At 54.1% G+C, this 57,671-nt stretch carries 46 protein-coding genes and 1 pseudogene (1 of these 47 only partly in view); 27 read left to right on the top strand and 20 right to left on the bottom strand.

Annotated features, from left to right (window positions below):
- The 5 genes from LX87_RS09325 to LX87_RS09305 all read left to right on the top strand — a co-directional run.
- Nucleotides 1–443, top strand: partial view of an RNA polymerase sigma factor gene (locus tag LX87_RS09325; RefSeq protein WP_111627938.1) — the 3' portion only. 112 nt of this gene lie to the left of the window's left edge; 443 of the gene's 555 nt are visible here — the last part of the coding sequence; its start codon lies beyond the left edge, outside the window; it ends in the stop codon at nt 441–443.
- Between the two features lie 18 nt (nt 444–461).
- The gene (locus LX87_RS09320) at nt 462–1,493 is read left to right on the top strand and encodes a FecR family protein (RefSeq protein WP_111627937.1); all 1,032 of its coding nucleotides are present in this window, start codon (nt 462–464) and stop codon (nt 1,491–1,493) included.
- 161 nt (nt 1,494–1,654) lie between these two features.
- Nucleotides 1,655–5,074 carry a SusC/RagA family TonB-linked outer membrane protein gene (locus tag LX87_RS09315; RefSeq protein WP_111628345.1) on the top strand — a complete coding sequence of 1,140 codons (3,420 nt, stop codon included), beginning with the start codon at nt 1,655–1,657 and terminating at the stop codon, nt 5,072–5,074.
- 40 nt (nt 5,075–5,114) lie between these two features.
- Nucleotides 5,115–6,704, top strand: coding sequence for a SusD/RagB family nutrient-binding outer membrane lipoprotein (locus LX87_RS09310; RefSeq protein WP_111627936.1), 1,590 nt, complete (start codon nt 5,115–5,117; stop codon nt 6,702–6,704).
- A gap of 110 nt (nt 6,705–6,814) precedes the next feature.
- On the top strand, nt 6,815–7,579 hold the full coding sequence (locus LX87_RS09305) for a cupin domain-containing protein (RefSeq protein WP_111627935.1): 765 nt from the start codon (nt 6,815–6,817) through the stop codon (nt 7,577–7,579).
- A 10-nt stretch (nt 7,580–7,589) separates the two neighbouring features.
- Here LX87_RS09305 and LX87_RS09300 read toward each other — a convergent pair whose 3' ends face one another.
- Nucleotides 7,590–9,059 (bottom strand): aminotransferase-like domain-containing protein, encoded by a 1,470-nt coding sequence (locus tag LX87_RS09300; RefSeq protein WP_111627934.1) that lies wholly within the window; start codon nt 9,057–9,059, stop codon nt 7,590–7,592.
- Nucleotides 9,060–9,170: 111 nt separating this feature from the next.
- Between LX87_RS09300 and LX87_RS09295 the strand changes: the two genes are divergently transcribed.
- Together LX87_RS09295 and LX87_RS09290 are read left to right on the top strand one after the other, a co-directional pair.
- Nucleotides 9,171–9,794 carry a pyridoxamine 5'-phosphate oxidase family protein gene (locus LX87_RS09295; RefSeq protein WP_111627933.1) on the top strand — a complete coding sequence of 208 codons (624 nt, stop codon included), beginning with the start codon at nt 9,171–9,173 and terminating at the stop codon, nt 9,792–9,794.
- Nucleotides 9,795–9,882: 88 nt separating this feature from the next.
- Nucleotides 9,883–11,157 (top strand): polysaccharide pyruvyl transferase family protein, encoded by a 1,275-nt coding sequence (locus tag LX87_RS09290; protein WP_111628344.1) that lies wholly within the window; start codon nt 9,883–9,885, stop codon nt 11,155–11,157.
- 16 nt (nt 11,158–11,173) lie between these two features.
- Here the strand turns inward: LX87_RS09290 and LX87_RS09285 are convergent, their stop codons facing one another.
- From LX87_RS09285 to tkt, 8 genes are all read right to left on the bottom strand, one after another.
- Nucleotides 11,174–11,665: a hypothetical protein gene (locus tag LX87_RS09285; protein WP_146624458.1), complete on the bottom strand. Its 492-nt coding sequence runs from the start codon at nt 11,663–11,665 to the stop codon at nt 11,174–11,176.
- A gap of 138 nt (nt 11,666–11,803) precedes the next feature.
- On the bottom strand, nt 11,804–12,538 hold the full coding sequence (pgl, locus tag LX87_RS09280; RefSeq protein ID WP_111627931.1) for a 6-phosphogluconolactonase: 735 nt from the start codon (nt 12,536–12,538) through the stop codon (nt 11,804–11,806).
- Complete coding sequence (gene zwf, locus LX87_RS09275; protein WP_111627930.1) at nt 12,535–14,052, bottom strand: glucose-6-phosphate dehydrogenase; 1,518 nt, start codon at nt 14,050–14,052, stop codon at nt 12,535–12,537. Before zwf ends, pgl begins: the two co-directional genes overlap by 4 nt.
- Nucleotides 14,049–15,476 carry an NADP-dependent phosphogluconate dehydrogenase gene (gene gnd / locus LX87_RS09270; RefSeq protein ID WP_111627929.1) on the bottom strand — a complete coding sequence of 476 codons (1,428 nt, stop codon included), beginning with the start codon at nt 15,474–15,476 and terminating at the stop codon, nt 14,049–14,051. The genes zwf and gnd overlap by 4 nt, the downstream gene beginning before the upstream one ends.
- Nucleotides 15,457–16,113, bottom strand: coding sequence for an HAD family hydrolase (locus tag LX87_RS09265; protein WP_111627928.1), 657 nt, complete (start codon nt 16,111–16,113; stop codon nt 15,457–15,459). Before LX87_RS09265 ends, gnd begins: the two co-directional genes overlap by 20 nt.
- Nucleotides 16,114–16,115: 2 nt before the next feature.
- On the bottom strand, nt 16,116–17,222 hold the full coding sequence (gene tal / locus LX87_RS09260) for a transaldolase (RefSeq protein ID WP_111627927.1): 1,107 nt from the start codon (nt 17,220–17,222) through the stop codon (nt 16,116–16,118).
- A gap of 81 nt (nt 17,223–17,303) precedes the next feature.
- Nucleotides 17,304–17,747 (bottom strand): RpiB/LacA/LacB family sugar-phosphate isomerase, encoded by a 444-nt coding sequence (locus LX87_RS09255; RefSeq protein WP_111628343.1) that lies wholly within the window; start codon nt 17,745–17,747, stop codon nt 17,304–17,306.
- A 103-nt stretch (nt 17,748–17,850) separates the two neighbouring features.
- Complete coding sequence (gene tkt, locus LX87_RS09250) at nt 17,851–19,860, bottom strand: transketolase (protein ID WP_111627926.1); 2,010 nt, start codon at nt 19,858–19,860, stop codon at nt 17,851–17,853.
- 345 nt (nt 19,861–20,205) lie between these two features.
- On the opposite strand from tkt, the gene LX87_RS09245 reads away from it, so the two are divergent.
- On the top strand, nt 20,206–20,535 hold the full coding sequence (locus LX87_RS09245) for a DUF4377 domain-containing protein (RefSeq protein WP_111627925.1): 330 nt from the start codon (nt 20,206–20,208) through the stop codon (nt 20,533–20,535).
- A gap of 653 nt (nt 20,536–21,188) precedes the next feature.
- Nucleotides 21,189–23,189, top strand: a complete 2,001-nt coding sequence (locus tag LX87_RS09240; protein WP_111627924.1) for a putative Ig domain-containing protein — start codon at nt 21,189–21,191, stop codon at nt 23,187–23,189.
- 121 nt (nt 23,190–23,310) lie between these two features.
- Here LX87_RS09240 and LX87_RS09235 read toward each other — a convergent pair whose 3' ends face one another.
- From LX87_RS09235 to LX87_RS09215, 5 genes are all read right to left on the bottom strand, one after another.
- Nucleotides 23,311–24,723, bottom strand: coding sequence for an arylsulfatase (locus LX87_RS09235; protein ID WP_111627923.1), 1,413 nt, complete (start codon nt 24,721–24,723; stop codon nt 23,311–23,313).
- 1 nt (nt 24,724) lies between these two features.
- A complete protein-coding gene (locus LX87_RS09230; protein ID WP_111627922.1) occupies nt 24,725–25,669 on the bottom strand; it encodes a glycerophosphodiester phosphodiesterase family protein in 945 nt (314 codons plus the stop codon).
- 97 nt (nt 25,670–25,766) lie between these two features.
- The gene (locus tag LX87_RS09225) at nt 25,767–26,654 is read right to left on the bottom strand and encodes a DUF6528 family protein (protein ID WP_146624457.1); all 888 of its coding nucleotides are present in this window, start codon (nt 26,652–26,654) and stop codon (nt 25,767–25,769) included.
- A gap of 39 nt (nt 26,655–26,693) precedes the next feature.
- A complete protein-coding gene (locus LX87_RS09220) occupies nt 26,694–28,247 on the bottom strand; it encodes a RagB/SusD family nutrient uptake outer membrane protein (RefSeq protein ID WP_111627920.1) in 1,554 nt (517 codons plus the stop codon).
- A gap of 23 nt (nt 28,248–28,270) precedes the next feature.
- Entirely contained in the window at nt 28,271–31,387 is a 3,117-nt protein-coding gene (locus tag LX87_RS09215; protein ID WP_111627919.1) for a SusC/RagA family TonB-linked outer membrane protein, read from the bottom strand.
- A 670-nt stretch (nt 31,388–32,057) separates the two neighbouring features.
- Here LX87_RS09215 and LX87_RS09210 point away from each other — a divergent pair.
- The 6 genes from LX87_RS09210 (at nt 32,058) to LX87_RS09185 (ending at nt 37,190) form a co-directional block, all read left to right on the top strand.
- Nucleotides 32,058–32,294: a hypothetical protein gene (locus LX87_RS09210; RefSeq protein WP_111627918.1), complete on the top strand. Its 237-nt coding sequence runs from the start codon at nt 32,058–32,060 to the stop codon at nt 32,292–32,294.
- A gap of 190 nt (nt 32,295–32,484) precedes the next feature.
- On the top strand, nt 32,485–33,531 hold the full coding sequence (locus tag LX87_RS09205) for a GNAT family N-acetyltransferase (protein WP_211325287.1): 1,047 nt from the start codon (nt 32,485–32,487) through the stop codon (nt 33,529–33,531).
- 206 nt (nt 33,532–33,737) lie between these two features.
- Nucleotides 33,738–34,820 (top strand): Gfo/Idh/MocA family protein, encoded by a 1,083-nt coding sequence (locus LX87_RS09200; RefSeq protein WP_111627916.1) that lies wholly within the window; start codon nt 33,738–33,740, stop codon nt 34,818–34,820.
- A gap of 75 nt (nt 34,821–34,895) precedes the next feature.
- Nucleotides 34,896–35,414: a thioredoxin family protein gene (locus LX87_RS09195; RefSeq protein WP_111627915.1), complete on the top strand. Its 519-nt coding sequence runs from the start codon at nt 34,896–34,898 to the stop codon at nt 35,412–35,414.
- Nucleotides 35,377–36,213 (top strand): hypothetical protein, encoded by an 837-nt coding sequence (locus tag LX87_RS09190; protein ID WP_229310602.1) that lies wholly within the window; start codon nt 35,377–35,379, stop codon nt 36,211–36,213. Before LX87_RS09195 ends, LX87_RS09190 begins: the two co-directional genes overlap by 38 nt.
- Nucleotides 36,214–36,395: 182 nt before the next feature.
- A complete protein-coding gene (locus LX87_RS09185) occupies nt 36,396–37,190 on the top strand; it encodes a carboxypeptidase-like regulatory domain-containing protein (RefSeq protein ID WP_111627913.1) in 795 nt (264 codons plus the stop codon).
- Nucleotides 37,191–37,292: 102 nt separating this feature from the next.
- Here LX87_RS09185 and LX87_RS09180 read toward each other — a convergent pair whose 3' ends face one another.
- Both LX87_RS09180 and LX87_RS09170 read right to left on the bottom strand, forming a co-directional pair.
- A complete protein-coding gene (locus LX87_RS09180) occupies nt 37,293–38,366 on the bottom strand; it encodes an endonuclease/exonuclease/phosphatase family protein (RefSeq protein WP_111627912.1) in 1,074 nt (357 codons plus the stop codon).
- A gap of 475 nt (nt 38,367–38,841) precedes the next feature.
- Nucleotides 38,842–39,525 (bottom strand): endonuclease III domain-containing protein, encoded by a 684-nt coding sequence (locus tag LX87_RS09170; RefSeq protein ID WP_111627910.1) that lies wholly within the window; start codon nt 39,523–39,525, stop codon nt 38,842–38,844.
- 90 nt (nt 39,526–39,615) lie between these two features.
- On the opposite strand from LX87_RS09170, the gene LX87_RS09165 reads away from it, so the two are divergent.
- The 7 genes and pseudogenes from LX87_RS09165 to LX87_RS09140 all read left to right on the top strand — a co-directional run bounded on the left by LX87_RS09165 (nt 39,616) and on the right by LX87_RS09140 (nt 45,081).
- Nucleotides 39,616–41,988, top strand: a complete 2,373-nt coding sequence (locus LX87_RS09165) for a TonB-dependent receptor (protein WP_170139332.1) — start codon at nt 39,616–39,618, stop codon at nt 41,986–41,988.
- A 211-nt stretch (nt 41,989–42,199) separates the two neighbouring features.
- Nucleotides 42,200–42,763 carry a Crp/Fnr family transcriptional regulator gene (locus LX87_RS09160; protein ID WP_111627908.1) on the top strand — a complete coding sequence of 188 codons (564 nt, stop codon included), beginning with the start codon at nt 42,200–42,202 and terminating at the stop codon, nt 42,761–42,763.
- Between the two features lie 234 nt (nt 42,764–42,997).
- Nucleotides 42,998–43,498 (top strand): SDR family oxidoreductase, encoded by a 501-nt coding sequence (locus tag LX87_RS09155; RefSeq protein WP_111627907.1) that lies wholly within the window; start codon nt 42,998–43,000, stop codon nt 43,496–43,498.
- Complete coding sequence (locus LX87_RS09150; RefSeq protein WP_111627906.1) at nt 43,431–43,874, top strand: Rossmann-fold NAD(P)-binding domain-containing protein; 444 nt, start codon at nt 43,431–43,433, stop codon at nt 43,872–43,874. Before LX87_RS09155 ends, LX87_RS09150 begins: the two co-directional genes overlap by 68 nt.
- 152 nt (nt 43,875–44,026) lie before the next feature.
- Nucleotides 44,027–44,191, top strand: coding sequence for an epoxide hydrolase N-terminal domain-containing protein (locus tag LX87_RS28955; RefSeq protein WP_211325286.1), 165 nt, complete (start codon nt 44,027–44,029; stop codon nt 44,189–44,191).
- 15 nt (nt 44,192–44,206) lie between these two features.
- Nucleotides 44,207–44,446: pseudogene (locus LX87_RS29355) on the top strand (epoxide hydrolase N-terminal domain-containing protein); the annotation flags it as partial.
- A 20-nt stretch (nt 44,447–44,466) separates the two neighbouring features.
- On the top strand, nt 44,467–45,081 hold the full coding sequence (locus LX87_RS09140) for a class I SAM-dependent methyltransferase (protein WP_111627905.1): 615 nt from the start codon (nt 44,467–44,469) through the stop codon (nt 45,079–45,081).
- A gap of 467 nt (nt 45,082–45,548) precedes the next feature.
- Here the strand turns inward: LX87_RS09140 and LX87_RS09130 are convergent, their stop codons facing one another.
- From LX87_RS09130 to LX87_RS09120, 3 genes are all read right to left on the bottom strand, one after another.
- Complete coding sequence (locus LX87_RS09130) at nt 45,549–46,499, bottom strand: NADP-dependent oxidoreductase (RefSeq protein WP_111627904.1); 951 nt, start codon at nt 46,497–46,499, stop codon at nt 45,549–45,551.
- 6 nt (nt 46,500–46,505) lie between these two features.
- Entirely contained in the window at nt 46,506–47,591 is a 1,086-nt protein-coding gene (locus LX87_RS09125) for an alkene reductase (protein WP_211325285.1), read from the bottom strand.
- 75 nt (nt 47,592–47,666) lie between these two features.
- Nucleotides 47,667–48,653, bottom strand: a complete 987-nt coding sequence (locus LX87_RS09120; protein ID WP_111627902.1) for a helix-turn-helix transcriptional regulator — start codon at nt 48,651–48,653, stop codon at nt 47,667–47,669.
- 288 nt (nt 48,654–48,941) lie between these two features.
- Here LX87_RS09120 and LX87_RS09110 point away from each other — a divergent pair, with 288 nt between their 5' ends.
- The 5 genes from LX87_RS09110 to LX87_RS09090 all read left to right on the top strand — a co-directional run bounded on the left by LX87_RS09110 (nt 48,942) and on the right by LX87_RS09090 (nt 55,544).
- A complete protein-coding gene (locus LX87_RS09110) occupies nt 48,942–49,757 on the top strand; it encodes an SDR family oxidoreductase (RefSeq protein WP_111627900.1) in 816 nt (271 codons plus the stop codon).
- Nucleotides 49,758–49,828: 71 nt separating this feature from the next.
- A complete protein-coding gene (locus LX87_RS09105; protein WP_111627899.1) occupies nt 49,829–50,749 on the top strand; it encodes a helix-turn-helix domain-containing protein in 921 nt (306 codons plus the stop codon).
- Nucleotides 50,750–51,089: 340 nt separating this feature from the next.
- Complete coding sequence (locus tag LX87_RS09100) at nt 51,090–53,438, top strand: tetratricopeptide repeat-containing sensor histidine kinase (protein ID WP_111627898.1); 2,349 nt, start codon at nt 51,090–51,092, stop codon at nt 53,436–53,438.
- A 248-nt stretch (nt 53,439–53,686) separates the two neighbouring features.
- Nucleotides 53,687–54,097 carry a hypothetical protein gene (locus LX87_RS09095; protein ID WP_146624455.1) on the top strand — a complete coding sequence of 137 codons (411 nt, stop codon included), beginning with the start codon at nt 53,687–53,689 and terminating at the stop codon, nt 54,095–54,097.
- Nucleotides 54,098–54,239: 142 nt separating this feature from the next.
- Nucleotides 54,240–55,544 (top strand): hemolysin family protein, encoded by a 1,305-nt coding sequence (locus LX87_RS09090; RefSeq protein WP_111627896.1) that lies wholly within the window; start codon nt 54,240–54,242, stop codon nt 55,542–55,544.
- A 99-nt stretch (nt 55,545–55,643) separates the two neighbouring features.
- Here LX87_RS09090 and LX87_RS09085 read toward each other — a convergent pair.
- Nucleotides 55,644–57,671 (bottom strand): Kelch repeat-containing protein (locus tag LX87_RS09085; RefSeq protein ID WP_111627895.1); only part of this gene is annotated, 2,028 nt, incomplete at its 5' end.

Genomic DNA, 57,671 nt, shown 5'->3' with positions numbered 1-57,671 from the left:
TTTACGAAACCGGCACCCGCGAAGAAGCCGAAGAACTGGTGCACGATGTTTTTGAAGACCTGTGGCAGAAACGCCGGGCCTCCCCGATTCGGCACCTGAGCGCCTACCTGGCGGTTTCGGTCAAACACCGGGTGACGGATTACATCAAATCCTGCATCACCCAGCGTAAATACCGCGAATACCTGATTCTGCACGAACTACAGCAGTCCAACGCCACCGACGATACCGTACAGTTTTCGGATCTGGCCCGGCTGGTGGACGATGCGCTGAAAAACCTGCCGGAGAAAACGTCGGAAGTGTTCCGGCTTAGCCGATTCGAGAACCAGTCGGTCCGGGACATTGCCCAGAAGCTGAACCTCTCGGAAAAAGGCGTTGAATATCACATCACGCAGTCGCTGAAAGTGCTCAAACACCATCTCAAAATTTATCAGTCCAATAATTGAGTTGTCCCTCACACCGCGATGAATCAGTACGATTTTGATCAATTGTTAAAGAAATACCTGGCCGGCCACTGCAGCCCGGAGGAGGAAGAGCAGGTGCTGAAGTGGTCGGCCCACGTGCTGAATGACGAACGGGAACCACTCAATACGGTCGAACAAAAAGAAACCCGGAAGCGGCTCTGGAAACAACTGAACACGTCGGCGCTGGCGAAAAAATACCGCATCGGCTGGCGGCAACTGGCATTGGCGGCTGTCGTCGTGCTGGTTTCGGGACTGGGTTACTTTTTTTACCGTTCAGCAACCATTCCCTCATCCACTCCAACCGTGGTTCGTTCGTCCAGCGAACCAGCAACCAAACCGTTTGAGCCGAGCGGTTATGTGGTCACGAAAAACACCTCATCCTCGCCCCTCGATGTAACGCTGGAAGACGGCACGGTGATTTCTCTCAAAAGAAACAGCATACTGAGTTACCCACGGCATTTCGACGCAAAAACCCGGAAGGTGATGCTGGAGGGCGGAGCGTTTTTCAGCGTCAAACGGGATGTAACGCGGCCTTTTCTGGTCTACACCGGCGAACTGGTCACACAGGTGCTGGGAACGAGCTTTACGATTGAGTCGTACCGAAATGCCAAGACCATTGAGGTGCAGGTGGTGTCGGGCCGGGTGTCGGTATACGAAAACCAACGGCAGTCGCACCAAAACCGCAACGGCATGATTCTGAACCCCAACCAGAAAATTACTTTCGACAAAACCGCCAAAAAGCTGGTAGCCGGGCTAGTAGCCGCGCCCCTTATCATTGAACAGCCCCGTGAAAAAAGCGAGCTGGTTTTCGAAGAAATGCCGTTGCCACGCGTGCTGGAAGCCCTGCAAAAAGCGTATCAAATCGAAATCATCGTCGAAACGCCCGCGCTCGAAACCTGCGTGTTCACCGGCAACCTCAACGATTTACCGCTCCACACCCAACTCCTGTTCATTTGCAAATCCGTCAATGCCAGCTACGAACTCCGGGGAACGACCTTCTTCGTGCGGGGCGATGGCTGTCTGACGAATTAATTCTTTTCTACGCAGTGCCTATGTAAAAACCAAAACCAGCCCACAAAAAAAGCCAATCATGCTGCTAACATCATTGGCTCGTTGCGGTCCGGCCCGAACGCCAATTCAACGCCGGATTCGCCTTGTTTCTGAGTCTGTTAACGTCAAAAACCCTTAAAATTATGCAAAAAAGTTTATCCCTACGTCATTTAGTGATGAAGAGTATGCAGATCGCTGTTGCCCAGGTGCTGCTGTCGGCCCTGTTCTGTAGCCTGTCGTTTGCATACGACAGCCACGCGCAGGAAATCCTGCGGAAAGAGGTTTCGCTCAAAATGGAGGCCGTGGAGGTGAAGCAGATCCTGAACCAGATCGAGAAACAGACCAAAATCAAGTTTGTTTACAGCTCCAACAGCATCCGCTCCCACCAGAAAACGTCCATCAACGTGTCGAAAAGTCAGCTCTCCAAAGTACTCGACGACCTGCTGACGCCCCTCAACATTGCCTACGATGTGGTCGATTCACACATTTTGCTGCACCGGAAAGCCGCCGAAAAAGCACCGGCACCCAACCGGGCGGGCCTGCTGCTGAACCTGAAAGGTCGGGTTACTGACGAGAAAGGCGGGGCCATGCCGGGCGTGAGCATTGTGGTGAAAGGCACCCAAACCGGTACGACCACCAACGCCGAAGGACGGTATACCCTCGACCTGCCCGACGGCAATGCCGTCCTGATTTTCAGCTTCGTGGGCTACAAGGCGCAGGAAGTTCAGGTGGGTGGCCGGACGGATATTACCGTGCAACTCGAACCGGAAGCGATGGCGCTGAACGAGGTCGTGGTGACGGCTCTGGGGATTGCTAAAGACAAAAAAGCCCTGACTTACGCCGTCACCGAAGTCAAAGGTAGTGATTTTACGCAGGCCCGCGAAGTCAACCTGGGCAACGCGCTGTCGGGCCGGATTGCCGGGGTCAACGCCACCAGCACGGCCAACGGAGCCGCGGGGTCCAGCCGGGTCATCATCCGGGGAAACGGCTCCCTGAGTGGTGACAATCAACCCCTTTACGTCGTCAACGGCATTCCGATCAACAACGCCAACCAGGGATCACCGGGCACGTACGGCGGTACGGACAAAGGCGACGGCCTGCTCAGCATCAACCCCGACGACATTGAAAGCATCTCGGTCCTGAAAGGCGGAACGGCTGCGGCCTTATACGGTTCGCGGGCGGCCAACGGGGTGATCATCATTACGACCAAGTCCGGCAAAGGCCAGAAAGGGCTGGGCGTCGAGCTGGCTTCTACTTATACCGCCGAGCGGCCCCTCTCCTTCCCCGACTGGCAGTACGAATACGGTTCGGGTTCGCGGGGTGTCAAACCAACGACGCAGGCCGAAGCCATTGCCAATGGCCGAACCTCGTGGGGGGCCAAGCTGGACGGTTCATCGGCCATGCAGCCCGATGGCGTGTCCCGGCCCTACGTAGCCCAGCGCCATAACATCAAAAACTTTTACCAAACCGGCAGCACATTCAGCAACACCCTTGCCATCAACGGCGGCAACGAAACCACCAATTTCCGGTTTTCGGCGTCCAACATGGATAACCAGGGCATTGTCGAAAATTCGTCCGTCAACCGGAAAACATTTAGTCTGAGCGCTAATTCGACGCTGGCCAAGAAAGTGGTGTTTGAGGGCAATGTGCAGTACAACCTCGAAAACGTGAAAAACCGGACCTACGTGGCCGACTTCACCAAGAACCCCAATGCCTCGGTGCAGCTGGCCGCTACGAGCCTCGACATTCGCACTCTGGCGCCGGGCTACGATGAGCGGGGATACGAAACGCTCTGGAACGATTACGTCTTTGTAGCCAACCCCTATTTTGTGGTTAACAAAGTCCGCAACCAGGACGACCGGCGTCGGGTGATTGGCTCGTTCAGCACCCGCTACAACCTCACGGATTTCCTGTACATCCGGGGTCGGCTGGGCATCGACCAGTTTACGATCGAAGGCAACGACATTACGCCCACCGGTACGGCCTACAACAACCAGGGGGAGATGAGCACCCGGCGCATCAACACGTCCGAAAGCAACGCCGAAGCCATTCTGGGCTTCAATAAAGAGTTTGGTACCTTTTCAGTGAATGCGCTGGTTGGTGGCAACAAAATGGTGAATACGTCGAGCGGGGTAACGGCTTCGAGTGGCCGGTTCAACGTGCCGTTCAACTACTTCATCACCAACGGGAGCAGCCAGCAGTACACCGAAAGCTTCCGAAAATTCGGCATCAATTCAGTATTTGGCTCTGCCGATATTGGTTACAACAACCTGCTGTACCTGACACTAACGGGTCGGCAGGACTGGTTTTCAACGCTTTCCGCCGACAACAACACGCTGTTTTATCCGTCTGTGGGCCTGAGCTACGTGCTCTCCGACGCCCTGAAAGCCAAACCGTCCTGGATGGACTACGCCAAAATCCGGGCATCGTGGGCCAAAGTGGGCGGTGGCGCACCTGATCCGTACGGCCTGACGCTAACCTATGCCGCGCCATCGCAGTCGCACCTGGGTCAGCCGCTCATGCTCATCAGCGGAAATACCATCCCCAACAGTGCCCTGAAACCGTATACGTCCACCACCACTGAACTTGGTATTGAAACCAAGCTGTTTCGCAACCAACTGGGCGTGGACCTGACGGTGTACGACCGCACCACCACCGACGACATCGTGCGGGCGACGGTTCCGTTTTCGTCGAGCTACACCAACGTTTCACTGAACGTCGGCAAGGTGCGCAACCGGGGTATCGAGTTGCTGCTGACGGGTACGCCCATCCGGCTGTCGAACGGTTTTCGGTGGGATGTCAGTTACAACATGGCGTACAACGAGAATACCGTCGTTAAAATCGCGGATGGGTTGACAAGCCTGGCCCTGCCCGGTGCCACCGCCCGAACGCAGAACGGTTTTATCTACCACTTCGAAGGAATGCCGTTTGGGATGATTGCGGGCTACCGGGCTAAAACCGACGCCAACGGCAATGTGGTTTACAACGCGGCCAGCGGACTACCGCTTCAGAGTACGTTCATGCCGCTGGGCCGGGGCGTTCCGCCCCTGACGCTGGGTCTGACCAACACGTTCAGCTACAAGAATTTCTCGCTTAACTTCCTGCTCGACGGCAAATTCGGCTCGAAGCTTTACGTTTCGACCAACGCCTACGCGACCAATTATGGGTTGCACAAACGGACGGTGGAGAATGGAATACGGGAAACCGGCGTAACCGTTACGGGCGTCGATCCGGAAGGCAACCCGCTGACCAAAACCATCGACGCGCAAACGTATTTTCAGGGAACGGCTTTTTCGATTACCGACGATTTCGTGTCCGATGCCGGGTTTGTCAAGTTCCGCCAGTTGATTCTGGGCTACTCGCTGCCCCGGACCATGCTGGCCAGAACACCGTTCCAGTCGGCCAGTCTGTCGTTCGTAGCCCGCAATTTATTCCTGCTCTACAGCCAGGTCCAGAACGTCGATCCCGAGTCGAACTACAGCAGTTCCAACGCTCAGGGGCTGGAAAACTTCGGGGTGCCGCCCACCCGCAGTTTTGGTTTGAACCTGATGGTCCGGTTCTGATTTCCGCAGGCTGTTCATTCACTTAATCCCAGAAACCACCATGAATTCCCTAACGAAACTTCTGAAAAACCATACGCTGAAATTTACCTTCGTGAGCGCCCTGGCCCTGTCGTCCTGCGACCAGGGATTCGAAGAAATGAACACGAATCCCTACGCCTTCACAGAACCGGTAATCAGTAGTTTATTTTCCAATAGCCTGATCAAAACCGCCGGCGATGGTGACAATAACACACTCTATGCCAACTCCAAACTGTCTGGCTGTTTCGTGCAGTACTTTTCCTCGCTGAATCCCTGGCAGTGGACCGGCGACAAATACCTCTACAAACAGGAGTACAACAAAGGGCTTTTCGAAACGGCCTACAGCAGCGAACTGAAAGAAACCGCCCAGATTATCGACCTGGTAAAAGACAAGCCGGAGCTTTCCAACTACCTCGCTGTGGCCCGCATCTGGCGGGTGTACATCCTGCACCGCGTCACAGATATGTACGGCGACATTCCGTATACGCAGGCGGGTCAGGGTTACATTGGGGCGATGTACAAGCCGGGTTACGACAGCCAATCGGACATTTACCCCATGATGCTGAAGGAGCTCGAAGAAACCGCCCTGGCGCTGGACGCGGCCAAAACCACCTTCGGGAACGCCGATTTTATTTACAAAGGCGACGTAACCAAATGGAAACGGTTTGCCTATTCGCTGATGCTCCGGCTCGGAATGCGGCTCACCAAAGTAGATCCGGCGCTGGCCGAAACCTGGGTCAAAAAAGCCATTGCGGGCGGGGTTATGCAAAGCAATGCCGACATTGCCAAGCTAGATCACACGGGTGGTTCGGCCAACAACTGGAACGTGGACGCCTATCTGTTGCAGGGCGGTGAAGGGGTGCCCCCTTCAGCACAGGGCAAAGGCTATTCCAAGCTGAGCAAAACGTTTATCGATTACCTGAAAGCAACCAAAGACCCCCGGCTGCCCTTCTACGCCACGCTCTGGCAGGGCAACGCCGACGCGTCGAAACTGCCGCAAACCACGGCCCCGGAAGTGCAGAAAGGCTTGCCCAGCGGGTATGATTACACAACGATCAAAACGCTGATTCCGAACTGGACCGACAACATGCAGGCCGAATACTCCGAAATCAATATCCACACCATTGCCAGTTTATCAACGCCGACGATGTTCCAGTCATACGCCGAAGTGTCGCTCCTGCTGGCCGAAGCAGCCCTGCGGGGCTGGAGTACCGACGACGTAAAAACCCGCTACGAAAATGCCGTCCGGGCATCGATGGAATCCGAAACGCTGTATCCGGGCGGCATGAGCATTTCACCGGCCACCATTACCGCCTACCTGACCGCCAACCCGTTCACCGGGGGTAGCTTTGAGAAGCAGATGGAGCAGATTCACAACCAGTTCTGGGTGTCGATGTTCATGACCAACGTGGAAGCCTACGCCAACTGGCGCCGGACCGGCTATCCCAAACTGACGCCCACCAACTACACAGGCAACGAAACCGGCGGCACCATTCCCCGGCGGTTGCGCTACCCCGAATCAGAAGCCAGCCTGAACACCGATGCCTACAATGCCGCCGTGCAGAAACAAGGCCCGGATTTGTTCACGACCCGCGTCTGGTGGGACAAGTAATTGATCTCCCGCCCGCCCGTTCATTGGTCAGTATTCACGAGGATACTGACCTTTTTTTTAGCTAGTTTTGAACCGTTGTTAGCTTTTACCATTGCTACCCGCCCGAACCCATGAAACCGTTCCTGCTGCTGATTTTGCTCGGTGTTTTTGCCCAATCGGCTTTGGCCCAAACCCTTCCTTCAAAGGTTTATTCCTGGAACAAAGCGCCGGTTGTCAAATACACAGGCTACGAAGACCGGACACTGGTAGAAGGCACCACGCGGGATTTCAACGACTTCAGCGTCCACGGCATCACACTTTTTGCCGACCAGCCGGAGCTACCCACCCAAATCGTGGACGACGAAATTCTGGTGATTGTCAAGGAAGGTGAGTTAACGGTCACGCTGGGCGAGAAAACCAAAACGCTGGGACCCGGCAGCGTGGTGCTGGTGATGCCCGGCGATGCGCACCGGTTTGCCAACAAAAGCCGTAAATCCGTTACGTACTTCGTTATGCGCTATACCTCCAAGGAAGTGCCGGACCTGGACCTGACCCAACTGGCGGGCCAGTCGTTTTGGGTGGACTGGAAAGAGGTGCCCTACAAACCCCACGACAAAGGCGGTATCCGGCGCATTTTCGACCAGGCGACGGTCATGTGCAAACGCTTCGAAATGCACGTCACGACGCTGAATCCGGGCCTGTGGAGCCACCCACCCCACACGCACCGGGCCGCTGAAATCCTGCTCCTGATCGAAAATACGGCCCAGGAAAGCATCGACGGTGTGCTGCATCCGGCGGAAGTCGGCGACATTATTTTCCTGGAAGCCAACGTACCCCACGGCATTCAGAACACCGGTTCCAAACCGTGTACCTACTTTGCGTTTCAGTTCGAGTAGCGGCTTTTGCTCAGCCCCGCGTCAACTTCCGCAGCACCGCGACGCTTTGCTCCAGCTCGGTTTCCGTACTCGACGCAAACCCCAGACGCGTGCTGTTGAGCCATTGTCCGGGTGGGTTATGGGCCAATCCATCGGCAAACGTCAGCCCTTCCCGGCGGGCCTTCCCGGCTAGTTGGTTTAAGTCAAACTGCCGGTCAAAACGCGCCCATACGGCCAGCCCGCCCTCCGGTTTGGCAAATTGCACCACGTCCGGCAACTCCTCTTTCAATAAGGAACAGAAATGCTGACACCGCGCTTCGTAGGTGAGATGCGCCTTTTTCAGATGCCGTCGCAGATCGCCGTTGCGAAACAACTGCCCTACCGCAAATTCGAGCATCGTGTCACCCTGCCGGTCGATGATCCGGCGCAGACGAGCCAGTTCGTCAATGACGGTTTCCGGGGCCACCACGTACCCAATCCGAAAAGCCGGTGCCACCGACTTCGACAGCGAGCCGACGTAAATCACCATGTTGTGCGGATCGGCGCTGGCCAGCGGCAGAATGGGTCGGCGGAGGTAATGAAATTCATAATCATAATCGTCTTCCAGAATCACAAAACCGTACTGCTGACTCAGTTGCAGGAGCCGCAGTCGGCGGTCGGGCGGCATCGTTACCGTGGTCGGATAATGGTGGTGGGGCGTCACATACACCAGCCGAACGGGCCGATGCCGACAAAGTTCGGCCAGGGCTTCCACATCCAAACCGTGCCCATCAACCGCGACGGTCAGCAGGTCGGCGCCGGTTTGCAGGAAATTCATGTTCGCGCCCGACCAGTTGGTTTCACCCACCACGGCGGTCTGGCCCGGTTCCAGCAGCAGCGTACTCGCCAGATGAATGCCCATGATGCTGCCCCGCACCACCAGAATATTGTCCGGCGTGGTTCGGAGCGCCCGGGTTTCGTTGAGAAAAACCGATAGTTCTTCGCGCAGCAGCCGGTTGCCTTTCGGGTCGCCATAACCAAAATGCTGCTGCGGATTGCCCCAGCGAAAATACGAGCGGTAGGCCCGGGCCAGTTCGTCCATCGGCGCAATCCGAATATCCGGAAAACCGTCGTCCAGCCGCAAACCGTCGTTCATCAGCAACAGGGGCCGGGCCAGATGCGGCTTTCGAACAAATTGAAAACCGGGTTCACCTCTACCCTTTTGCGAATCAGCCGCTTTCTCAATCGGTTTCGGCAACACCACCGGAAGGTGGCCGGCCACAAACGTACCGCTGCCCGCCCGCGCTTCAAGCCAGCCTTCCGCCAGCAGTTCGTCGTAAGCCGCAATGACGGTTTTTCGGTGAAGCCGGAGCAGTTCGGCTAGCTGGCGCGTACCCGGCAATTTCTGTCCCGTTGGCAATAGGCCCTCGCTAATCAGTTGCCGGATTTGCCCGGCCAGTTGCAAAAACACCGCCATTTCGGCCGATTTATCAAGAACGATCAGGGATTTAAACGGAAGCATACCGGACTACGGGTTTTTCAAAAACTGGACGATTTGACTAGTCCGGCAAAATAGCACTTTTGTCTTACGAACAGAAACAACAACTACTAAAACCGTCTAGCAACAACCGCCATGCAAACACCACGAACCACGCCCAGCCGTACGGCCAAACGCGCCCATTACGACACCGAATCCATTTATGCTATTCTCGACGAAGCCCTGTTCTGTACCATCAGTTACGCCATCGACGGCCAGCCCTGGTCGCTGCCCACGGCTTTTGCCCGCGACGGCGACCGGCTGCTGATTCACGGTTCGGTGGGCAGTCATTTTATTCGGGAGGTCGAAAAAGGTATTCCGGTTTGCATCTCGGTGACGCTCCTCGACGGGCTGGTGCTGGCTAAATCGGGATTCAGCCACTCGGTCAATTACCGCTCCGTGATTGTTTTTGCCCAGGCCGAAAAAGTGGAGGACTACGACCAGAAAGTCCGGGCGCTGGCCCTGATTACGGACCAACTGATTCCGAACCGCTGGGCGGATTTACGCCCCGAAACCGTCAGCGAGATTCGGAAGACCACGGTATTATCGTTTTCGCTGGACGAAGCCTCCGCCAAAATCCGGACGGGTGGCCCCAACGATGAACCCGAAGACCAGGAACTGCCGATCTGGTCGGGCGTCATTCCGCTCGAAACCGTGCGCCGGGCGGCCATTCCGGATACGTCGAGCCAGTCGCTGCCGTTGCCGGCGTATCTGCGGTAAGCATCGTAAAAATGAGTAGGAATCATCCGTTATCGTGTTTTTTAAAGGTTCCGGCCTTTCGGATCGGATGCCTAAACCGTTGTTACTGATGATCAACCGTCGCGAATTTCTTCACCAAACTCCGTCGCTGCTTGGGCTGCTAATGAGCCTGCCAGCCCTGGCCCAAACCGGTCGGGCGGCTAAAAAATCCATTATTCTGCGGTCGTCGTGGCAGACGGTCAACATCGGCGACATTGGTCATACGCCCGGCGTGATTACGCTGCTGGAGAAGTATCTGCCCGAGGTGGAGGTGCGGCTCTGGCCGTCGAGCGTGGAGAACGGGGTGGCGGAACTACTGCAAAGACGGTTTCCCAACGTACCGATCATTCAGACGCCGGACGAAATCAGCCGGGAGTTCAGCGAATGCAGCTTTCTGCTTCATGGCTCCGGGCCGTCGCTGGTGGCCCGCAACGATGTGAAACGCTGGAGTCAGGATACCGGCAAACCATACGGTATTTACGGCATTACGTTCCCCGGTGTGTATGCGCCGGGTGCAGCCGCCAGTAAGATTAACCCACTGGATATTGACCTGCTCAACAAAGCTCAGTTCACGTTTTTCCGCGACTCGGTTTCGCTCGGCATCGCCAAAGAAGCCGGTATTTCCTGCCCGATTATGGAATTTGCACCGGACGGGGCGTTTGCCGTCGATTTCCGGAACGATCAGGCAGCTACCGATTTTCTAGGTAAAAATGGACTCGAAGAAGGGAAATTTATGTGTGTCATTCCGCGGTCTCGCTTTACGCCGTATTGGGAAATCCCGAGCAAGAAAACGCCGTTCGACCCGGAACGCAACGCCCGCAATGAAGCCATGCGCGAACACGACCACGCGCCCCTGCGGGAAGCGATCATTGCAGTGGTTCGGCAGACGCCGATGAAGATTCTGATTGTGCCGGAAGACGAAACGCAGGTGAAACTCGGCAAGCAGATTTTGCTGGATAAGCTGCCCGATGACGTGAAGAAAAAAGTTGTTTGGCGCGACCGCTACTGGCTCACCGACGAAGCCGTTAGCACGTACATTCGGTCGGCGGGGATGTTTGGGCTGGAAATGCACTCGCCCATCATGTGCGTCGGCCATGGTATTCCGGCCATCGTCTGCCGGTTTTCCGAACAGACCAGTAAAGGCTTTATGTGGCGCGATATTGGCCTGGATGACTGGCTGTTCGACGTGGATAAACCCGACGAAGTGGCCCGCATTGTTCCGGCGGTGCTGGCGATGGCGAAAGACCCGAAAGCGGCCCGGGCCAAAGCCGCCAAAGGCCGGGCGTTCGTAGAAAAACGACAGCGCGAAACGATGGCGGTACTGGCGAAAACGTTGATGGTCTGACCATTACAACTCCTTATTACTTTAAGAAAGCAACCAGTTTTCCGGGTACGGACGCTGTAAACCGCACGTTATCTTCTGAAAATCCGGCGGGCGTTTCCAGCGGAAATACTTCGTAGACGATCAGACCATCCCGCGTAAAAATTTCTTTTTTCAACCGGGTTGATGCACCCTGGCAATTCATAATTTGGACAGCGGGTTTCGTGGCAAGGTGTTCGCTGGGGATGAAATAATAGAGGCTTAACGTCTGCGACCGCCGTTTCGGGTCAAACTTCATGGTAAAAGCCGTTTGGGCTTCCCGGGCTTGGGTAAAGCGTTGGGCTTTCAGTCTTTTGAAATCCGTTTCCTGAATGGATTTCCAGAGTTTCCGTTCAGCTTCCGTCAGGGATTCCTGATAGCCGCCATTCCCGGAAGGTGTCAATAAAGAATGTAGATTTTGGCCGCAGAGCTGATTCGCCGACAGGCATACGCCAAGCGCCGTTAAGACCAGGCAAATTTGTAGTGTTCTCATACCGCTAAAGGTTACACGTATTCTACCTCCTTAAAACTACAAAAGTTTTATATCATTGTTTCTTATATATAAAAATAAAAAAGATGGCCCGGATTATCTTTCCGGGCCATTTACATCTATTAAAAAGCAATCGTGCGCCTATTGCGACAAGGCCGAAGCCGCTGGTTCGTCCAGAAACCAGTGAACCTCGCCTTCCGCAGCCCGAATAAGTTGGGCGGGATGGTTTTCGATGTCCTCCGGGCCGTTCAGCACGGCTTCCACCGCTTCGGCTTTACCTTTTCCGTACACCAGAAACGCCAGACGATGCCCCAGGTTGATCAGCGGGGCCGTCATCGTGATGCGATAGACGTTCTGATCTTCCAGAAAAACGGCTTTTACCGAAACGGACTGGTCGTGCAGAACCGGCGTGTGCGGAAACAGCGAAGCCGTGTGCGAATTGTCACCCAACCCCAACAGAATCAGATCAAACCGAACGTGTTCGGCCTGATACCGGTTCTGAATCGTTTCGGCGTACCGCTGGGCGGCTTCGTCGGGCGGCAGGCTCGTATCGACGGCAAAAATATTTTCGGCCGGAATCCGCAGCGGGTCGAATAGAGCCTTCCTGACCATCAAGGCGTTGTTGTCCGGGTGGTCGGCGGGTACATTCCGTTCGTCGCCAAAAAAGAAATCCACCTTGTCCCAGTCAATCCGGCTGCTGTACTCTGGGGTTGCCAGCAGTTCGTACAGCTTTTTGGGCGAACTACCCCCCGAGAGGGAGACGGAAAACCGTCCGTTGTCGATGATCGATTGCTTCGCGGTTTCGATAAAGAAGTCGGCCAGCGCCACCAGCGTCTGGTCGGCCGTTTCGTGAATATGCAGAATGGGCTCGCTCATCCGTGTTTTCCGTTCATGGGGAGTGTAAACCAGTGAAAACCGTCCTGTGCAATGAGGGCTTCGGCGTTTTCGGGACCCCACGACCCCGCCGAGTAATTCGGGAAGCTCAGGCTTTTTTTGTTGCCCCAGGCGTGCAGGATCGGCATAATCAGTTCCCAGGCGGCTTCTACCTGATCGCTGCGCATAAACAGCGTCTGGTCGCCCAGCATCGTGTCGAGCAGCAGGGTTTCGTAGGCTTCCGGCGGTTTACCGGCGTAGGTGCCGCTGTAATCGAACACCAGGTCCACGGGGTTGAGCGTCATTTCCAGACCGGGCCGTTTGGCCTGCATCTGCAAGCGGATACTCATTTCGGGCTGAATACTGAAAATCAGGCGGTTCTGCTGCCAGTTTTCGGCGGATTCGGCCGGAAAAATCGAATGCGGAACGTTCTTGAACTGAATCGAAATCACCGATGCCGACTGGCTTAGGTGCTTGCCGGTTCGGACATAGAAAGGCACACCCTGCCAGCGCCAGTTATCGACGAAGAACTTCACGGCGGCAAACGTCTCGGTGTTGGATTCCGGGTTTACCTCGGGTTCCTGCCGGTAGCCCGGTACTTCCTTGCCTTCAATCCAGCCGTGGCCGTATTGACCGCGAACTGCCCCGAACCGAATGGCATCGGCATCAAACCGTCGCATCGACCGCAGCACGTCCACCCGGCGGTTGCGGATTTCGTCGGCGTCCAGATTAACCGGTGGTTCCATCGCAATCAGACACAACAATTGCAGAATGTGGTTCTGAATCATGTCGCGCATGGCTCCGGCTCCGTCGTAATAGCCACCCCGGTCTTCGACGCCCAGTTGCTCGGTCACCGAAATCTGGACGTGGTCGATGTAGTTCCGGTTCCAGATCGGTTCGAGCAGCGAGTTGGCAAACCGGAACGCCATGATGTTCTGCACGGTTTCTTTGCCCAGGTAGTGGTCGATCCGGTAAATCTGCTTCTCATCGAAGATGTTCTGCAACTGCGCGTTCAGGGCTTTGGCCGATTCCAGATCGTGCCCAAACGGTTTTTCAATGACAATGCGGGTGCGGTCCAGTCCTTCTGAGGGGCATTTTTTGGCGATGTTCTCGGCAATGATCGGGAAGAAATTGGGGGCCACCGCCAGATAATAAATGAGGTCGGCTTTCTGGTTCCATTCGGCTTCGTACGATTCAATGCGCGAACCCAGTTCCAGATACGTTTTTTCGTTTTTTAAGTCCGAAACCTGGTAGTAAATATTCTTACTGAAGGTTTCCCATTGCTCGGCTTTTGCTTTGCCGCTGCGCGAAAATTTATTGATGCCTTCCAGCAGTTTTTCGCGGAACTGCTCGTCGCTGAGCTGCGTACGACCGGTGCCGATGATCGAAAAATGTTCGGGCATCCAGCCGTCCAGATACAGATTATACAGAGCCGGGGCCAGTTTGCGCCAGGCCAGGTCGCCGGTGCCGCCAAAAATAATGAATACCGTTGGCTGCGGTGTGAGAGTTGATTTCATGGTTTACTAGGTAATGGCATCCAGTGGGTGTGGAAAACGCCTTCTTTACCGATGAGTTCGTAGGTGTGAGCACCAAAATAATCGCGTTGGGCCTGAATCAGGTTCGACGGCATGTTTTCGCTCCGGAACGAATCAAAAAACGTCAGCGAAGCCGCATAAGCCGGAATGGCCAGGCCCGCCGTGATGGCCGAGGTAACCACCGCCCGCATACCGCCCAGGCTCCGCGCCACGTGCTCCCGGATGCATTCGTCGAGCAGCAGGTGTTCCAGACTCGGGGCTTTGGAGTAGGCGTCGAAAATATCATTGAGCAGTTCCGCCCGGATGATACAGCCGCCCCGCCAGATTTTGGCAATTTCGGCCAGATTGAGGGTATACCCGTAGGCGATGGACGAGCGGTACAGCAGGTCCAGCCCCTGCGCGTAGGTCATGACGGTACTGAAATACAGGGCCTCTTCCAGCGACTGTAAAAACTCCTCCTTATCGACGTTCAGGGCTGCCGGTTCGCCACCGTACACGCCCGCAGCCTTGACCCGCAGGACTTTGTACTTCGACAGGTCGCGCATGGCTACCGCCATATCGATGGTCGGAATGGGCACTTCCAGATCCATTGCCACCTGCGAGGTCCACTTGCCGGTTCCTTTCGATTTGGCCTGATCTTTAATCAGATCGAGCAGATACTGCTCCGACCCGTTTTCTTTGAAATTGAAGATGTCGCGCGTTACCTCAACCAGAAACGACTGCAAGCGGCCTTCGTTCCAGCCCTTGAACAGTTGATACATCTCCTGATTGTCAAGCAGTAGCCCTTTGCGCAGCATTTCGTAAGTCTCGGCGATGAGCTGCATCAGACCGTATTCAATACCGTTGTGAACCATCTTGACAAAGTGGCCCGAAGCGCCCGGCCCGATGTAAGTCACGCAGGGTTCGCCGTTTACTTTGGCGGCAATGGCATCGAAGATCGGTTTCAGCGTCAGATACGCCTGTTTATCCCCGCCCGGCATCAGGCTCGGTCCTTTGCGGGCGCCTTCCTCCCCACCCGAAATACCCATCCCGAAAAAGTGCAATCCTTTTTGGTCCAGATACTTATCCCGAATTACGGTATCGGTAAAATGAGAGTTACCACCATCAATGATGATGTCGCCGGATTCGAGCAGCGGCAACAGGTTTTCGATGACGTTATCGACCGGCTTACCGGCGGGTACCAGCATCATAATGGCCCGGGGGGTACTCAGGCTCTGCGTCATGGCGGCCAGGTCGGTGAAGCCTTTCACGGGTTTGCCCTCGCCTTCCTTTTCAAAACCGGCTATCTGATCGGGGTTGATGTCGTAACCGGCCACCGGAATGCCGTGGTCGGCCATGTTGAGCAGCAAATTGCGGCCCATCGTTCCCAGGCCGATCATTCCAAAATTATACTTCGTTTCTGCCATTGAACTCGTGCAAGTTTATCGGTTCTTGATTCAGCTTTTCCAGGATGGCTTTGGTCGCTTCAAACGTTTGATGATGCAGGGCCTGAATGCCCAGTCGGCGGGCGGCCCCCACCAGCATCAGGCGGTCGTCGAAGTACAGACACTCCTCCGGACGCACCTGCGCCAGGCCCATTGCCAGCCGGAAAATACCGGGGTCTGGTTTGCGCATGCCCACTTCGCAGGACGAAATGAAGGCATCGAAACAGCGGTGCAGCTTAAATTTTTTGATGCGGTATTCGTTCAGTTCGCGGCCCTCGTTGTTGATGGACATGATCCGGATGTGCGGGTTGGCTTTTTTCCACTCAACCAGCCATTCCAGTATCTGGGGCAATTCCAGCGACTGCGCAAACATAAACGATTTAAAGTCCTCCCGGGTAAAATCGCGCGGCCTGTTGAAAACGACGGTGTTCAGGTATTCATCAAGCGTGATGCGACCCATCTCGTAGGTATCGAAGATAAAGTCGTGCAACACGTCCATTTCCGAATAGTCGAACCCGAACGTTTCGGCCGCCCGCTGCCGGGATTCGTGCCCCCACCCGTTGGTGAGGAGCACACCCCCGACATCCAGAAAGAGAAATTTGATTGGAGTTAACTCCATAATCAGGCGTGTTCGAGTGCTTTTTTCTGCGTATCGATGGCCGCCAGCAGTTTGTCGTACGGCTTGTTGAATTTATCGATGCCTTCGTCTTCCAGCTTCTGGGTAATTTCGTTGATGTCGATTCCCGCCGTTTTCAGTTTTTCCAGAATCTCGGTCGATTTGTCCAGCTCATTTTCCAGCCGATTTTCGGCCACACCATGATCGCGGAAGGCTTCCAGCGTTTCCATCGGCACGGTATCCACCGTTTCCGGTCCGATCAGTTCCTCAACGTATTTAGTATCCGGAATAGCCGGGTTCTTGCTGCTGGTGCTGGCCCACAACAACCGCTGGGGTTTGGCTCCTTTTTCTTTCAGTTTGGCAAACCGTTCGCTGTTGAACACGCGCTTGTAGATTTCGTAGGCTTTGCGGGCCGACGCAATGGCTACCTGGCCTTTCAGGTCGCCCAGTCCTTTTTCGTCCAGCATCGGGTCCACCATCACGTCGATCCGGCTCAGGAAGAAACTGGCAACCGAAGCAATGTGATCAATCGGCTGACCAGCCGCCACGCGGGCTTCCAGACCCGAAATGTAAGCATCCGTTACAGCTTCGTAGCGATCCAGCCCAAACAGCAGCGTTACGTTGACGTTGATGCCTTCGCTAATGGCGGTCTGGATGGCGGGCAGACCGGGAGCGGTTCCCGGAATCTTGATCATCACGTTTTCGCGGTCCACGGCTTTCCAGAGCTGGCGGGCCTGCTGGATGGTGCCTTCCGTATCCAGCGCCAGATGCGGAGATACTTCCAGACTTACGTAACCGTCGGCACCCCGGACTTCCTCTTCGTAGACGGGTTTAAACAAATCAGCCGCCCGCTGAATGTCGCTGACGGCCAGACCGTAAAATATATCTTCGTTGCTTTTGTCTTCTTTTGCCCCTTTTTTGATGTCCTCATCGTAGTCGGAACTGCTGCTTATGGCTTTCTCGAAAATAGCCGGATTCGACGTAATGCCGCGAACGCCGTCTTCGTCGATCAGTTTTTGCAATTCGCCGGAATCCATGATTTTCCGGTCGATGAAATCAAGCCAGATGCTCTGACCAAACTCGTGAATCTGTTTTACTCGATTGGCTGCCATTGATGTATGGGTTGTAGTTAATGGTTTGAATGGTTGAAAGTCGGGCTGGTTTCCGGTTTGATGGCTAATGAATCAAATCCCTCACTTCTCCAGGTCTATCACCTTGTTTAACCGGCGCAGGTGTCGTTCGGCACCGCTGAACCGGGCTTCCAGGAACGCCTGAACGAACTCTTCGGCCACCCGGTTTCCTGTAATACGTCCGCCGAGGCAAATTAAGTTCATATCATCGTCTTCTACACCCTGATGAGCCGAAAAATGATCGTTAATCAGGGCCGCCCGCACGCCCGGTATCTTGTTGGCAACAATGGCCGCCCCGACGCCACTGCCGCAAACGGCCACGCCCCGCTCGATTTCTTTCCGGGAAACGGCTTTCGCCAGCGGGATAATTTTATCGGGATAGTCGTCCGTGCTTTCGTACGCGTGGGCACCAAAATCAACCACTTCGTGGCCTAAGTTGGTCAGGAACGTGCGCAGCGTTTCTTTCAGTTCGAACCCGCCATGATCGGCGGCAATACCTACTTTCATTGGTTCTTGGTTTATCGTTTGAGGAATGCGGCTTTCGGTGTTCCTGGTCACGCCTTCCGGGGCATTCACCAGTCTCCCGAAAAAACCGGGCGCTGGAATACCGTTAACCAACCAGCTTCCTGACCCGCTTCACGATGTTGTCCACCGTGAAACCGAATTTTTTGAACAGGTCGGCAGCCGGTGCGGATTCGCCAAACGAGGTCATACCCAGAATATCGCCTTCGTCGGTGATGTATTTGTACCAGCCCAGCACCGCCCCGGCTTCCACGGCCAGCCGTTTTTTGACGGCTTTCGGGAAGACTTTTTCCTTATAAGAATCATCCTGCCGGTCGAACAGTTCCCAGGACGGCATACTCACAACCCGGGTGGCAATCGATTCCTTTTTCAGTTCCTCCTGCGCCTGCAATAACAACGAAACTTCCGAACCGGTGCCCATCAGAATCACATCGGGCTCTTTTTCCGAATCGGACAGGATGTAAGCGCCTTTTTCCAGCTCGGTCGCTTTGGTGTATTTTTCCTGATCAATAACCGGCAAACCCTGCCGGGTCAGGATGAGCGCAACGGGTCCGCCCGGGTGCCCGATGGCGACGCGCCAGGCCTGGGCCGTTTCGTTAGCGTCGGCCGGTCGAATGACCACCAGATTCGGGATAGCCCGCAGCGACATAAGGTGTTCGATGGGCTGGTGCGTGGTACCGTCTTCACCCAGGCCGATGCTGTCGTGCGTAAAGATAAAAATAGGGCGGATTTTCATAATTGCCGCCAGCCGTATCGTGGGTCGCATATAATCGGAAAACACCAGGAAGGTGGCCCCGTAGGGTATGATGCCCTTCGAAACCGCCAGCCCGTTCAGGATGGCTCCCATAGCGTGTTCCCGAATCCCGAAATGGAAGATGCGCCCTTCCCGGTTGTCGGCCGTAAACGACTTATAGTTTTTCAGGTCCGTATCCGTCGAGGGCGACAAATCCGCCGAGCCGCCGATCAGGTGCGGCAGGTTGTCGGCAATGGCGTTCAGGACTTTACCCGACGCTTTCCGGGTGGCTATTTTCTCTTCCCCCGCCGGAAAAACCGGTATCTTTTCTTCCCAGCCCTGCGGTAGTTGTCCGTTGCTCACCAACTCGTATTCTTCCGCCAGTTCGGGATATTTAGCCTTGTAAGCCTTATACAGATCATTCCACTGTTCTTCTTTTTTCGCCCGCTCCTTGCCGATTTCGCGGTAATAATGCAGCACATCTTCGGGCACCACGAACGACTGGTCGGGATCAAAACCAAAGTTTTCTTTCACCAGCCGGAGTTCATCCTCTCCCAACGGCGAACCGTGGGCGTCGGCGGTATCGGCCTTGTTGGGGCTTCCGTAGCCGATGTGTGTCCGTACCTTGATCAGCGAGGGGCGGGTGGTTTCTTCCTGCGCGGCTTTGACAGCCTGATACAAGGCTTCCAAGTCGTTGCCGTCCGGAACCACCTGCACGTGCCAGCCGTATGCCTGAAACCGTTGGGCGACGTCTTCCGTAAAGGTCAGATCGGTGCTGCCTTCGATGGAAATGTGGTTGTCGTCGTAGAAATAAATCAGGTTGCCCAGCTTCAGGTGAGCCGCCAGCGAAGCCGCTTCGGAGGTGATGCCTTCCATCATATCGCCGTCGCTGCACAGGGCGTATATTTTATAGTCGAACAACGGAAAATCCGGCTTGTTGTAGCGGGCCGCCAGGTGATACTGCCCAATGGCAAAACCGACGCCGTTGGCAAAACCCTGTCCCAGCGGCCCGGTCGTGATCTCAATGCCCTTCGATAAACCGTATTCGGGGTGGCCGGGCGTCTGGCTGTCCAATTGCCGAAACTGCTTTAAATCGTCCAGGCTCAGGTCGTACCCCGTCAGGTACATGAAACAGTACTGCAACATACACCCGTGCCCCGCCGACAGAATAAAGCGGTCGCGGTTGGGCCAGTCGGGGTTTTGCGGATTGTAATTCAGGGCTTCCGTCCAAAGGATGTGACCAATCGGAGCCGCACCCATTGGTAGGCCAGGGTGGCCGGAATTAGCTTTCTGCACGGCATCGGCCGCCAATACCCGAACGGTATTGATGCTTAACTGCTCAATGGATTGGGTTGTGGTTTTCATTGAAGATGGAGGGAATTGATGATACTCGTGGTACAGTCTTTAGTAAACCCGCGGCCAAAAGGTTTGTTTGTTATCAATGAGTTATAAACGTTATTTCGCCGACGGAGCCGCGGGCGGCAGAGACTCCGCGTAACGCTGATCATTTCGGATGAACGCTGTGCTATACCCTTTTCTTAACTTTCAGGTGCCAGTGCGCAGAAAACAGGCCAGACCACGGTGGTTTTTACCAACAAAAGCATTAAACCGTGAAAAATGAAGCGGCTACCCTATTTTATGCATAGCCTTACAACGGATCTTCCCGAAAACAGGTCTACGGAATAGGTTACGCCGACAAATACACTGTTTATGAATCGTTTTCTCTATTTTTTTGCCCTGGGTTTTATGCTCCTGTCTGCCGGTTGTGATAAGGACGATTTGAAACCGGAAACTATTACCTTATGGGTGGGCGACCATCAGGTGGACTGCACGGGCGTGGGTCCGCAGAAGTGCCTGCTGGTCAAGATGGAAGGTGACACCTCCTGGACCTATCATTACACCGGTATTGAAGAGTTTACCTACGAGGCAGGCTACGAATACCGGCTTACGGTCAAACGGAAAAGGGTTAAAAATCCGCCCGCCGACGGCTCCAACATCCGCTACATTCTGGTGAGCATTGACGAGAAAACAAAGAAATAAACCATCGGAAACGCGAAAGAAAAAGCTCAATTTCTGACCCGGTACCAGCAGACCATTGCGCAGGACTTTCCGAACGGGACGGTCCTGCTGCCTTCTCCGTATTTATTCCTCCTAGCGACCCGCAACGGCTGAAAAGCCGGCTGCCCTCCCGACACGCTTCGTGCGCACCTTCCATCCTGAACAGTCCGACGGGATTTAGACACCAAAATCCTTCATTCCAGCCCGGCCAGCCTATAAATAACAGACAACCAGGGTAGCTTCTCTACGGTACGTAAAAATTATTTTATCATTTTTCTCTAAGAAGTTTTTAATTTCTCTCTAAGATTTTTTTAATTTCGTCCTGGCGTAAGAGAGCAGCCTTGCAGTTTATGCTCCTTATAATCTGATAAATAGGCTTTCCATTCACATTAAAAGGCAAATCGGTAGCCCGGGAGAACCTTCCAAGGTTTCATCTACTTAATCTTTTTAATCGCTAGAACAGGAAGGTTTTCTGCTGTCTTACGATAGTCCAGGCGTACCCATGATTACAAACCCTGGCTCCCTCCCGAGAGGGGGTGTTTAGAAGTCTTTATTTACCAATCAAATCCCTTTTTATCCACCTATGCACTAACCTTATTTTACAACCGTACACAAAACCAATCTGATTACTCATTATGAAAAACTACATTTCCTATCTACTCCTTGTTCTCCTCCTTTCACCAGCGAAGTTATTCGCACAAACCTGCCCGGCCGTCTATGAAGATAAAAACGGTCTGGTTGTCATTGAAACCGAAAACCTAAACCTGCCCAGCGGCTGGCAGCGCAAAACGGCCGCCAGCAATTATACCGGCTCAGGCTACATCGACTGGACTGGTGCCGAAAACTTCAACAAGACCGGTGTTGGTCTGATCGAAACCACCATCCGAATCAACAAGGCGGGCCGGTACACATTCCAGTGGCGCAACAAAGTTGGTATTGGCACGGTCCTGACTGAACACAACGACACCTGGCTGCGCTTTCCCGACGCCAGTGATTTCTACGGCCAGGCTGGTCGCACGGTATACCCCTACGGCAGCGGCAAAACGCCCAACCCCAACGGAGCCGGAAGCGGTGGCTGGTTTAAGGTTTACTTTAATGCGGGTACAACAACCTGGGCTTGGGCCACGCGCGTAAGTGACCGCGAAAGCCTGCCGGTTTTCGTCGAGTTTGATAAACCGGGTGTTTACAAACTTCAGATTTCGGCCCGCTCGAAGGGGCACCTGCTGGACCGGATTGTGATGTTCCACTCTTCGGTATCTGCCTCGACGGCCCAAAACCTGAGCACGGGCGAAACGAAGTGTTCGGGCGGCACCACGCCGACGCCCAACCGGGCCCCGGTAGTTGCCAACGCCATTCCCAACCAGAGCGCCACGGTAGGAATCAACGTTAATTACACCTTCCCGAGCAACACTTTCACGGATGCCGACGGCGATGCCCTCACATACCGGGCCAGCCTGACCAGTGGTTCGGCTCTGCCCTCCTGGTTATCGTTCAATACCGGCAGCCGCACCTTCAGCGGAACACCGCCCAGCACCGGTACCTTCAACATTCGGGTAACGGCCACCGACGGCCGGGGCGGACAGGCCACCGACGACTTCACGCTGACGGTCAACCAACCGTCTACCTCCCAGCAGGCGGTGGTGAGCTTCACGCTTATGAATGCCGCGACCAATCAGGAAATCAAAACCTTAACCAACGGCGAGCAGCTCAACCTGTCCACGCTGCCCACGCGCAGCCTGAGCATCCGGGCCAACACCAATCCGGGCCGGGTGGGATCGGTCGTGATGGTGCTGAGCGGCACGCTAAACAGAACGCAAAAGGAGACGGGCTTCCCGTATTCCCTGTTCGGGGACGAAGCTGGCAACTACAACGGCTGGACGCCCGCTGCCGGTAATTACACGTTACGGGGCACGCCCTACACCGGTTCAGGAGGTAGCGGCACGGCGGGTACGGCTTATTCGATCAACTTTAGTGTAGTCGATCAGACTTCGACGAGTCCGCGGGTGGTTAGCTACAGCCTAATAAATGCCGTAACAAATCAGCAGATCAAAGAATTAACAGCTGGCGAGCAGATCAACCTAGCTACTTTGCCCACGCGCAACCTGAATATTCGCGCCAATACAAGTCCGGCCACAGTAGGATCGGTCGTGATGCGACTGACTGGTACCCAAACTCACAGTCGTACCGAGACGGGGGCTCCCTACGCCCTGTTTGGCGACAACAACGGTGACTACCATAACTGGACACCCAAGGTAGGCAACTACACGCTGACCGGTACTACATACAGTGGAGCAGGCGGGCAGGGAACAGCGGGCACGCCCTATGCCCTTCAATTTACCGTCATTGATAGATCCAATGCCCGGTTTGGTATCGAAGACAACGCCGAAACGGCTGGCCTGACGGTTACCACCTATCCGAACCCGTTTGTGGAGTCGTTTACTATACAGGTGAAGGGCCGGGAGGAAGACAAGCTACCGGTGACCATTTATGACGCACAGGGCCGGCAGGTGCTGCAACTGTCGGATGTCAAGCCCGACCAGTTAATTCGCCTGGACAAAAACGCGCCGGGCCTGTATTTACTGCAAGTCGGCGAAGGCCACCGGACCAAACGCCATAAACTGATGAAAACGCAGTAAAGCAACCTGCGCTGGACCCCTCCCAGCGGTATGCAATGGGGTAATTAAAAAGGCTGACCGGAATATCCGGTCAGCCTTTTTAATGCTTCATCTAAAACGGGAATCGTTCAGGCAAAACCGATTAATACCTCGCCTTTCGTTTGGTCAGCGGAAATTCCGGGTGTTCGGTGCGCGTTTCGGTCATCACGGCTTTCAGTCTGGCAACCACCTCGGGATGCTGGTCGGCCAGGTTCGCGGTTTCACCGGGGTCAGTCCGGAGGTTGTACAGCTCAAACGGTTTTTCGTAAAACCGGATGCCTTTCCACGCCCCCATCACCACGGCCTGAATGGGGCCTTCCCGCTCGTTGATTTCCCAGTAAAAAAAGTCGTGCCGCTTCTGCGCTTTCGGTTTACCCAGCAGCGTCGGCAGGTACGAAATACCGTCGATCGTGGCCGACGGCCTGACGCCCGCCAGTTCGCAGACCGTCGGCAGAAAATCCCAGAAGGCGCAGGCATGACTGGTTACGCTTCCGGCTTTTATCGTACCCGGCCAGCGGGCCACAAACGGAACCCGGATACCGCCCTCGTAGAGTTGAAATTTCTTGCCCCGAAACGGCCCGTTGCTGTCAAAAAAGCCGTCGTCGAAACCGGGGCCGTTGTCGCTCGTAAACATAATCAGCGTGTTTTCGTCCAGCTTTTGCTTTTTCAGTTCGGCCATGATCTGCCCGACGTACCGATCCAGCCGGGACACCATGCCCGCGTAGGCCAGATTACCGTCCGGGTCGTGGTGGTAGTGAGCCACTTTCATCGGGCGTTCGGGCCAGCCCAGCGTCTGGTACGGTTGTTTGGAGTCGTCCGGCACGGTCAGTTCGTTGTGGGGCAGCGTAAACGGCAGATAGAGAAAAAACGGTCCGTCCCGGTGCTTCTGAATAAACGTCAGTGCCTGACTGGCAAAGGTGTCGTTGGAATACGTACCGATTTTCCGGGCGCAGTCGTTGCCCGGCAGCAGCACCTTTTCGTTGTTTTGCCAGAGGTATTCCGGGTAATAATGGTGGGCTTCGCGGTGGGTCTTAAAACCGTAAAAATAATCGAAGCCCTGCGCCAGCGCGTTCCCGGTGGTTCCGCCCTCGTCCAGCCCCCATTTACCAATCATCCCGGTTTGGTAACCCGCCCGTTTCAGCTCCTCGGCAACGGTTACATCCGACGGCAGCAAATCGGCGGGTTTACCGTTCAGACTCCACTCCGACAGCTCGCGCACGGTAGCGTGGGCGGTATGGATGCCCGTCAGCAGGGCCGCGCGGGACGGACCGCAAACCGCCGTACCCGCATACTGCTGCCGAAACACCAGGCCCTCGGCGGCCATCCGGTCCAGATTCGGCGTTTGTATCTTGGTTTGCCCGTTGAATCCGACATCCCCGTAACCCAGATCGTCGGACACGATCAGAATAATGTTGGGCTTGCGGGCAACCGGTGCCCTTTCCGGTTTAAACGACCAACTGCCCATCAGCAGCACAATCAGCCCGGCGACGGGCAGGAATACGGCTTTTAGCTTCATGTTATCGAAAATAAAGAGCTTTGGAAGAAGTCCGGTTTTGCAAAGGTTTCAGGGCCGTACCCGCTTCAATGGCCAGATCGGCTTCGATGATATCGGCTCCGCTGTCAATGATGCTCAGGTACTTCCGGTTCAGTTCGTCCACCGATTTGATTTCTCCTTTGGCGTACTGCATGTCGTAGTTGCGCGAACTGCCCACCATGCACATGGCCCCCCGCTGGTGAATTTCCCGGAAAACCGCCGGATCAATACCGAGGTTGTGACTGACAAAAACCACCACGTTCTGCCAGGGTACGCCCGTCTGATCAAACGCCCGAACCTTCTCCAAGGTGCCAAACATCACCTCCATCAGCATCTTCTTATTCAGCCGGTAACAGGTTTTGGCTTCTTCAAAACTGTAGGCCATTACAATGGCATGGGCCTCGGCGCGGTGCTGCTCGATCTTCCGAACACGGGCTTCAATCGGCACGTCTTTTTTATCCAGTACCAGAATGGTTTTGCCCTTCGCCCAGTCCAGCGCTTCGTCGAGCGTCGGGATGCCGTAGGGCGTTACGTTGCCCTCGGTATCTTTCAGTTTGAATGCCTGCAACTCCTTCAGGGTATAATCCGCCACTTTGCCGTGGCCGGTACTGGTGCGGTCGAGCGTGGCGTCGTGCATGAGCACAATGGCGCTGTCTCTGGTGTAATGCGGGTCTATTTCCAGGATGGCGTGGACCTGCCCGAGCGTGTTTTCGAACGTTGCCAGACAATTTTCCGGAAACCCCTTCCGCGCCCCGCCCCGGTGGGCGCTCACAAACGGCAGCCGGTCGGGCGAGTACGCAAAAAACGTTTTCAGATGCTGAGCGTCTCTGGCCCGGATGGTCCTGAGCTGCGGTTTTGGAGCCATGCCGCTAAAACCACAAAGCAGGGCTGCACCGAGCAGCCCTGCGAAAAGGAAAGGGTATTTCATCGAACAAGTCGTTTAAACCGTCTTTCAAACCGTTTCTATGCAGCGGATAATTTCCCAAAAAGAGGGTTCGATTCCCGGTGGAACCGAACCCGGCTACTCAGGGCTGAAACCAGCGGGCTTTGTAAACTTTCATGTTCGGGAAGCTCAGGGCGTGAGTCGGGTGCTGGAACCGGACGTGGAAAGTCCACCAGCTCTCTTCCGGCACCGTGTAGATAAACTGCCCGGACCGGTCGCGGCCAACGCTTTTGGTGTGGGGAGCGTCCGTAAAACCGGGAATCTTCGTGAACGTGTGCTTCTTCAGATCAAACTGCCAGGCCCCGCCCGTTTCGGTCAGATACAGAAAATTACCATCCAGCGTCGGTTGCAGGTCGTGGCCGCTGTTGCCCGGAATTTTCCATTCCTGCACGAGTTTCAGCGAGGGCGAACCCGTCCGAACCAGTTTGTATTCCCGCAAAGCCGTCATGCCCAGCGCATACAAACTCTGCCGTTTCTGATCCCATACCACGCCGTGGGCCGAATACAGGCTGTCGCTGAACAACGGTTTGTCAGGCTGCTTCCGGTCGAACAGCATAATCCGGTTGCCGGTCGGATTGGTCGAAGCAGCCGCAGCAATCAGGTCATTGGGCAACAGTTCGATGGAATGGGCGTTGGGTACGCTGGCGTGAAAAAGTACTTTTTTGTCCTTCCGGTTGATAATGGCAATGGCCCCGCTGGACGAAGAAACCAGAATCTGCTCGCCGTTCTGGATGGCTTTGCAGTCGTCCATTGTGTTGAATTTCCGGGTGCGAAATTCGGCGGGCAGGTCCATCGCTTCGTGCGCGTCCCAGGTCCAGACCACCGCCGGAATCGTATCTTTTCCATTTTGATAATCCACCAGCAATACCTTGCTATCTCCGCACACCAGCAACAGTTTTTCTTTCGGCGACTGGGCAACACTGGCAAACGAAATAGCCATCAAACTAAGCAATACACTAATTTTTTTCATGACAAACAGGGAATGGAAATAGGGTTTCTTTCATACGGTTTAATAACCGGTGTTCTGGCTCAGGGCCGGGTTCAGGTCGAGTTGTGTCTGCGGTAGCGGCCACCAGTAATCCCGCTGGGCGTTAAAGGTACGGGTCATAATCGGTTTGTTGTCGTAATTGGTGATTGGCCCTTTCAACACCTGTTCGGCCAGCTTCCAGCGCCGGATGTCGTTGTAGTAGAAACCCTCGCCCGCAAACTCGATTCGCCGTTCCAGCCGGATCAGATCGCGTAACTGTTCTTTGGTTTTTCCGGCGGCAATCGTCGGCATTCCGGCCCGCACCCGCACTTTGTTGATGGCATCGTAGACGGACGCATCCGGCGTGGCACCGGCTTCATTCTGCGCTTCGGCGTACATCAGCAGCACGTCGGCGTAGCGAATCACCATGTAATTGATTTCCGACCGACCGCCCTGCAAATTGACCGGGTTGGCTTCCTTGTCGTAAATCGTGTATTTCTTAATGCCGTAGCCCGTAACCACAAACCGCGAAGGAGTTACGGCTTCGCCCTGAAACACATCGCCGGGATACACCACGGTCTGGTACAGACGCGGATCGCGGTTTTCGTACGGTTTGGCGGGGTTGTACAGCGGTGACTGGCTGATCGGCAAACCGTCTTTCATCAGGTAGGCATCAATCAGATTCTGAACGGGCGCGTTGGTATTGTACTGACGGCCAATCAGATCAAACGAACTTCCCTGCTCCGGGCTCTTGTACTGCACGTCAAAAATGGATTCAACGCTGTTGTCGTTGGCGGGCAAAAACAAATTGCGGTAATTGGGAAACAGCGCGTACCCCGCTCCCGGCAGGTCCATCACGGCTTTGGCGGCATCAGCGGCCGCTTTCCACCTGGCCGCATCGCCCGAAGGGTTATTGAGCGGGCTCGCTTCGAACAGCAACACGCGGGCTTTCAGCGCCAGCGCGGCCCCACGGGTAGCCCGGCCCAGATCACTGCTCTGGCTGTATTTAACCGGCAATACGGCGGCTGCGGCATCCAGGTCTTTCAGAATCTGGGCCACCACGTCGGCTCGGGGTGTGCGTGGCAGGTTGGCCTGCGTGGTCGGGTCAGGCTCGTCCAGAATCAGCGGAACGTCGCCGTAATACATTTCCAGCATTGTGTAATACAGCGCCCGCAGAAACGTCGCTTCGGCTTTGGTCCGGTTTTTCAGCGTTTCGTCCATGCCGACCTGATCAATGCGGGCCAGCAGCGTGTTGCAACGACCAATGCCCCGGTAAGCATCATTCCAGCGGGCCGAGATGATCGTGGAATTCGTCGCGGTCTGCGTACCAGCGGCAATGACGTTCCAGCCGCCGGAATTGTCATAATTATACGCATTCGGCGTGGCGGTTTCTTCCCAGAGGGGCGTCGCGGTTCCGCCAAACAGGCCCTCATTTCGGAGCACGGTATAACAGCCGATCATGGCAGCCGCCACGTTGGTTTCTGATTTCCAGAAGCTTTCTTCGGTGTAGCGGTCCTGCGGTTGCGTTTCCAGAATGTCGTTGCCGCAGCCCGACAACAGCAGTCCGGTTACGACTATATAGATTATTTTTTTCATGGTTGAAGAGTTGGAAGGTGGAACTAGAACCCGAGATTCAGGCCAAAGCTGACGGTTTTCAGCAGCGGATAATCATAGAGCGTATCCAGCTTGATGTCGCGCTCGGGGTCAGAGTCCTTATAGTTCGAGAACGTGAGCAGGTTCTGGCCGTTGGCAAACAGATTGAGTTTGCTGATGCGGGCTTTCGAGAGCCACTTGTCCGGCACGGCAAACGTCAACTGCACCGTCTGCATCCGCAGGTACGAACCGTCGCGCAGCCAGAACGTCGAGTTCTGATAGTTTTCCGACGCACCCTGCGGTGTGGTCAGGATGGGCAGCCGGGCGCCGGTATTTTGCGGAGTCCACGAATCCGTTGCCCATACGTTCGTCAGCCCCGCGCCGTTGTTGACCGGGTACGCCAGGTTGGCCGTCGGGTAAATGCTGATGCCCTGCACACCCTGAAAGTACGTATTCAGGCTAAACGCGCCGTAGCCAATATTCAGCCCGAAGCTGTAATTCCATTTCGGAATCGAGTTGCCCGTAATGATGCGGTCGTCGCCATTGATGACCTTATCGCCGTTGATATCCCGGTATTTGAGATAACCCGGTCGCACCGCCGAACTTACCTTGGCGCTCCCGTCAATTTCTTCCTGAGTCTGGTAAATACCGTCGGCCTGGAGCACGTAATACGCATCAATCGGGTAGCCTTCCTTCAGAATCCGCCGACCGCTGATGACGGTTTCGCCGTTCAGGTCCACGATCTCGTTCTTGACGTAGCTGATTTCCGTCCGGACATCATACCGGAATTGTCCCAGCCGGTTGCGGTGCGTCAGGCCCACTTCAAAGCCGGTATTATCGACCACGCCGATGTTTCGCTGCGGACCGCCCAGCGCCCCGACCTGCGACGGTATGGCCACCTGCCGCAGAATCCCGGAGGTCCGGCGTTTGAACACGTCTACATTGGCGGCCAGTTTTCCCGACCAGGCTTCGGCGTCAATTCCGGCGTTGTAGCTCGTGGTGGTTTCCCAGCTAATGCTCGGATCGTTATACGTCGTGACGGCGGCCCCGGGCTGGATTGTGTTTCCGAAGTTGTAATCCGCACCGAGGTTCACCACGTTCAGGTAGCTGTAGAGCGGCACGGCCTGGTTCCCGAGTTTGCCGTACGACGCCCGCAGTTTGAGCAGGCTGATAAACCGCGAATCAAAAAACGCTTCCTGATCGATCCGCCAGCCCGCCGACAGACCTGGGAAGAAGCCCCAGCGGTTGGCCCGGGCAAAACGCGACGAACCGTCGTAGCGGAGGATGGCTTCGAGCAGGTATTTTTCGCTGAAGCTGTAGTTGACCCGGCCAAAATACGACGCCAGCCGGTCGCGGGTAACGGTTCCGTCGGCGGTCGGGTTAATCGAACCGGCTCTGATGTCGGTAAGCGTATTATCCAGATAGCCTTCAATCCGGGCGCTGAAGAAGCTGTTGCCAAAGTCGTTGTAACTGGTTCCGAGCATGGCCGAAACCTGATGTTTATCGGCAAACCGTTTGTCCCAGTTCAGGGTCTGGTAAAACGTCAGCGTCAGGTTATCGGTGTTGTAGTTAGAGGCATACCCGGCTGCGTAGGTCATCGGAGCCAGCGTCAGCGGGTGGTACGTATTGACGCTCGGGTTGAACACCTTGTCGTATGAATCCAGTTTATCGAAGCCCAGGTTAACGTTGTAGGTCAGGCCGAACGGCAACTCGTAATTGGCGAAAATTTTGGTCAGAATCCGTTGGTCGGACCGGTTGCGGAAGCCTTCCTGAATCAGCTTCATCGGGTTTTCGATGGAATTTCGGCCCGGTGTCCGAAACACCACATTGCCGTAACGACCGTCTTCGACGTACGGGGTGAAAATCGGCAGCACCCGCATCAGCGAGTTGAAATAACCGCCGGTTCCGCCCGGTGGCTCGGAGTATTTGCGGTAATTGCCCGTCAGGTTGGCCCCCACACGCAGCCCCTTCGCCACCTGCGCCGACAGATTCAGGTCCAGCGAATACCGGTTAGCGTGGTCGGCGTTGATCAGAACCCCGTCTTGATCCATGTAACCGAGGGCGAAATTATACTGAATTTTTTCGGTACCGCCCGAAAACCGGAGGTGGTGTTGTTGCAGCGTCCCGTTCTTCATCACCAGATCGAACCAGTTGATGTTCGGGTAGGCATACGGGTTGGTCGCCATGCCCTGACGGTATTCTTCGATCTGGGCGTCGGTGTAATCGACCACGGTTTTGCCTTCGTTGCGCAGGGCCTGATTCTTGAGCTGCATATACTGAATCGGGTCCCAGATCACGTCCGGCATCATCGTCGGCTGCTGAATACCGTAGGAAAAGTTGTAGTTAATCTGCGTCTTGCCTTCTTTCCCCTGCTTGGTCGTCACCAGAATAACACCGTTGGCCGCCCGCGATCCGTAAATGGCCGCCGACGCATCTTTCAGAACCGTAATACTCTCAATATCATTCGGGTTCACCTCGTTCATGTCGTACTCAATACCGTTGACCAGCACAAGCGGGTTGCTGTTGTTGGTGGTGCCGACGCCCCGGATGCGGATGGTGGCGTTGTCGCGACCCGGCTTGGAACCCGCCTGATTAACCCAGAGTCCGGAAACCCCGTGCAGCGCCTGACTGGCGTTCGTAACGGGCGTATTCTCGCGGGTTTTCATGTCGAGTACGGACAGCGCCCCCGTCAGGTTGACTTTCTTCTGCGTACCATACCCCACCACCACCACTTCCTGCAACGCCCGGCTATCGGCCTGCAAGGTTACATCGACCCGGTTTTGCGAACCAACGGGCAGTTCCTGCGACAGGTAACCCAGAAAACTAAAGATCAGGACCGCCCGATTGTCGGCCACCCGGACTTCGTAATTGCCCGATGCGTCGGTGGTAGCACCCCGGTTGGTGCCTTTGACAACGACGCTCACACCGGGCAGCGGTTCTTTCGTGTCGGAAGCCCGAACAGTGCCCTGAATAACAATTTCCTGAGCGGTTGCGGTTTGGGAAGCGGCTGGGACAGCGGCCAGCAGGTTTTCGGAGTAAACCGCGCGTCCGAAAAGCAACGCGGTCATCAGCAGGCCCGTACGAACCGGATGTCCGTAGAAGGATCGTCCGATAAAAGGCCCAATGGGTAAATCATGGTTCATACAATACAGGGTTATAGGGTAAGTAGTTAAATTTTAGCGCCTTATCCGGGCAGGTAGAGATGGGCAATACGGCTTGAATTTCATTTTTTCCCGGGGCAAAATTATTCTTAGGGCCAGAATTGGGTATAAAGCGATTATTACCGAATCATTATTTTATCTAAAACGGAAGTTCCTATCCAGCCCGGCACAGTGATTCGCTTCGCTTTCATATCGCATACCTTTTCGTGGCTCCCCGGTTTTGTACCGCCTGCTGGATTACCGTTCGATTAATTGCTTGGATTGCAGGCCCGAAAAACCGTCGAAACAGACCGACGGCAGAAAGCCGAGACAGGGCCATACAATCAGTTTTTTGGCCGGACTGGGTAACGGAAGGCAGGCGCCATCGGAAGCTCGCCAATAAACCTTCATTGCAACGTGTATTTGCCTTTTTTTCTCCAGCGGTCCGGCTTTAATTAACCGATACGTATAGTGGTTGAAAAGGATGAAAGAAGATGTATCTACTGATCAACTTTCGGACATATATAAAGGGATTTTAGTTTAAAAAGCAGTTCTTTGCCGCTTCGAAAATTACTTATGCGCCTTTTTGGTTACAACCTTTGCCAGACTATGCGGGTCTAGCGGGTAGTGTTTTTTGTTCTTTTTCTCTTTCCAAAAAAATCCTATTACGGTTATGTATCTGATTTTTGTCCTGACCGGATTCGCTTTGGTCTTTTTTACCCTGCCGTTTCTCTTTTACCGGCCAGCATTTGGTCCCGGCTGTCCGTACTGTAAACACACCCACGCGCTGGAACGACAGCCCAGACCCGCGCTGATGAAAGTTTTGTTTTTCTATATGCCCACCCGCTATTATAAATGCCTGTACTGCCTGAAGCGGTTTGTGCAGTTTCGACTGGTGACCGTTCACTGACCTCAACCGGCTTTTTGGAAGAAGGGCTCCGGCTATAGTCGGGTTGACGCGTTTACCGGATTCAACAAGAAAACTTTCGCTGCGGCTGTCATTCCGGTTCCTAACCAGCGGCTGGCCGTTTGGCAATTCGCGGGCAACCTGTATTTTTGTCTGTATGCCCATAAGCAGGGTTAACCTCCTGGCCCACTGCATGTCAGACAGCACGATTCTTCTCCAAAACGACACGCTGGAACTCGTCGTCAAACCCGTGGCCGACGTTGCCGTTGCGGATTTGCTTGCAACCATTGTTTACGGTGCCCACGGAATCCGGTACCGTCACTCTGGCCGGGAACTGAAAATCGGGCAGTTTCAGAACCCGCTTTATTTCCATTTGTACGTCAGCGGAACCCTCCAGGGATTTTACTGCCTCGACCGGCGAACCGTAACGGGGCCGTGGGGGCCGATCGACGGCTTTTATGGCCGCTACCTGGCCGTGTCGGAAGCATTTCAGGGGCGCGGCTACGGTCGGTTACTGAAATCGGAAGCCGTCCGGTACGTCGAACGCCAGTTTACCCCGCCCTATCTCTTCTATTCCTACATCGAAGAAAAAAACGTCCGTTCTATGCGGCTTTCCAACGAGCGGGGATTTGCGTCGTACGGGCAGTTAAAGACCTTTGTGTTCCGCCGGTTACGCCCACGGCCTGATCCGCGCGTTGCCCGGATTCCGCCCGCGGAGCTGACGGCTTTTTTACCCCGGCTCCAGGCCGCTTACCAAACCTATGCGTTGAAAACCGATGCCCGGATCGGGTATCAGGGAAATTATTTCGGACTCAAAGAAGGAAACGAATGGGTGGCGGGGGTTCAGGCCAATCCCGTCTCCTGGCAATTCCTAACCATGCCCGGCACCAGCGGCTGGCTGATGATGTACGTGTTACCGCACTTACCGTTGCTGAACCGGCTGTTCTCCCCCTCTTACCGGTTTCTCGCCCTCGAAGGCCCGTATCTCCAGCCGGGCCGGGAAGCCCTGTTACCGACTTTGCTGGAAAGTGTCCTGGCCCACTTTCAACTCAGCAGCGCCCTGATTCAAATCGACAGCCAGGACCCGCTGCTCCCCACCGTCACCACCAATATGGGGCTGTTCAGCGGTTTTGAGTCGGTCAACACGCACGTCATGATCAAAGCCCACGGCCTGACGCCCGACCAGTTGGAGCGGCTTCAGCACGCACCCTTCTATTGTTCTTCATTCGACTATACCTAGTGCCGACCGCACCGGAGGGAACTGGAATGGGCCGTGTTTTGTCTTTTTTACAGGGACGATACAGGGCCCGGGCGGTGTTGCGCGTCAATTCTTTTCCGGAATTGTGACATACCAACAAATACGAGAAGATTTTTGAGCAAAGTCAATCCGTCCTTTTTTTATTCCTGATCCTGTCCCAACTTGCCATTTCTAACTCAAATTCTACAATGTCAACTCCAACTTCTTCGGTGCGGGTACTCGTGGTCGGTTGCGGCAACATGGGTGCTTCGCACGCAATAGCGTACTCTACTATCGACGGTTTTGAAATCTGCGGCATTGTTTCCACCGGCAAAAGCAAGGAAGTTCTGAACGAACGGCTTGGTGGGGGCTATCCGCTGTTTAACGACCTGACGACGGCTTTGCAGGAAACCAAACCCGATGCCGTCTGTATTTCAACCTACCCCGACACACACGAAGCCTTCGCCATTCAGTCGCTCGAAAGTGGCTGCCACGTTTTCATCGAAAAACCGCTGGCCGACACCGTTGAGGGTGCCGAACGCGTGGTCGCAGCCGCCGAGAAAGCCGGTAAAAAAGTGGTCGTTGGGTACATCCTGCGTCAGCATCCTTCCTGGGAAAAATTCATCGAAGTGGCCCAGGGCCTGGGTCGCCCGCTGGTGATGCGGATGAACCTCAACCAGCAGAGCCACGGCTATATGTGGACGGTTCACCGGAACCTGATGAAAAGCCTCAGCCCGATTGTCGACTGCGGGGTTCACTACATCGACGTGATGTGCCAGATGACCCGTACCAAACCCGTACAGGTCAACGCCATCGGCGCCCGGCTGACCGAGGAAATTCCGGCGGGCAACTACAATTACGGCCAGTTGCAAATCCGGTTTGAAGATGGTTCGGTCGGCTGGTACGAAGCCGGTTGGGGACCGATGATCAGCGAAACCGCTTTTTTTGTGAAGGACGTAATCGGGCCGAAAGGCTGTGTTTCCATCGTTGCCAAAAACGCCGGAGCCGCCGGAAAATCGGACAACGTGGATTCGCATACCAAAACCGAGTCCCTGCGGGTGCATTACGCCCCCCTCGACGAAAACGACCAGTTTGTGCAGGAAGATACCTGGATCGACATGCAGGACGAGCCGGATCACCAGGAACTGTGCAACCGCGAACAACGGTATTTCCTGAAGGCCATCCGCGAAAACGTCGATTTGACCGATCATTTGCAGGATGCCGTCAACAGCCTCCGCATTGCCTTCGCCTGCGATGAATCCGTGCGGACGGGCCAGCCGGTGATGCTGTAAAAACTTCACCCGAAAGACGTTGCTGGTCAATCAGAACAGGTTAATCGGCAACGTCTTTTTTAATTTTCGTCAACCATGAAAACCATTCTCTTTGCCTTCATCCTTTTGCTTGGAACGCTCCCGGAACTGAAAGCGCAGGAAGGGGCCAACCCCGAAAAGCCCCGCATCTACAACCCGACAGCCGACGCCCAGCAGGACATTAAAAACGCGGTTGCCAAAGCCGGTAAAGAGGGGAAACACGTGCTGCTGCAAATCGGCGGTAACTGGTGCGTCTGGTGCATCCGGTTTCATAACCTGACCCATTCCGATACCACCCTGAGCCGCCTGCTGACCGACCATTACGAGGTGCTGCGGGTCAACTATAGTCCGGAAAACAGGAACGAAGCCACGCTGGCACAATTAGGCTATCCGCAACGGTTTGGGTTCCCGGTTTTTGTGATTCTGGACGGGAAGGGCAACCGGCTCCACACCCAGAATTCGGCGTACCTGGAAGAAGGGAAAGGACACAGTCCGAAACTCGTTGCGGAGTTTTTGCAGCACTGGTCGCCCAAAGCCCTTGACCCGAAATCGTACCTTCCGAAAAAAAGAAACTGACCCGACCATGCGGTTTACGACCCTCCTTTTACTGACGGCGCTCCTGCTGTTCAAATCCGGTTTTGCCCAGCAAGCAAAGGAAACCCGACGGTTTCAGTTGAAAGAAGTAAAGCAGGGCGTGGCGGTGGATGCAACGCATTTTTACGTTATTAACAATACCTCGCTGACCAAACACACCAAGACCGACGGCAGGCAGGTAGCCAACTGGAAAGACACCACCGGTCTGCTCAAACACCTGAACAGTGGCGTCGTGCTGGATGGAAAGCTTTATTGCGTACACTCCAATTATCCGGACGTTCCGATGCTCAGTTCCATCGAGATTTTCGATACGGGAACACTTCGGCACATTGGCACCCACAGCTTCGGACTGTATCCCGGCTCGGCGACCTGGGCCGATTTCTACCGGGGTTTCTGGTGGGTAGCCTTCGCCAATTATTCGGATAAAGCATCGGCGGAAGGGCGTGATAACCGCTGGACGATGCTGGTGAAGTTCAGCGAAAAATGGGAACGGCTGGAATCCTGGGCCTTCCCGGCGAACGTACTCCAGGCGTTTGCCTCCAAAAGCTCTTCGGGCGGCACCTGGGGCAAAGACGGACTCCTTTACTGCACCGGCCACGACAAACCCGAACTTTACGTGCTGAAGCTGCCGGATCGCGGTTCGACGCTGCAATACGTCAAAACCATTCCGACCGTGAGCGAAGGGCAGGCGTTTGCCATCGACCGGAGCGCAAAGAACAAACTGGTCCTCTACGGGATTACCCGCCACGACAATTACGTAATTGTGTCGGAAGTAGAATAAAAAACGGTATTCGCTGGCCGACGCCTGTTTCAGATAAACGCGCCAGCCATTCTCAGCTTCTTTCCAAATCAGGCGGTTATTTCCGCAGTTCATACACGGCTTGTTGCTTCCCATTCCGGTGGGCCTTGAACCGAACGTCCTGAAAAGGCTAGTTTTGTTTCATCCAAACAACAAACCACCTAATGAACGCTCTACACGCCTTTAAGCATTTCACCTTCGCGGCCCTCGTCCTGACGGGCTGCGCTCTGACTTCCTGCAAATCAGATGGTTCGGAACCGGGGCCGGATAGTTCGGACACCGGCACCAAAGGGCAGGCCGGGGCCGTGACGGGCCTGGTGACAGACCCGCAGGGCAAACCGCTGCCCCGCGCCACGGTGTATATTGCCAATACCGTGATAAAAGACCGGGGTGCCGAAGTCAATACCGGCTCGAATGGCACCTACAAAATCCAGTTGGTGAAAGACCTCGGCCAGTGGGTAGCCAAAGGCTACATTCTGAAACAGTACAACGACCGGGTGTATAAAATTCTGCTCGACCCCGAAAACCCCGACAGCTTTTCGGAAGATGAAAAACCCGTTCGCAATTTTCAGTGGAAACTAACCGGCCACATCCCGGACCTGAGTCTGGATTTGTATTACGGCGGCACCGCTGAATTACACCGCGACCCGAATGCCTATGCGTTAGAGCATGATAAAGTCGAGTTTACGTTTAAACCCGTTGGCCCGCTAATTGACGGTTCAGCCGGCAAAACACTGAAACTCCAGACCAAGAAGCGTTATGATGATTTTATCCGGGATATTCCCATTGGCCGCTACACGGTTTCGGCCATTTATAAGCCCACCGGCGAACAATTGCTTGTAACCGATGCCTTCGACGGCGATCTGGACTACAAAGAATCCGTTACGCTCGATTTCCTGGGTACCGAATCAGCCGTCCGCTCGAACACCCTGGGCATTGGTTACACGAACCGTCATTAATGCTTCTCAACAGACTTTTCCCGGCCGCTGCGTCATTCGACGGGCGGCTTTTTCTTTAGGTTCACGGCTCCCCACTGTAAGGCGATAGGCTGAGCGGGGCCATCAATCGGCGTCGGACTTCTCAATGATTTCTTCGGTTTCCTGCAAATCGTCCCGCTCGGGTTCGGGGGTTTCCTGATCAACGGGTTCGGGACTGTAAACCAGCGCAATCAGCATCGGAAAATGGTCGGAACCGCAATTGGGCAGCCGCCGGATTTTGCGCAATTTAAAGTGGTGAGAAACAAAAAAATGGTCGAGGGGCCAGCGCATGAAAAAATACCGGGCATGGAAGGTGTTGTACAACCCCCGCCCCACGCGCGGATCCAGCAACCCGCTGATGCGCTGGAAAAGCCGGGTGGTGTGCGACCAGGCCACATCATTCAGATCACCCGCCACAATCACCGGCCCCTTCTGATTCCGGACTTCCTTGCCCACCACCAGCAACTCCGCATCGCGCTCGGTCGAACGGTAATGCTCGGTCGGGCTGGGCGGCATGGGGTGAATCCCGTAAAAATGCACCAACTGCCCCGATTCCATTTCCAGTTGCGCGTAAATGGACGGAATGTCGTCCTGCACCAGAAACCGGACTTCGTGATGCCGCAGGGGCAGTCGGGAATAAAACAACAGGCCGTAGGTGTTTTCGAGCGGATGCAGAATCTGGTACGGATAGGTGGCTTCGAGCGGTTGCAGGGCCTCCTTCCAACGCTGATTGGCTTCCAGAATCATAACGACATCGGGCTCGTGTTTTTGCACCAGCTTCAGGACATCCGGGCAGTGGGTGTTTTCCATGTAGATGTTGGCGTTCAGAATCCGGATCAGATTCTGTTCCTTTCCCCCTTCCTTCCGTTCACGCAGGTATTTGACCTGCTTGCGGTGCAGGGGCGTAAAGGGATAAATCAGCCAGGCTTCATAAAGCATGGCCGCCAGCAACCCACCTACCGCCAGCATCATCAGCCAGTCGGTGCTTCTGCTCAACCCCAGCCAGCCCAGCAGTCCCAGGGCCGACAGCAAGGTCAGTTGCAGGTGCGGAAAATCCCAGATGCGAATCCACCAGGCATCAACCCGAATGAGGTGTATGAATGAGATGGTAGTAATAAAAAAAGCGTAACCAATCAAAAAATACTCGATGTTGCTCATTTAAGATGTCACAAACAGGACCGACGAAAATTCGTGGGCAAGATAGAGTTTTCCGCGTGAACTTTACTTCCCACTTAATAACACGGGCCGCTGTACATAAAAAGTTAATTCTCCCGGGCGTGAAAAAATGAAACGGCCCGCCGGTTGGGCGGAAACGGGTTTGCCCGCTTTGACAAGAAGCGTTCGGCGCAACCGGCGTTTGAGTGGCTGTGCGTTTTCGTGGCCGACCAGCATTATTCCGAGAAAGGTCAGGCTGGTAAACAGAAACCGGCGGAATTGAAAAGGAATGGGCATTAACATTCGAGTGGCCGATTTAGTAATCATGGCAGTATTTGCTGTTGTGGACGATTCTGTCGAGTGGCTTCCCGACGGCACAAAGGTAGCGTGAAGGTCGGCGATGGGCTAGCGCGGGTGTAACATCGTTTAGCACGGAGGTAACCTTTACCGGAACATGGCGGACGATGAAAGTCGTTTTTCAGCGTTTCTGCCGTTCCGCGTAGTAATCGCAGTACTCCCGCAGCACACACTGGTGGCATTTGGGATAACTCCAGGTGCAAACCCGCTGGCCGTGCCAGTAGAAGTGTTTGTGAAAATTGTACAGCACCAGGGCGTCCTGCGGCAGGTACGCCAGCAAAATGGCGTGGGCTTTTTCGGGGCTGACCTTCGGGCCGATGATGCCCAGCCGCTGCGTCACCCGGTGAACGTGCGTATCGACGGGCAGCACCGGCTTCCGGAAATTAAAAAGCAGCAACAGCGTGGAGGTTTTAGGCCCCACACCCGGCAGGGCCGTCAGCCAGGCCAGGGCGTCTTCGGTGCTCATGTCGCGCAGAAAATCGATGTTGGCTTCTCCGCGCTCGGCGATGATGCGGGTCAGGATTTGCTGGATATAGGGGGCTTTTACTTCCGGGTAATTGGCGGTCTGGATAGCGTCGATCAATTCGTCAACCGGCGCGTCCCGGATGGCTTCCCAGGAACCAAACCGCTCCCGCATCCGGCGAAATGCCGCGACCTCGTTGGCGTGCGTCGTCCGGTGCGATAATACCGTGGCAATCAGTTCGTGCATCGGGTCGAGCCGCGCATAAATTTCCTGAATACCGTAGTGCTGGTTCAAAATCTCATGCACCAAAACCGTCTTCTGGGTCGCATCCAACGTTGTCATTGAAAAATGATTTTTGTCAGAACAACTGAATGTGTACCAACTTGGTTAAATGTCGTCGTATTTTTATGGTTTCATTTCGTACATGATCAGATGACGACATCTATATTTTCCAGAACCCTCTCCTTTTTGCTTCTCTGTCTGCTGGCGCTGGCCGGTCGGGCCCAGACGCTGACCCAAACCCTTCGCGGAACCGTCACGGATGCCAGCCAGGGCCGCCCGCTGGCCGGTGCATCGGTTCAGTTACTGAACGCCAACACGGGAACCATTACCGACGAACAAGGTCGTTTTCGCTTGACCAACGTTCCGGTGGGCCGTCAGCAACTTAGCGTTTCGTTTGTGGGCTACGAGCCAATGATCATCAACGAAGTGCTGGTTGAATCGGGCAAGGAGCAGGTGCTGGACATTCAACTCCAACCGGGCGTTCAGCAATTGGGCGAGGCCACGGCCATCGGAACCCGCACCGACCGGACCATCAGCGCCGAATACATTACCACCGAACAAGTGCTGCGGTTTCCGGCCAGCTACCTCGACCCGGCCCGGCTGGCAACGGCTTACGCGGGCGTGGTTAATGCCTACGACGGCACCAACAACATTTCCGTACGGGGCAACTCCCCCAACAGCCTCATCTGGCGGCTGGAAGGCGTTGAAATCGTCAATCCCAATCACCAGAGCAACGCCGGAACCATCGGCGACCGCCCGACGGCTGCGGGTGGAGGGGTGAATATGCTGAGTGCGCAACTGCTCGGTACCACACGTTTTCTAACCGGTGCCTTTACGGCTGAATACGGCAACACCGTCGGGGGTGTGATGGACATGAGCCTGCGCCCGGGCAACAACGAACGCCATGAATTTATCGCCCAGGCGGGGTTGATTGGCCTGGATCTGGCGGCTGAAGGACCGATTTCGAAGCAGAAAGGTTCGTCGTATCTGGTCAATTACCGGTATTCGTTTACGGGTTTGCTGGGCGCGATGGGCGTTTCGTTCGGGGGTGAAGACATCCGGTTTCAGGACCTGTCGTTTAATCTAACCTTCCCAAACCGCAAAGGGGGCCGGTTGACGGTTTTCGGCGTCGCCGGAAACAGCAGCAACGATTTTGTGGCCAAAGCCACCGAGGAACAGGAAGAAGACAAAGACCGCAACAACATTTCCTTTACCACCCGCATGGCCGCCGGTGGCCTGACGCTGACCCAGCCGCTCGGCACCCGGCTGTTGTGGAAAACCGCCCTGGTGCTGTCGGCCAACAACAGCAGCCGGGAACAAAGCTTTCCGGGCGACACCCGCTTCCGGGCCAATTACGAAAACGATGACCAGAATGGCACCCGGTATACCCTGACAACCTCGCTGAACTACCGGATTAATGCCCGAAACAGCCTTAAAGCCGGCATTTATGTCACCCGTGCAGAAAACTCCCTGGAACTCTGGCGGGCGGATCGCCCAATGCTTATCAGCTCCTCCATTACCCCCCTATTCACCAGCTCACTGGCGGGCTGGATGATTCAGCCATACGTCAACTACCAGTGGTTACCGGCTGACAATCTGACCGTTAACGCCGGTTTGTTTTACAACAGCTTTATGTACAACAAGAGCCAGTCGCTCGAACCGCGGGCTTCGGTACGCTGGGAACTGCTGCCGGGTAAAGCCGTAACGCTGGCGTATGGGTTGCACAGCCAGCAGCAATTGCCGCAGGTTTATTTATCCAACAACCGAAAACCAACCACGCCGGGGGGCCTGCTTTATGACAATAAATCGCTTGGGTTTACCAAAGCGCACCACCTCGTGCTGGGGTACACCCACCAGTTCGGGCCAGACAGTTACGGCAAAATTGAAGCCTATTCCCAGATGCTGTTCGACGTGCCGGTTAGTCAGCTACCGGGCCGCACATTTTCGGCCCTGAATGTGATGGAAGCGTACGTTAATGAGCCGCTGGTCAATGCCGGGAAGGGCCGCAACCGGGGCATCGAGCTAACGTTTCAGAAATACCTCGCCAAAACCTATTACCTGCTGGCTTCCGGTTCCGTATACGACTCGCAGTATCAGGCCACCGACGGCATCTGGCGCGACACCCGGTTCAACGGGAAATTCACCAGTAACCTGACCGCCGGAAAGGAATGGACCCGAAGCCGCGAAAACCGCAGCCGCATCTGGGGCCTGAACGGACGGCTTACCTACGCCGGTGGTTTCCGCGACCGCACGATTGATCTCACGGCATCCCGGCAGTTGAGCACCACGGTATACACCAGCGACGATTTTAATGTGCAGCTTCCGGCCTATTTCCGGACCGATGTGCGGATTTACTGGAAAAAGAGCAAAACCCGTTACAGCCGCACGCTCTCGCTCGATCTGCAAAACCTGACCGGTGCCCAGAATGCGGCTTACAGTTATTTCGACGCGTATCAGGGAAAAGTGGTTAAAAAATACCAGTTGGGCCTGATTCCGATTCTGAATTACCGCTGGGAGTTTTAAACCATATTGCTGGCCGTTGGCGGGCACCAAACGCACTTGCAACCTGTACGGCAGTCCGGATGTATGGAGCCGGCTGCAAGAGCAATACATTGTATTTTGCCGTAGCCAAAATGAAGAATTGCATCATCGAAATGAGGCTGAACTTCTTTCTGTTCATCACGGCCGTCTTTCTGGCTTCGTTACCTTAGAGGCATTCAAACAGGTTTTTTAAATGACTGATTTCATCCGATACTGTAATCAATTATCCCCCCTGGACGAACAGGCACAGGCTGACCTATTGCTAAGTATTAAAACGAAGACGTACGCCAAAGGAGACTATTTACTGCGAGAGGGGGATGTTTGTAATTATATCTTTTTCATCAACAGCGGGCTGGCAAAGATCTGGTCTTACCGGGAAGACAAAGAGTTTGTTCATTGCTTTTTCGCCGAAGACATCCTGTTCTCCGTTTTCGACAGTTTCCATAGCCGGACGCCATCGAAATTTATAATCACGGCTTTGGAAAACACCTCGGCCACGCTCATCCATTTTGATACTATGGAAAGCCTCAGCAAAAAACACCATTGCATCGAAACCTTGTTCCGAAAGGTGACCGACAATGCCACAGCGAGTATGATCAAACGAATCAGTGGGATACTGGAAGAAAATGCTGTTGACCGTTACCACCAGTTTATAGCGGAGAACCCTTCGATTGCCCAACGCTTATCCCTGGGCGACGTCGCGAAATTCCTGGGTATTACGCAACCTTCCTTAAGCCGTATCAGGAATCTAAAGTGATTATTTACCCTAGGTGAAAAAAGAGCCGATACCGTGCGAATAGCTTTGCCTGAAACTTCAAACCAGGCAAACCATGAATCATTCTTCCAGTACTAAGGGCTGCGGTTATGCAAGAATGCTCAGGTACCGGAAAGCAATCGTCCACCCGCGTCCAGAGCATTTCTCTTTGGACGCGGGTGGATTTTTCATTGATCATGGACTGGCCATTTTTTTAACTTTTTAATCACTAACAACATGATTTTAATCACAGGATCTTCGGGAAACATCGGTAAAGAACTGGCTAAACTTCTGGCCCAGTCCACGAGTAAGGTAAGGGCCATGTGCCGTACCCAAGACGAACTGGAGCAGTTTACAAAACTGGGTATAGAAGCGGTAATAGGCGATTTTAACGACGCAGAAAGCTTAAGACAGGCCATGCAGGGTTGTGAACGTCTGTTTCTACTGGCTGCGGCCGTACCGGAGCAATCCCAACACTACCGCCTAGCCATTGATATGGCCGTAGAAGCCGGCATCAAACAAATCGTCAAAATATCAACGGGAGACAGCAATCTGGATTCGCACATCGCCTGGGCCAAAGCAAGTGCTGAAAGTGACCACTATTTGAGAAGCAAACCGGTTAACTGGACCCTGCTTCGTGCCACGGGTTTCATGCTGAATATCGCTGGAATTGAAAAACACGATTTCGCAGGGCTTTCTGCTCAATCCAACCGGCGAGGGCAAAGTAAGCTGGATTGACCATCGGGATATTGCCCTGGTGGCCAAACATATTCTGACGGAAGATACCCACCACCGGGCCACGTATTTTCTGACGGGTCCCGAAGCTTTATCGACCAACGATGTAGCCCGCAAGTTTACCAAGGTTTTAGGCTTTGAGGTGAACAGTGTGCCCATCGCGATGGAAGATATGCGAAACCAGCTTGTTCATACCGGCCTGGATGAATGGCGTATCCATTCCTTTATGGCCCAGTATGACATGGTGAAAGGGGCTTACGGAGTGGATGTTACGGAAGATGTAAAACGGATAACGGGTCAAAATCCCCGCACGCTCGAGCAGTTTATAGAAGAGTTTAAAGGGGAGTTTAGCCGGGGCAGGGAGGTTGCCGTGGCATAAAAGTGGTCGAGACCCTTGCCTTCATTTGGTGTACTGTTACTGGTTGAAACCCAGGGTTTGCTTCCGCGAAAAGGCCCTGGGTTTCACCTTTATTGAAACAGGTTGCCCATCCGGGTTTAGTCATCAAGGTCATCTTCAATAAAACGCGTAGTATGAAAGAGCAGCTGATTTCACCTTTTAAGATTCAAATCCCCGACGAACGGCTGGCGGCCATTATGGCCAAGGTCAAGGCATACGACTGGACTCAGCTTCCCGATACAGGCGGGTGGCAATCGGGCGTCGGGATTGACGATCAGAAGCGGCTGATGGACTACTAGCAGACCCGCTTCGACTGGCGTACAGTCGAGCGACGCCTGAATGAACTGCCCCAGTTTACGACGGACATAGAGGGCGAGCGTATCCATTTCATCCATAGAAAGCCGCATACATGGTACGTCATTGCCTTTCCAATAATGCAACATTGTTGCAAATATAGAAAAACCCTTATACCTTTGTTAAACATTTATCAATGCCCCGCGAGACCGTACAAAGGTCGGTTTGGGATTGATAAACATGTAGAAGTACAGATTTGAGAAGATAAAACCTGACAACAATGCCGGAATTCTGGGAAACGAACTTTATTGAAAAGCAAGCCATGTGGGGTTTTCAGCCCGCTAAATCTGCGGTGCTGACCAGGGATTTTTTTCTCGAGAAAACCGTAAAAACCGTCCTGATACCGGGCATTGGTTATGGCAGGAACGCACAGGCTTTCAGAGAGAAGGGCATGACGGTAACGGGCATCGAGATTTCGGAAACGGCCATCGAGCTGGCCCGAAAACACTACGGTACCGATATAACTATTTACCACGGCTCGGTGAGCGATATGCCATTTGACAATACGCAGTATGACGGCATTTTTGCTTACGCCCTTATTCATCTTCTGGCCCCCAAGGCAAGACAAAAGCTGATTCAGGATTGTTATAATCAACTGTCAGAGGGCGGTTATATGGTTTTTACAGCCATTTCCAAACAGGCCCCTACCTACGGCAAAGGCAAATTCATCAGCAAAGATTGTTACGAAATACACGACGGTCTACCCATGTTTTTTTACGATACGGAATCGATTGAGGAAGAATTTGGTCACGTTGGTTTAGTGGAGATTACCGAGGTTCAGGAAAACTTCCCCTTTTTTCTAATCAAATGCCGCAAGGGTAATCCGCTGAGGTAGTCCGTTGCGGGCCAGTATATGCGTGGAACCGGCCTTGCTGGTCCATCCCGATTTTCTGCGGAATTATCCGCTGGATACCAAAATCAAAAACTACGGTTTTTTCTCGTATTCGGTCACCGAATCGCTGCACCTTCCCGATAAGGAAAAGACGATTATTACGTCTATCGTTAAAAACATAGGCGAGGAGTTGGAAACGGCTATCGATGACATCAGCCAGTCAGATCTGCTGCTACATCACTATTTCAACGACGAAAGGGCCTTGATGAACGGATTGCCAACGGTTCCGTATCTTGTTCAGCAAATTTTTTCAAGTCGAAAACCAGTTTGTCTCCGCTGGAATTCAGAGCGAGTTTTAATTAATGCTATCGAAACGAATGGTTTGCCTTACTCTAGGTGACCTTATCAGGGGTATTGACAGTCACTGTCAACACCCCTGAAATTTATTGCTGATAACCGAGCCAGGTCGTTCAGTGCGTTTCAGGATGCTCCAACACAATTCGGCCATTCTTTTTGTGGCCTGGCTTATTGGGCTTTGCCAGTAAAGCATTCCAGCCCTCAGCGGTTTGCGCCAAAGGAAACACCTCGCCAACATTAACGCTCAGTTTGCCTTCCTCAATCAGCGTGGCGATCCGGGCTAAACTCTGTTGAGAAGGCTGCAACTGGGCAAACGTGGCTTGAATGGCAAATTTGGCGGCTAAATCGGCGGAAACCGGCTGGGTGGTTGATACCAGATAACCACCGGCTTTGATGAGGGAGTAAGATCGCTGTAATACATCACCCCCGACCAGATCAATTACAACATCCACGGGGTCGACCACGGATTCAAAGGAGGTGGTGTGGTAATCGATAAACCCATCAGCCCCCAACCCGCTTACGTAGTCCTTATCAGCGGAAGCCGCTGCGACAATCACCTTTGCCCCCGCCTGATGCGCAAACTGAACGGCATAAGCCCCGACCGCGCCCGCTCCACCATGAATGAGAACTGTTTGACCGCTTTTCAGGTGCGCATCGTTAACTAAAACCTGCCATGCCGTTTGGGCGGCTACGGGGACGGAAGCGGCTTCAACGAACGTCAACGAACGAGGCTTTAGGGCGATTACTTGCGGGCTTATGGCTATGTATCCGGCATTGGCTCCCCCGGGCAGACTCGCTCCGTACACTTCATCGCCTATGCTAAAGCCCTGTACCTGCGGGCCGACGGCTTCAATGACCCCGGCAAAATCGATGCCCGGAATCCACGGTAGTGCTATCGGGAAAACCGCCTGCATGGCTCCGGATGCTTTTAGTAGATCCAGCTTATTCACTGCCGAAGCCTGAAGGCGAATCAGTACTTCATCTGCCGCGGGCGTCGGCGTGGTCACTTCCCGAAAAGCCAGATTTTCGGCTGCACCAAAGTTGGTTAAAACAATTGCTTTCATGTCAGTTTAGTCAATGGTTGATTCGGTTAGTAGGGGGTAATCCGTGTAGCCCTGAGCCCCGGGGGTGTAAAGAGTGGTATAATCCGGCTGGTTCAGCTCAGCTTGCCGGGCAATACGTTCGGCCAGATCCGGGTTGGCTAAAAAAGACCGGCCAAAGGCAACCAGGTCGGCAAAGCCGTTGTGTAAGGCGATTTCGGCGGTCTGGGGCGTTAAGCCATTACACAGGATGATTGTGCCGTGGAAGCTGCTGCGGATCGCATCCAGCGTTTTTTGCGGAATGGGCACGTTGACGGCAATATGGATATAGGCAATAGCAAGTTTGTCAAGTTCCTGAGCCAGATACGCGTACGTTTCATGAACGTCATCGTCGGCATAGGAAGGCAGATCACCAAGCGTTGAATAAGGCGAAAAACGAATGCCTACCTTTTCGGGACCAATCGTATCGGCTATGGCTTTGGCCATTTCGACAATTAACCGGCTCCGCCCCCGAATGCTGCCTCCGTATTCATCTGTTCGGTTGTTGATAACCGGGTTTAGGAATTGTTCGAGTAAGTAGCCATTGGCGCCATGCAGCTCAATCCCGTCAAACCCGGCTTTGAGCGCATTTTGAGCCGCGACGACATGGCTATGGATCACCCCGGCAACCCCGCTGGTAGTCAAGGCCTGCGGTTGCGAATAATCCTGTAGCCCCGCCGTATCGGTGAAGATTTGCCCGGTTGCTTTTATAGCGGAAGCACCTACCAAGGTAGCCCCATCGGGAAGGTTGTCCTGATGTCCGATGCGGCCGGTGTGCATCAACTGCACAAAGATTTTAGTGCCAGCCGCATGAACAGCCGACGTTATAGTCTGCCAGCCTTCAATCTGATCCTCGGAAAAAATACCGGGGATGCGTGGATACCCCAACGCTTCGGGCGTGGGCGCTGTCCCTTCGGTAATGATTAAACCGGCTCCCGTACGCTGGGCGTAGTAGCTGGCCATCAACGCATTGGGCAGGTTGTTGATGGCTCGGCTGCGGGTCATGGGAGCCATCACTAAATGATTTTTGAGGCTTAGCCCCCGCCTTGAAAATGGCGTCAGAATTTTGTTCATCATTTGCGGATGTTAGTACACCACAAATGTCCGCCCTGCTTCCGGGCTTAAATAGCCGGAGTAGGCGTATAAATAGTCCTATCCGCCCAGTGCATACTTCTTCGGTTTAACGCCGAAATGTTTTTCGAACAACCGGCTGAAATGACTCAGATTGGTGAAGCCTAATTGATTACCGACGTCCGTAACGGAGTAGCCGCCCTGCTTCAACAGGAAGGCCGCTTCTTCCATGCGGGCTACCTGGAAATAGTTATAAATGCTGTCGCCGAAAACCTGCTTAAAAAGGTCTTTTAATTTGGTTTCACTCATGCCGACGAGTTTGGCCAGATGCGCCAGGTGGGGCGGCTGGCTTAAATCGGCTAACACGGCGGATCGAACGATGAACAGTTTGTCCATATCGTCCTTGTGGATGGGACTGTGGCGGGTCGTGTCCCGCTTGAGGAGCTGTTGAAAGACCAGCAGCAGTAGTTCCTGTACTTTGATGCGGTAATACAGGGCGCTCAGTTCGCCGTTCTGGTGGGCATTGGTTAACTGTTTCAGCGTTTTGTACACATCGGGACCCATGCTTTCGTAATACAGAAAACCCGGCGATCCGCTCAGAATCGTCTGGATTACCTGATTGGGCTGTTGCAGGTCCAGCAAGCTTTTCAGCCGGGTGGCCGTAACGCCAATGACAGTAAAATTAATGGCGGTATTGGCCGGAAAACGAATGACCGATTCGAGGTCCGACGAGGCAATCTGGATGGCAAACTCGGTGCTTTTGGCGAGACGAACCGGCTGTTCCTGAATAGAGGTGGACAGGTTGGCAAGTTCGTCGTTGCTATGAAAGATGATGCTCACAAGATCATAGGGCGAGTCGGCGGGCAGGCGTTTCAGGACAAATTCTTCATTAAACGTATAGTGGTGAACGAGCAGCTTAAAATCCGAGGCCAGGTCGATCTTTCGCACGTATCCACTGCCCAGTCTGGAAGGGATGTTTAAGGTGTCGCCGTAGACAGGAATGCCGTATTTTTCGCCAAAACTGGTTAAAAAGTTAAAGTCCGAATTCGCTATAAACTCAAACTCCATAGATGATGAGCGGAATAAATGCATTGATTGACAGGCAAAGTAAGCGGCTATTGGTTAACTTACAACCAGATGCTCCTTACTGGAACCAATCGGTTGAGGTATGGTTTTGGCAAAGGTGGAAAGCACGTACCGTGGTCGGGTTAATACCGTTGAAACCGGCCCTGCTCCTGCGGCAGTCCATCCAGGAAGGGGCGCTCACCATTTTGACTACAAGATTCTCCAGTTTCACTACAAGCCGAAAGCGTCGGCATATGAGCTTTGTCTTTCGAAAATATCAAACGAAAACAAATGACAAAGACCATTTTTATTACGGGCGCTTCGGCAGGAATCGGCAAGGCAACGGCAAAATTATTTGCGGCCAAAGGCTGGAAGGTGATTGCTACCATGCGCAAGCCGGAAAACGAAAAAGAACTGAATCGGCTGGACAATGTAACCCTGCTGCCACTGGATGTAACCAACCGGGAGCAGATTGAAGAAACCACCCAGAAAGCCCTGGCGCTGGGCCATGTCGATGTGGTGTTTAACAATGCCGGTTACGCGCTGCTGGGTGCCCTCGAAGCCACTACTGACGAACAGCTGGTTAGCCAGATGGAAACCAATTTTCTGGGTGTGGTTCGGGTGACGCAGGCGTTTATTCCTTATTTCCGGGAGAAGAAAGCCGGGCTTTTTATTACCACGGGTTCTTCGGCTGGTTTGATGGGTTTTCCCGTCAGTTCGATGTACGATGCCAGCAAATGGGCGCTGGAAGGCTGGAGCGAAAGCCTTTCGTTTGAATTGAACCAATTCGGTATTGGCATCAAGACCATCGAACCCGGTATGGTGGCTACCGAAATAGCGACTCGATCCGTGATCATTTCGCATCCGGCTTACGAAACGATGTTGGGGAAGTTTCTGTCGGTCATCGATCTTACTAAAAACCTACCGAATGGAAACGCATCTACGGCCGAGCAGATTGCCGAAGTCGTCTACGAAGCCGCTACGGATGGTAAGGATACGTTGCGCTATGTATGCGGTGAAGATGCAAAAAACTTGTATGCCCAGCGCCTTGCCGTAGGTGATGAGGCTTTCCGGGCCGGTATGAAGCAACTGTTGGCTGAAGCATAACCGGAACGTTAGGAATTACTTGGCCGGCACGTAGCGTTATTACTATGTGCCGGCAATAACGTTAGATAGGAATGAAAGCGGAACTTAGAAGCAAACCACGCATCTACCAGTCGATTACTGAAATACAACGGGCTTTCAGCTTACCGCAGCCTCTGCACCCACTGATAAGCCTGCTGGATTACAGCAAAGTAACAATTACCAGAGAGATGCTGGCACCCACGTTTGTCATGGACTTCTACAATATTTCGTACAAGGAATCGACGGGTTGCAGCATGAGATATGGCCAGACAACGTACGACTTCGATGGTGGCGGCATGTTTTTCACCTCGCCGGGACAGCCGTTAGCAGGAATTCATAGTTTAGAGTCCGATTTAGGTTTCACTTTGCTGATCCATCCCGATTTTCTGCGGAGTTATCCGCTGGACACTAAAATCAAAAACTATGGTTTTTTCTCGTATTCGGTCACCGAATCACTGCATCTATCGGATAAGGAAAAGGCAATCATTATGGCTATTGGTAAAAACATAGCCGACGAGCTGGAAACGGCTATCGATGACATCAGCCAGGATGTATTGATCTCGCAACTGGAACTGCTGCTGAGCTACAGCCAACGCTTTTACAAGCGCCAGTTCATTACCCGCAAGCCCATTAATAATGCGTTGCTGGAAAAATTAGACCTGTTGCTGCATCACTATTTTAATGATGAAACCGCTCTGATGAAAGGATTGCCAACGGTTCAGTATCTTGCCGACGAATTGAAGGTGTCGCCGAGGTATTTAGGCGATATGCTGCGGTCACTGACGGGGCACAACACCCAGCAGCACATTCATCAAAAACTCATTGAAAAAGCCAAGGAAGTTCTGACGATCAGCAACCTGACGGTGGGTGAAGTCGCCTATCAACTGGGTTTCGAGCACCCCCAATCGTTCAGCAAATTTTTCAAGTCGAAAACGAATTTGTCTCCGCTGGAATTCAGAGCGAGTTTTAATTGACTCTGCGAAATAAATTTGGACTCTTACACGCTGACTGCCCAAACGGACCAACCACCCCGAACCTAGAGCAGCCGCTTAGTAAATTAGGGTTGTCCGTTAGCCGGACTTCATTAAATTTAACTTAAGTCAAGTGGGATGACGATTGCTTAGCTCCATCCAGAGAAGACGTCAGCACCCTACCTGGCTTACAAACCGTCAGCGGTGCCCTCCACACATCAGCCGTAACCCGAATTGGAGCAGCCGCATGAACAGGTGAACCGAATCAATCCGTTTATTTTCCCAGAAACGAGCCGAATGCCTGCACAAAGGTCCAGACTGCCTGCCAGACCCGCTTTTTGTTATGAGCGGAACAAATAACGGCAGCCCCCGCCAGCCTACAATTCCGTCCTGGCGGATGTACTCCAACGGACCAACGCCCCTAGCCACTACCCTTCCTGTTATGAAACCACCCCGTTCTTCGAGTCTCCTGACGTATCTGCTGGTCTTCTGCTCGTTGCTCTGCTCCGTTGTCCGTGCCCAGAGCCCACGAATTGATAGTTTGAACCGGTTGATTAACCAGGCCACCACCGACACGGCCCGCATCAATTTAATCACCCAGAAAATCGCATTGCTTAGTGAAATCAATATTGATTCGGCCCTGGCGCTCAGCCTGAAAACCATTCGCTGGGCGCATACGATTGGCCATTCCCCCGGCGAAGCTTTTGCGCGGGTTCTGGCGGCCCAGAGTTACAACTATAAAGGTCAGTATGCGACAGCGCGGGCCCATTTAAGCGCAGCTGAAAAGATTTACACCGCTCTCAACGACTCCAGGAAGCTCATCAAGGTGTACAACAGCTACGGAACCCTCTACGGTATGCAGAGCAAGTACGACAGTTCTATCGTTTTTTTCAAGAAAAGCGCAGCCCTGGCCAAACGTCATAAAGACCAGTCCATGCTGGGTACAATTTATACCAACCTCGGTATTTCGTATCAAATGATGTCGGACCTGCCTCAGGCATTACAGTATCAGCACCTCTCGTTGAGCACGGCCGAAGCCAACGGCGACCGGACCACGCAGGCGTATTGCCTGGTTAACCTGGCAAACACGTATAAACTAATGGGCGATAACCAGGGCGCCCAGCAACGGTACCAGCAGGCCATCAGCCTGGCGAAACGCATAGGGATTAAAAACGTCGAATTGTATGCCTACACCAACCTGGCATCCATGTACAGTCAGGGCCCTACGGATCAGAGAGCATATGAGTTTGCGATGAAAGCGGCCCGCTTAGCCCGCCAGATGGGTGATCCGGGCATCGAAGCCACCAGTTTATCCCGGGCGGCTGTGTATTTAGCGCAGGTAAACCGGTTTAAACAAGCCCAGCAAGTCAACAAACGGGCCATGCAACTGGCCGATGCCTCCGGGCAACCGCTCAATATCCATCAGACCTATTCGTCAATGGGCACCATTCTCAAGATGCAGACCAACTGCGCCGAGGCCATCCCGTATTACGAAAAGAGCTTTACCGCCCTGAAAGACGCCGACATCTACGACGAACAGACCGCGCTCATGTATGGCGAGTTATCAGACTGTTACCAGGCCACCGGAGACTATCGCCAGGCACTGGCCACCTATAAAACAGCCACTTCAATCGGGGATTCAATCCGCAACAAAGAAAACGTTCGCAGAGCCACCGAGTTAAAGATGACCTACGAATTTGATAAACAGCAGCAGATTGCCCGGGCCGAGCAACAAAAACAGAACGAACTGGTCCAGACCCGGCAACTGGCCCTGCTGGTTGGACTCGTTTTGATGCTCGTGGTAACAGTTGTCTGTTTATATGCCTTCCGCACCAAGCAAAAAGCCAATCGTTCGCTCGAGCAGCAGAAGCAGGAGCTTCAACAAACGCTGACCCAACTGCGAGTCACCCAGCAGCAACTCATCCAGTCTGAAAAGATGGCCTCGCTGGGGGAGCTGACAGCCGGTATTGCCCACGAGATCCAGAACCCCCTAAACTTCGTCAACAACTTCTCGGAGCTAAGTGTGGAATTAGTGGAGGAACTGAAAGAAAATTCGTTTCAGCAATTGCCTGATTCGGAAAAACCGTATGCCGCCGAAATTCTGGGTGATCTGACCCAGAACCTGGCAAAAATTAACCACCACGGCAAACGGGCCGACAGCATTGTGAAGGGGATGCTCGAGCACAGCCGGACCAGCAGTGGCCAGCGGCAGATGACCAATCTCAACGCCCTGGCCGAGGAGTATCTCAAGCTGGCCTACCACGGTCTAAAGGCCAAAGAGAAAGACTTTACCTGTGAATTGGTGACGGAATTTGATCCGGGTTTAGGCCCGATCAACCTGGCGCCCCAGGACATCGGGCGGGTGCTGCTGAACCTCTACAACAATGCGTTTTATGCGGTTCAGGAAAAACTCAAAATCGCCCCTGAAGAGTACCAGCCCACGGTTACCGTAACCACCCGCCGTAGCAACGGAGCGGTGGAGATTCGGGTTCAGGATAATGGTACCGGTATTCCTGACTCGGTAAAGCAAAAGATTTTTCAGCCCTTCTTTACAACCAAACCCACCGGGCAGGGAACCGGGCTGGGCCTGTCGCTTAGTTATGACATCGTTACCAAAGGGCATGGGGGCAGTCTGGAAGTTGAAACGCAGGCAGGAAAGGGTACCCAGATGGTGATTCAACTACCGGCCTGAAGGCGTGTCTGTAAACAGAACCTGGGCACGGCTACCGAAGGCATCAAAGACCATGATCAACCAGCCTATCGGTCGATTGCCTGATGTTGAATACCGTTCATGGTTTTCGAGCAAGGGCTTTCGGGCCGTTTTGCCGTTCATCCTAACATATTACCATAAAATCGTGTCGTGCGCAACACAAATAGAATAAAATCGGGTTTACCGCAATACCGGTTACCTTTGGCCGCATAAGGTCCGTCTACGGATTAATGAGAAGAAAACAAGCATACACTTCATTGCTCTACCGGCTATTTGGCCTGCTGATGGCTTTTTACGTCATCAACCTCAGCATCGACGCACCGGATTACAGCCGGGCCGATGTGTACGGTCAGTACCACGACGACTTATCCATCAACGAGATGGAAAGCGTGGGTGAACTGGTGCTGGAAAAATGGCTCGGGCTGGCCGATGTCATTCCGGAACACGACGAACCCGATGAGGATAGTACCATCAGCAAATCCTTTTTCGTCTGGCTGCTGTCGGCTCCTCCGGTTCACTATCCGTTCCGATCAGTCATCCGCGACTTTCTACCGGTTTTCAGCCCGTTCAGAGCCGTGTTTTACCGCTCCATGTCGGCCGACGTCATTGCGCTGCCACCCGAACCAAACCGTATCTTCTGACTGCATCCGGTCAGCCATTGCTCCCGGACATCCGTCGTGCCTGAACGGTTCGGGCGCGTTAACGGCCCCTGACAAACTGATTTTCCAAACGCTGGTTACGTTCGCAAATCGTCTTTACGGTTTGCCTCACTATCTCTTTTTTATGCTTATCAATGTTCTGATTACGCTCCTGCTGGTTGCGTTGAACGGTTTTTTTGTGGCGGCCGAATTCGCCATTGTTAAAGTGCGGGCTTCGCAGCTGGAGCTAAAAGCGCAGGGAGGCAGTCCCGCAGCCCGGCTTGCGGTCCAAATTGTGGCGAATCTGGACGGTTATCTGGCGGCAACCCAACTCGGTATTACGCTGGCGAGTCTGGGGCTGGGCTGGATTGGCGAACCGGTCGTGGGCGAATTGCTCTCGGCCCTGTTCGACCTGGTTGGTCTGCAACTGAGCGAAGAAACCGCCCACCAGATTTCGCTCCCGGTGGCTTTTACCCTGATTACGATTCTCCACATTGTTTTCGGAGAACTGGCCCCCAAATCGCTGGCCATTCAGCGGACGGAAACCACCACGCTCGTCATCGCTTACCCCCTACAGGCTTTTTATTTTCTGTTTCGCCCGTTTATCTGGGTTCTTAACAACATTGCAGCCCTGCTGCTCCGCGGATTTGGCATTGAAGCCGCCCACAGCAGCGAGGTTCACAGCGCCGATGAGTTGAAATACCTGGTTCACCAGAGTACCGAAGAAGGCCACATTGAAGACAGCAACGACTCGACGGACCTGACGCTGGTGGAACGGGCATTTGAATTCTCGGAAAAAACCGTGCGGCAGATTATGGTGCCCCGCACGCAGATGTTTGGCATTGATATCGATACGTTTAGCGAAGAAATTCTGTACGAGCTATTGCAGGAACGATATTCGCGGGTGCCCTGCTACCAGGACGATTTTGATACCATTCTGGGCGTGATTCACCTCAAAGAGTTGCTGATTGCCCTACACCAGTCGCCCACGGTGGATATTCATCAGTTTATCAAACCGGTTATGTTTGTCCCCGAAACCCGCCGGATTCGGCCTCTGCTCAAGGATTTTCAGCGGCAGCGCCGACAGATGGCGATTGTGGTCAACGAGTACGGCGGAACCGAAGGACTCATTACGATGGAGGATATTCTGGAAGAACTGGTGGGCGAAATTCAGGATGAGTCCGACGAGGAAATCCCGTTTGTTGAACAAAAGTCACCGGATACGTACATTGTTCAGGCCGCGCATCCACTGGATGAAATCAATGAGTTTTTGCCCCGGCCCTTGCAGAAAGCGGGCGACTACGAGACGCTGGCCGGTTTGCTGCTCCACGAATTTGGCCGTTTGCCCGACGTGGGAGAAGCCGCCGTTCTGAACCAGTATGAAATAACCATCCTCTCCAAGCGGGGACCGGCCATCGAGCGGGTGCAACTCGTCGACCGGGCAAAATAACCCGCTGTCAATCAGCCTGTGTTGATTGAATAGCTACAAAAACAAACAGCGGCATTGATAGTGCCGCTGTTTGTTTTTGGGTAAGCTTTTAGCCCGAGTTTACCGGGTTCGTACGAGGTTATATTGTTTGACAAACTCTCCCACCCGAACCTCCAGCCTATACACACCATTACCCACTTCATTCAAGCGGACGACCTGTTCGGCGGCTCCCTCGCTACTCTGCCACACCCGCCGACCCGACAGATCGTAGAGCGTCAGCGAAACCGGCCCGGTCAGTGGGCCCTTTACCCGAACCGTAAAGGAGTCGGTAAAAGGATTGGGGAAATAATCCACCTGAATACGGCCCGCTTCCGGTTGGTCCTGGGTAGACAAGCGTCCTTCGGCAATCGGAACAATTTCGATACGCTGCTCGTCGGCACCAACGGTTTTACCGGCCTCATCCGACACTTGGGATGCCGTACTAACGGCATTTGCGACGCCCTGACCAGTGAGTGCGACCGAGACAGTTCCCCCACCACTCCCCGAGTGCGAGAAGGTCAGCGTTGCGGTTTTACTGCCGACGGACGCAGGTTTGAAGCTGACCGGAATCGTCACGCTTTTGCCAACCGGAATCACAAAAGGCAGCGCAAAAGGAGCCTGGAACGTAAACTCCGTACTTCCGGTGAGGGCAATGTTTGACAGCAGAATGGCCTGGTTGCCGCTTCGGTTAGTCACGGTCACCCCCGCTTCTTTGGTCGTTTTTGTCGTGACCTGACCAACCGCTACACTGGCAGGTGCATTCAGTTGGCTTTGGGTCAGCGGTGTCCGCGTCGGGGTTGTAGGGGTTATTCTAAAAAACACCTCCTGCGAGGACAGGGCCGGATTACCGCCCTGGGCTCCTGAACCCGCCACCACGTAAATCGTCCCGTTGTTGGCAATGGCCTGGGTTGCGTGTCGGGCTTGCTGCAAGTTTGCCACCCGGCGCCACACGCCCGTCGAAGGATTCAATGCTTCGGATTCTATATGAGCCTGCGGCTGGACACTTTCTCCGCCAATAACCACCAGTTCGTTATTCCAGACCACGCTCGTTGCCCCCGCCCGCGGGGTTGGAATCGGCTCGACCAGGGTTGTCCACTGACCCGATTTGAAATCATACACATCCACTTCCGGTACGGTAAACATAAAGGTCTGGCCCGTATTAGCAGAAGAACGTCTGCCCCCAGCCGCATAGAGTTTGTCGCCCATGATGACGGCCTGAAAATGATCCCGCGAATGGGGCGCATCGGGCAAGGTTCGCCAGGTGTTGGTAGCCGGATTGAATTCATCGAACCAGGCAACGTAACCGTTATTGTGTCCTTTGGTATTGCCACCTACCAGGTACAGTTTATTGTCGTAAACAGCAAGGGCCGCACTTCCGCGCCGTCTGGCAGCCGGTATTTCGGGGCCGTCCAGCCATTTGTTTGCTTTCGGATCGTATAGGTAAATCCGGGGGAGAGACGGTTCGGCGGGGTAACTACCGGTGAGCGCTCCGGCCACATAAACAAGTCCCTCGAGCGTAACAGCCTGAAAATGGTGCATATCAACCGGCGGAGCAGCCGCGTTGGTCCAGTTCCGGGCAACCGGGTCGTAGGCCTGCACGGGTTTAATTCCGCGTCCTCCCATCAGATAAAACCGGTCTCCAGCCTGTACGTAGGCGTTTTCAAGCCGCGCCGATGGGTTTCCGGACCTGGGCGTAATCGTCCGCCAGTCACCCGTCCCCGTGGCCCGGGCAATCAGAATCATGAAACGGTCACTGGTGCTACCGCCCCGTCCGTCGCTGGCCGTCACCTTAACGGTGAGCGTAAGCGGACTGTTGGTGGGCGGCATTCCCCGGAAACGACGGGTTGCTCCATCAAAGCTGAGCCAATCGGGCAAATCCGAGTTGTCCCACAGTGTAGCAGAATAGGTCAGCGGATCATTGTTAGGATCCCGAAACGTGTTGGCATCAAAGTCATACCTAAACGTTGACCAGACCGTAGCCCGCTGATCGCGTAGCCGTGAAGACAGCACGGGGGCCTGATTGGGGGGCGGTGTGGTAGCCACCACTTCAATGGCATTGACCTTGGGATTCTGTGCACTACCCGCACTGAAGACCACATTCAACGTGCC

The sequence above is a fragment of the Larkinella arboricola genome (assembly GCF_003259745.1).
In the GTDB taxonomy this organism is placed as follows: domain Bacteria; phylum Bacteroidota; class Bacteroidia; order Cytophagales; family Spirosomataceae; genus Larkinella; species Larkinella arboricola.
This window is presented reverse-complemented; position numbering and strand designations above follow the sequence as displayed.

What these genes read in the sequence shown, in the direction of transcription:
- LX87_RS09320 (WP_111627937.1), top strand. Translation starts at nt 462, where the DNA reads ATGAATCAGTACGATTTTGATCAATTGTTAAAGAAATACCTGGCCGGC.
- LX87_RS09315 (WP_111628345.1), top strand. Translation starts at nt 1,655, where the DNA reads ATGCAAAAAAGTTTATCCCTACGTCATTTAGTGATGAAGAGTATGCAG.
- LX87_RS09310 (WP_111627936.1), top strand. Translation starts at nt 5,115, where the DNA reads ATGAATTCCCTAACGAAACTTCTGAAAAACCATACGCTGAAATTTACC.
- LX87_RS09305 (WP_111627935.1), top strand. Translation starts at nt 6,815, where the DNA reads ATGAAACCGTTCCTGCTGCTGATTTTGCTCGGTGTTTTTGCCCAATCG.
- LX87_RS09300 (WP_111627934.1), bottom strand. Translation starts at nt 9,059, where the DNA reads ATGCTTCCGTTTAAATCCCTGATCGTTCTTGATAAATCGGCCGAAATG.
- LX87_RS09295 (WP_111627933.1), top strand. Translation starts at nt 9,171, where the DNA reads ATGCAAACACCACGAACCACGCCCAGCCGTACGGCCAAACGCGCCCAT.
- LX87_RS09290 (WP_111628344.1), top strand. Translation starts at nt 9,883, where the DNA reads ATGATCAACCGTCGCGAATTTCTTCACCAAACTCCGTCGCTGCTTGGG.
- LX87_RS09285 (WP_146624458.1), bottom strand. Translation starts at nt 11,665, where the DNA reads ATGAGAACACTACAAATTTGCCTGGTCTTAACGGCGCTTGGCGTATGC.
- pgl (WP_111627931.1), bottom strand. Translation starts at nt 12,538, where the DNA reads ATGAGCGAGCCCATTCTGCATATTCACGAAACGGCCGACCAGACGCTG.
- zwf (WP_111627930.1), bottom strand. Translation starts at nt 14,052, where the DNA reads ATGAAATCAACTCTCACACCGCAGCCAACGGTATTCATTATTTTTGGC.
- gnd (WP_111627929.1), bottom strand. Translation starts at nt 15,476, where the DNA reads ATGGCAGAAACGAAGTATAATTTTGGAATGATCGGCCTGGGAACGATG.
- LX87_RS09265 (WP_111627928.1), bottom strand. Translation starts at nt 16,113, where the DNA reads ATGGAGTTAACTCCAATCAAATTTCTCTTTCTGGATGTCGGGGGTGTG.
- tal (WP_111627927.1), bottom strand. Translation starts at nt 17,222, where the DNA reads ATGGCAGCCAATCGAGTAAAACAGATTCACGAGTTTGGTCAGAGCATC.
- LX87_RS09255 (WP_111628343.1), bottom strand. Translation starts at nt 17,747, where the DNA reads ATGAAAGTAGGTATTGCCGCCGATCATGGCGGGTTCGAACTGAAAGAA.
- tkt (WP_111627926.1), bottom strand. Translation starts at nt 19,860, where the DNA reads ATGAAAACCACAACCCAATCCATTGAGCAGTTAAGCATCAATACCGTT.
- LX87_RS09245 (WP_111627925.1), top strand. Translation starts at nt 20,206, where the DNA reads ATGAATCGTTTTCTCTATTTTTTTGCCCTGGGTTTTATGCTCCTGTCT.
- LX87_RS09240 (WP_111627924.1), top strand. Translation starts at nt 21,189, where the DNA reads ATGAAAAACTACATTTCCTATCTACTCCTTGTTCTCCTCCTTTCACCA.
- LX87_RS09235 (WP_111627923.1), bottom strand. Translation starts at nt 24,723, where the DNA reads ATGAAGCTAAAAGCCGTATTCCTGCCCGTCGCCGGGCTGATTGTGCTG.
- LX87_RS09230 (WP_111627922.1), bottom strand. Translation starts at nt 25,669, where the DNA reads ATGAAATACCCTTTCCTTTTCGCAGGGCTGCTCGGTGCAGCCCTGCTT.
- LX87_RS09225 (WP_146624457.1), bottom strand. Translation starts at nt 26,654, where the DNA reads ATGAAAAAAATTAGTGTATTGCTTAGTTTGATGGCTATTTCGTTTGCC.
- LX87_RS09220 (WP_111627920.1), bottom strand. Translation starts at nt 28,247, where the DNA reads ATGAAAAAAATAATCTATATAGTCGTAACCGGACTGCTGTTGTCGGGC.
- LX87_RS09215 (WP_111627919.1), bottom strand. Translation starts at nt 31,387, where the DNA reads ATGAACCATGATTTACCCATTGGGCCTTTTATCGGACGATCCTTCTAC.
- LX87_RS09210 (WP_111627918.1), top strand. Translation starts at nt 32,058, where the DNA reads ATGTATCTGATTTTTGTCCTGACCGGATTCGCTTTGGTCTTTTTTACC.
- LX87_RS09205 (WP_211325287.1), top strand. Translation starts at nt 32,485, where the DNA reads ATGTCAGACAGCACGATTCTTCTCCAAAACGACACGCTGGAACTCGTC.
- LX87_RS09200 (WP_111627916.1), top strand. Translation starts at nt 33,738, where the DNA reads ATGTCAACTCCAACTTCTTCGGTGCGGGTACTCGTGGTCGGTTGCGGC.
- LX87_RS09195 (WP_111627915.1), top strand. Translation starts at nt 34,896, where the DNA reads ATGAAAACCATTCTCTTTGCCTTCATCCTTTTGCTTGGAACGCTCCCG.
- LX87_RS09185 (WP_111627913.1), top strand. Translation starts at nt 36,396, where the DNA reads ATGAACGCTCTACACGCCTTTAAGCATTTCACCTTCGCGGCCCTCGTC.
- LX87_RS09180 (WP_111627912.1), bottom strand. Translation starts at nt 38,366, where the DNA reads ATGAGCAACATCGAGTATTTTTTGATTGGTTACGCTTTTTTTATTACT.
- LX87_RS09170 (WP_111627910.1), bottom strand. Translation starts at nt 39,525, where the DNA reads ATGACAACGTTGGATGCGACCCAGAAGACGGTTTTGGTGCATGAGATT.
- LX87_RS09165 (WP_170139332.1), top strand. Translation starts at nt 39,616, where the DNA reads ATGACGACATCTATATTTTCCAGAACCCTCTCCTTTTTGCTTCTCTGT.
- LX87_RS09160 (WP_111627908.1), top strand. Translation starts at nt 42,200, where the DNA reads ATGACTGATTTCATCCGATACTGTAATCAATTATCCCCCCTGGACGAA.
- LX87_RS09155 (WP_111627907.1), top strand. Translation starts at nt 42,998, where the DNA reads ATGATTTTAATCACAGGATCTTCGGGAAACATCGGTAAAGAACTGGCT.
- LX87_RS28955 (WP_211325286.1), top strand. Translation starts at nt 44,027, where the DNA reads ATGAAAGAGCAGCTGATTTCACCTTTTAAGATTCAAATCCCCGACGAA.
- LX87_RS09140 (WP_111627905.1), top strand. Translation starts at nt 44,467, where the DNA reads ATGCCGGAATTCTGGGAAACGAACTTTATTGAAAAGCAAGCCATGTGG.
- LX87_RS09130 (WP_111627904.1), bottom strand. Translation starts at nt 46,499, where the DNA reads ATGAAAGCAATTGTTTTAACCAACTTTGGTGCAGCCGAAAATCTGGCT.
- LX87_RS09125 (WP_211325285.1), bottom strand. Translation starts at nt 47,591, where the DNA reads ATGATGAACAAAATTCTGACGCCATTTTCAAGGCGGGGGCTAAGCCTC.
- LX87_RS09120 (WP_111627902.1), bottom strand. Translation starts at nt 48,653, where the DNA reads ATGGAGTTTGAGTTTATAGCGAATTCGGACTTTAACTTTTTAACCAGT.
- LX87_RS09110 (WP_111627900.1), top strand. Translation starts at nt 48,942, where the DNA reads ATGACAAAGACCATTTTTATTACGGGCGCTTCGGCAGGAATCGGCAAG.
- LX87_RS09105 (WP_111627899.1), top strand. Translation starts at nt 49,829, where the DNA reads ATGAAAGCGGAACTTAGAAGCAAACCACGCATCTACCAGTCGATTACT.
- LX87_RS09100 (WP_111627898.1), top strand. Translation starts at nt 51,090, where the DNA reads ATGAGCGGAACAAATAACGGCAGCCCCCGCCAGCCTACAATTCCGTCC.
- LX87_RS09095 (WP_146624455.1), top strand. Translation starts at nt 53,687, where the DNA reads ATGAGAAGAAAACAAGCATACACTTCATTGCTCTACCGGCTATTTGGC.
- LX87_RS09090 (WP_111627896.1), top strand. Translation starts at nt 54,240, where the DNA reads ATGCTTATCAATGTTCTGATTACGCTCCTGCTGGTTGCGTTGAACGGT.